This window comes from Pseudoalteromonas sp. OFAV1 (assembly GCF_021532595.1).
GTDB lineage: Bacteria > Pseudomonadota > Gammaproteobacteria > Enterobacterales > Alteromonadaceae > Pseudoalteromonas > Pseudoalteromonas lipolytica_C.
The window spans coordinates 1-57,208 of record NZ_JAKGBG010000011.1 but is presented as its reverse complement, the minus strand read 5'-3'; the positions used below and the strand labels follow the sequence as shown (position 1 = coordinate 57,208).

The following is a 57,208-nucleotide window of genomic DNA, read 5'->3' as shown; positions in this document are numbered from 1 at the left end:
ATCGCATCATTGGTTTAGAGCTCGGTGCAGATGATTATATTCCTAAACCATTCAATCCACGTGAGTTACTTGCGCGTATCAAAGCAATTTTACGTCGTCGTGCTAAAGAAGTGCCGGGGGCGCCTGCTGCCGAAGAAAACGAAATTAGTTTTGGTGAGTTTACTCTTAACCTTGCGACCCGCGAAATGAGTCATGGTGACAAAACAATGTCGTTAACCAGTGGGGAGTTTGCTGTATTGAAAGCCTTGGTAACACATCCTCGTGAACCGCTTAGTCGCGATAAGCTAATGAACTTAGCACGTGGCCGTGATTACAGTGCACTTGAGCGCAGTATCGATGTTCAGGTATCGCGCTTACGTCGTATGATTGAAGTTGATGCGGCTAATCCTCGTTATATACAAACAGTATGGGGCTTAGGCTACGTATTTGTGCCAGATGGTGAAAAATAACAATAATGGGCATGTTTCCACGTAGTGCGTTTGGACAAACGGTATTTTTGGTTGCGGCCCTGCTGTTAATCAATCAAATAGTCTCTTATATCACAGTCAGTTTTTATGTTGTTAAACCAACGATAGAACAAGTAAACCTTATTCTCTCAAAACAGGTTAAAACCGTGTTTATTGAATGGGAAGAGGGAGTGGAGGTAAGCAAAGAAGCCTCTGACAAGTTTTTTGAGATCACCGGCATTGAGGTCATGACCCAGCGTCAAGCTATGCGTGAAGGGTTGGCTGAAACTCGCGAGTACTCTATGCTATCGCGCAGCATGTCGAAAGAGCTTAATGGCTCTGCGCGGGTACGTATTAGCCAAACCGATCCGCTTGTGTATTGGGTTGAAGCTCCGCAAGCGCCAGGTTATTGGGTACGTGTGCCGCTCACCGGATTGCAAGAAAACAACCTAAAGTTCTTAACCTTTTATTTATCGAGTATTGGCTTTTTAAGTGTACTCGGTGGTTGGTTGTTTGCCCGTCATCTAAATAGACCTTTAAAAGCACTGCAACAAGCCGCTGTTAAAGTAGGGGTAGGTGACTTTTCTACCAAACTAGAAGAGCAGGGCTCTACAGAAGTGATTGAAGTAACCCGAGCGTTTAACCAAATGTCGCGTGGTATTGCTGCCCTTGAGAATGATCGCCGATTATTAATGGCAGGTGTTTCCCATGACCTACGTACCCCGCTTACGCGGATTCGTTTAGCGACCGAAATGATGTCGGATGATGAAGATTACCTGCGTGAAGGGATCATTCATGATATTGAAGATATGAACGCTATTATCGATCAATTCATTGAATATTTACGCCATCACAAACGCGAAGAACTCGAACTTGAAGACTTAAATGCGATTGTTTCAGAAGTCGTTGAAGCTGAGCAAAAGCATCATCGCACTATTACCTTTAAAGAAAACCCAAGCTTAGGCGAAGTGCCAGTAAGCACGGTGGCAATAAAACGTGTTGTAACCAATATGATTGAAAATGCAATTCGCTATTCAGACGGTGATATTGAAGTTGAAACTCGCGTGAGCAGTAATAAAAAGTTTGCCATGGTGGTGGTGAATGATCACGGCCCGGGTATTCCTGAAAGCGAACTTGAAACAGTATTTGAACCGTTCAAACAAGGTGATGCGGCACGTGGTAGCGAAGGCAGTGGCTTAGGTCTTGCGATAATTAAACGTATTGTCGATATGCATGGCGGCCGAGTACAGCTGCTTAATCGCCCTGAAGGTGGCCTCAGTGCACAGATTTATTTACCGTTTTAAAAGCCTTAAGCTATAAGTTTAAAGCAGCCCGAAATGGCTGCTTTTTTGTTAACAAAAAAGCGCGGCATCAAATGCCGCGCTTTTAATAATGTTCAGCAACTAGCAACTAGCAACTAGCAACTTACATTGCTTTAAATCGAATCGCTGTGCCGCCACTGGTGGCAAGCTTTAACGTTAGCTTATCATCAGCAGTTACAATGCGTTTTTCTACTTTTAAGTCGTAAGGGTTATTAACCCACTCAGCTTTGTCACCGTCGCGGTAGATTTGCGCTTCAAACTTTTTACCTTTATCTAAGAAGTCTAACTTCACTTCTAAAGTGCGGGCTTTTTCGTCAGTAACTGCGCCTAAATACCAGTCATTACCTGAGTATTGATCGCGCTTGCGTTCTTTACGTGCAAACACAACGTAATCGCCAACTTCGCCTTGTAGTGCAATACTTTGTTGCCAATCAGTTGGTACGTCTTGAATAAACTGGAACGCATCTGGTTTTGCTAAGTAATTACGTGGTAAATCTGCCGCCATTTGAATTGGGCTGTACATTACAACATATAGCGCTAATTGCTTCGCTAGAGTTGTTTGCGGGCGGTTGGTATCGGCACCTAAACCATTAAAGCTCATATCAAAAATACCCGGCGTAAAGTCCATAGGGCCTGCAAGCATACGTGTGAAAGCAAGCATTGGAATATGCTCAGGTGGATTTGGTGGCGTACCCCATGCGTTAAACTCTTGGCCACGGGCACCTTCACGAGCAATCCAGTTCGGGTATGTACGACGTAAGCCGGTATCTTTTATTGGCTCATGCGTATTGATACTAATCTTATGCTTAGCAGCAAGTTTCACGTTGTATAGGTACTCGTTTACCATGAACTGACCATCGTGCCACTCTTTGCGGACAATGCCGTTCTCATCGACGCGTTTGATGTTACCACCGTCGGCAACGTAACCTGTTTTAACTTGGCTTACATTTGATTTTTCGTATAGCGCAAATGCATCTTCCATTTGGTTACGATAATTTGTTACGTTACCTGAGGTTTCATGATGACCAATTAGTTGTACGCCTTTTTCTTTGCCGTAACGTGCCAGCTCTTCAATATCAAAATCATCATAAGGTTGAGTAAAGCTAAATACATCACCGTTATAAAACCAGTCGCCATCCCAGCCAATATTCCAGCCTTCGACTAGTACGCCATCAAAGCCATATTTAGCCGCGAAATCCATGTAATATTTGGTATTCTCAGTGGTTGCACCATGAATTTTACCGCTACCCCAGGTATTTTCATTGATGTGCATACCCCACCAAATACCTACGTATTTACCCGGTTTTACCCAAGAAACATCGCCCAGTTTATTTGGTTCGTTTAGGTTTAAGATGATATCTGAGTTGATTAAATCAACGGCTTCATCACCAATTTGAATTGTACGCCAAGGGGTATTAAATGCACCGTGCTTTTTAACCGCTACGCCGTCTGACCAAGGTGTTAAATCGGCTTGGAAAGTACCATCACGACGTTGGTTTAAAACCATGCCGGCATAATCAACAAGGGCTGCTTCGTGAATACTGATATGTACACCATTTTTATTTTTTAAAGTAAATGGTGTGTGCACAAGTGCCGCTTTATGTAATGGGGTGGTGTTATACACGTACTCATAACGGTTCCAACCACGGGCGGGGATCCACCATGCCGTTGCATCTGATGAGTCTGTAATTGCAAACTCAGTAAGCTCTTTGGTGATTTCTACATCATCAAAACCAGCTTGCTTTGGTAATTCGTATCGAAAGCCGACACCATCATTAAAAGCGCGAAAACGTACTGTAAATGTGCCACCTTGTGGTTGTGGCTTTTTAAAGGTAACAGCGACTTCGTTATGGTTATCAACCACTGTTTGGCGTTCACCCCAAGGTTGTTCCCAGCTGCTTTTTACAGAGTCAGTGGTTTGGCTGCTAATTTTGTAACCTTCGCTCATTGCCGGTTGTTCTTTAAAAACAAGGCCTAACGCTGAGTTAGCAATGACTTGTTTACCAGCAAAACTGATTTCGTAGCTAGGTGTGTGTTGTTCATCAGAAATGGTTACTTTGATCTGCCCATCAGGTGAACTGACGGTTGTGGTTTGTGCTAGGCAAGTACCTGAAAAGGCTGCTAACATTAAGGCAGTTAATCGCATTGTTGTTCCTTGGCGGCTTATGGTTATGGATTGTTGTCACGTATTCACATACATGCTTCAAGCATAAAGTGACTTGCCAGTTAATACGAGAGATCTGCATACGTATTCAACAAAGTGAGTGCTGTGATATCAGGCCCTATACTGAAAAAGGTTTAAAAAATGATAAGAATAACCCTGTTGCTACTACTATTGTTTAGCCAAGCTTTATTGGCGCAGCAAATACAAATAGTGGATAAGCAGAATCAACCGGTCAAAAATGCGGTTGTTTGGTTAAAAGGTTCTCAGCAGCTAACTTTGCCTGATACTCATTACACTATGAGCCAGCAGGAACGTGCGTTTGTTCCTCATGTCTTGGTTGTACCAAAAGGAGCGAATGTTGAATTTCCGAACCTTGATTCAATCATGCATCATGTTTACTCGTTTTCTAAAACGAAGCAATTTGAGCTAAAGCTTTACCATGATAAACCAGAACAACCGATTAACTTTGCGCAAACGGGCGTTGTAGAACTTGGTTGTAATATTCATGACTGGATGTTGGGCTATATTGTTGTGGTTGATGGCACTGTATTTGGGCAAACAGACAAACAGGGTATCGTAAATTTACCACTACCTGAAGGGCCTCATATATTGGCGGTTTGGCATGATCGCTTTAACGATATTAGTTCGCCAGAAACGATAGAAATTTCCACCTCTAATAGTCAATTTAGCTACAAATTAAAGCAAACTTTGTTACCAAAATTAGAATTAAACAACGATGAGTTTGATGATTATGAATAACTGGCAAGCCTTGGCATTGGTTAGTGTTTTGGGTTTACCTGCGCTGGCATTTGCTGAGCATGATGGCTTGGTAACTGTGACGGCTGTGCGTGGCGACCAACTGTTGAGCTATCAGCGAGAAGGAATTGGTTTGTACCGTTATGACCAAAAGCATGATGGTTTAGTGATATCCCAAGCTATGCTTAGTAGTCGTTTTGAATTAAGCCGAGATTGGTCTGCGCATACAGTGCTTAACGCTCATCCTGATCCTGAACTAACCGTAGGTTTTAGTCAGGCCTATTTACAGTATCAGCCTCTCACAGTAAGTCGTTATAAATGGGCTGTTAAAGCGGGTGGCTTTTATCCAAAAATGTCACTAGAGAATCCGCAAAGTGGCTGGATATCACCCTATAACTATACTAACTCTGCGATTAATACGTGGATAGGGGAAGAGGTGCGCGCCTTTGGTCTTGAGGCCAGTATTAAACGCCCAGGTCGTCAGTTTAGAAGTAACCACAGTTTTGAAGGTTTTGCATCGGTTTTTAAAGGTAACGACCCTGCAGGAACGCTGCTGTCATGGCGAGGATTCGCTATGCATGATAGGCAAACCACGTTTAATGAACAAATCGACTTTGCTATTCCATATTCATTCGAATGGGCGCAGCTAGATAAGCAAGCTGACTATGTTGAGCCTTTCGAAGAAGTAGATGGTCGCTTTGGATATTATTTAGGTATGCATTGGGATTATCAAAAAAGGTCACAGTTTCGCGTTTATTATTATGACAATAACGGTGACCCCGGTGCTTTAAATACCCGTACAGGTCAGTATGCGTGGGATACACGTTTTTTAAGTGCGGCATGGTTGTATAAGTTCAATCAGCAAACACGCATTATTGTTCAGATGTTAGATGGCAAAACCGCAATGGGTAAATACCGTGGGATAGATAACGATTTTTACAGCCATTTTGTTTTATTAAGCCACAAGTTAGACCAGCACCGTCTTACAATTAGGTATGATTACTTTAAGGTAAGTGATCATGATGATTGGCAATTTGATCCTAACCAAAGTCGTGGAGAAGCTTTAACCGCAAGTTGGCGCTATCAACTGTCAAACAAGTGGCAAGTAGGTGCTGAATATTCAGTGCTGAGCAGTGACGCTCAAAATAGACCCGGTATGGGATTTAATGAGCATAACTCGCAGCAGCAATTTCAACTTTCAGCGGGATGGCAATTTTAATTTCATACACTTTTATCGTTTTTCTACTACCATTCTAAAGAGTGGGTAGGTTAGATTTTGAATTAGGACAATGTATGAAGTTAAAAAGCATTCGCGTCAAAAGTTCGTTACCAATCGCGTTATTAGGTATTGCCATAATTCTCCTAATTGCGGGCTATACCTATTTAATTAACCTTCAAGAAGAAGCCATTGATGCACAGTCAGAACGTTTTTTAAAGGCTGTCTCTGTGGTTGTTAATGCTGATCGAGACTTGTATCAAGCCAAAGTGGCAGAGCTGCAACTTGTTACCCAATTGAAGGGTGATAAAGGCCAGCTTATTGAGCATCAAGAGAATGCTGAACAAGTGAAAGATCGTTTTAAGCAATACTTATCTTATATGTCACCTTATGCTGAGATTACAGGGCAATTCCGTAACTTTGATAGCGCGTTTGATGCTTGGTACAAAGCCTCAACAGCTTATATCAACAGTCCAGCTAACGCTTCGCAAAAACAAGTGGCTGAACAAACCTTCTCTGAACTACGTGATGTTTTAGATAAAGCGGGTGAAGTAGCTGAAAAAACGTCGCAAGACGAAACAGAAAGATTGATGGCTAAAATCATGGGCTTTAAAGTTATGCTTATGGTGATGATTGCAGTGGTTTTAGCTGTGGCGGGTTGGTTTAGTTATTTTGTACCACGTCAGCTTACAAAGCAGATCAACTTTGTCACTGAACGGATTAACGAAATTGCCTCGGGAGATGGTGACTTAACTGGCCGTATAAATGTTAAAACCCAAGATGAATTTGCCGAACTGGCAACTGCATTTAACCGCTTCTTAGATAATTTGCAGCAGCTTATTAAAGATATTTTAGAACAGGCAAAAGAGCTTAATACGCTTGGTAACGATCTAGGCAATTTCGCTAATCAGAACCATCAAGTAAATCAAAAGCTCAGTCAAGCATCTGAGTCTATTGTAAGTGCTGTACATGAAATGAGTGTGGCAAGCCGTGAAGTAGCCAATGTAGCGCAAAACTCATCCCATGAAGCCGATAACTCACAGCAGCTTGCTAAACAAGGTTTAACAGCCGTTGATAATTCGAGTCGTAAAATTACAGCGTTGTCAGAAAATATGGAACACGCCAGCCAGCGCTCAACGGAGTTGCAGCAAAGTTCAGACAATATTGCCAAGGTGCTTGAGGTTATTCGTGCGATTGCCGAGCAAACTAACTTACTTGCACTTAATGCGGCAATTGAGGCAGCTCGGGCAGGAGAGCAAGGTCGCGGCTTCGCGGTAGTGGCCGATGAAGTGCGAACACTCGCCACCCGAACCCAAGAAAGTACCAATGACATTCAAACAATGGTTGAACAGTTTGCCGGTAGTGTTGAGCAGTCATTGCAAGCTATTAACTCGGGTAAACGTTTTGCTGACGAGGCAGTAGCATCTTTCGCGCAAACGAATGATATTTTAAATGCCATGCAAGACTCATCTGTAAAAGTTAATGATATGGCAATGCAAACGGCACAAGCCACCGAAGAGCAAACCGCTGTTGCTGATGAAATCAGTCAAAACTTATCTGACTTAAATGATCAAACTCAGCAAGGGGGCGGGCTGGCAAGTTCAACCCAAGAAGTGGCAACTAGGATGACTCAACTAACTAATGAACTCAATCATTTAGTGAATCGGTTTAAGGTTTAATGCAATAAAAAAGGGCTCAATTGAGCCCTTTTTTACATCTAACTAAAACGCTTACTTTTTCTCAAAAGCACGTTTCATATAATTTGGTGTTGCTAATGCACCATGGTGAATACCTGCATTGTAGTATTCTGTGCTTTGCGCGAGTGTATTTGCATCGTCTTCACGAAAACCTGCAAACGCTTCTGACTTACGAGCAAGCGTCACTGACCATAAACCACTTGGGTAGATAGGTTGTGGGAAAGGTAGTGTTTGTAGGTCAACAAAGCCAACCTCTTTCATTGCGTCGCGCATTTCTACTAATAGTGGCATGTGCATAAGTGGTGATTCACTTTGCTGAATTAAGATGCCGCCAGGGCGAAGTGCAGTTAAACAGCTGGTATAGAAAGCATGGTTGAATAAACCTTCGCCTGGGCCAACTGGATCTGTACCATCGACAATTACCACATCGATTGATTCAGGCGCTGCTTCACGCATGTATTTAATGCCGTCGTCAAACATCACTGTAGCGCGAGGATCTTGGTTTGATTCACATAGCTCAGGGAAGTACTTAAGTGACATTTGCGTCACAACTTCGTCGATATCGATTTGTGTTACGCTTTCAACACCAGGGTGTTTTAATACTTCGCGTAAAGTACCGCAGTCACCACCACCAATAATCACAACGTTTTTAGGGTTTGGGTGTGCAAGCAATGCTGGATGACTGATCATTTCGTGATAAAAAAAGTTTTCACGGCTACTTACCATCGTACAACCATCAATAATCATAAGATTACCGAAGTCAGTTGTCTCGTACATTTCTACTTTTTGAAATGGTGATTGCTGTTCATCAAGCTTTTTAGTTATGCGTAGTGAAAAGGCGCTACCATCACGGTCACTAATTTCAGTAAACCAGTTGTTTTGATCTAAATTGGCCATCTTGCTTATACACTTTTGGTTAATGGTAAAAAAGGGGTGCAATTCTGCCAGTGCTTGGCCAATTGCTCAATCAAATTTTAATCAGTATAGCGAATATTTTTTATCACTTTGGCATAGAGTGCATTTTTTGTTAGCGTGGGCAGCTCGGGCGTATTAAAATGTGCGTTTATATTTATTGAAATTACAGAAGACATTGCCATGACTTGGGGTTTAGACAAAGCACGCGAAACATATAATGTTGCTCATTGGAGTGACGGCTATTTTGATATTAACGCACAAGGTGAGCTGGTTGCTTATCCTGATGGCGATCAAACAAAGTCAGCGATATCTTTGTCTGAGCTTACTGAACAATTTAAAAAACAAGGTCTTACTTTGCCTGTATTAGTGCGCTTTACTGATATCTTGCAAAATCGTGTTGGCACTTTAACAAGTGCATTTACCAAGGCACGTCAAGCGCGGGACTATCAGGGCGAGTATACTTGTGTTTACCCTATAAAAGTAAACCAGCAACGCTCTGTTGTTAGCAAATTACTTGCTCACCCAAGTGGTTTAGTTGGCCTTGAAGCTGGCTCAAAACCTGAGCTTATGGCGATTTTAGGCGTAGCCAAAGAACCAATTACTATTGTTTGTAATGGCTACAAAGACAGTGAGTTTTTACGCTTAGCCTGTATTGGTCAAGGTATGGGTCACAAGGTTCACATTGTTGTTGAGAAGCTCTCTGAACTAACCACTTTACTAGCTGAAATTGATGACTTAGGCATTGAGCCATCGATTGGTATTCGTATTCGCTTAAACTCGGTTGGCAAAGGTAAATGGCAAAATACCGGTGGTGAAAAAGGTAAGTTTGGTTTAACTGCAGGGCAAGTGTTGTCTGCTGTTGAGCTACTTAAGTCGCGTAATAAGCTCCATTTAATGCAATTAGTGCATTTTCATATTGGCTCTCAAATAGCCAATATCCGTGATATTCACCGTGCATTGCGTGAATGTGCTCGTCACTTTGCTGAGTTAACGCAGTTAGGTGTACCACTTAATACAGTGGATGTAGGTGGCGGTTTAGGTGTTGACTACGAAGGTTCTGGTTCTCGTAGTTCGTGTTCAATGAATTACAGTGTCGATGAATATGCACGTAATGTCGTTAATGCGTTTGCTGAAGTGTGCCAACAACATGACCTTAAACACCCAGCCATTATTACTGAATCAGGCCGCGCGTTAACTGCGCATCACGCGGTATTAATTACTGATGTTATCGATGTTGAACGTGCACCTAACCATGCAAACCCAGCTGCGCCTGAGGCTGGCAGTGTATTGGTGCTCGATGAAATGTGGCAGTGCTTACAGCGGTTAACTCCGCGCATGGCACTAGAAATTTATCACGATGCAATGCACTTATTTAGTGAAGCACATGATCAATACGTTCACGGTTTGCTGACTATGATTGAGTGGGCGAAGTTAGAGCAGTTGTACTTCACTATCTTACACCGTGTTCGTGCTTCTCTCAGTGAAAATGCCCGTGCCCACCGTGAAGTATTAGATGATTTAAACGAAAAACTGGCTGACAAGCTATTTGTTAATTTCTCATTATTCCAGTCACTGCCTGATGTTTGGGGTATTCAACAGTTATTTCCTGTAATGCCAGTTGAAAACTTACATAAGCCGTTAACGCAACGCGCTATTATTCAAGACATTACCTGTGATTCTGATGGTCAAATTCGTAACTATGTTGAAGGTACAGGTATTGAGAGCAGTTTACCTATTCCTGAGTACAAGCAAGGCCAGCAATACCACATCGCGATGTTCTTAGTGGGTGCTTATCAAGAAATTTTAGGTGATCTACATAACCTGTTCGGCGACACAGACTCAGTGCATGTAGAGTTAACAGATGCAGGCTATCAGTTAACCAACGCAATTAAAGGTGACAGCGTTAAGGACGTATTAAAGTTTGTTGATTATGATAGCGACATCCTTGCTGAAAACTTTGCAAAACGGGTTAACTCACTGGCAATTGATGAGCAATCTAAGGCACAATATTTATCAGAACTAAATGCAGGCCTTGCTGGCTACACGTATTTTGAAGATTAAGCGTTAAAGGAATAAGTAGTAATGTCCATGATCCGTTGTGTGTTCAGTTTTTTATTTTACACCCTTAATACACTTTTTTGGTTTGTGCCTATCTTTATTTGTGGTGTGATTAAACTCATACCAATCAAACCGTTACAAAAGCTCATGAGCTGGATAGCGAAGCAATGCGCCACTATGTGGGTGAGTTGTAACAGTATTAATCAAAATCTATTTGCTTCATATAAGCTGAACGTAACGGGTCTTGAGCAACTAAAAGCGAAAGACTGGTATTTAGTTATCGCTAATCATCAAAGCTGGGTAGATATTGTTGTGATGCAGCGTGTATTTAATCGTCGCATCCCATTTTTGAACTTTTTTTTGAAGAAAGAGCTAATATACGTACCTTTCTTAGGTCTTGCATGGTGGGCACTGGATTTTCCATTCATGACCCGCACTAGCAAATCACAATTAAAGAAAAACCCTAAATTGCGCGGTAAAGATTTAGAAACCACACGTAAAGCATGTGAAAAATTTAAAGAAATGCCGGTAAGTATCGTTAACTTTGTTGAAGGTACGCGTTTCACTGCTGATAAGCACGCGCGTCAGAATAGTCCATTTACGCATTTATTAAAGCCAAAAGCGGGCGGGGTTGCGTTTGTGATGCAAGCAATGGGTGAGCAAATTTCTAAAGTGGTGAATGTAACTATTCATTACCCAGACGGCATACCTAGCTTTGTGGACTTTGCTAGTGGGCGTGTAAAGCAGGTTGATGTGAAGGTTGAAGTCATGGAAGTGAGCCCTAATTTAATTGGTGATTATACAGGCGACGCTGATTTTAGAGTAAACTTTCAAGCTGAACTTAATCGTCTCTGGGATGAAAAAAATCAGCAACTAGCAGAGTTTAAAACACACGCGAAGTAGTTGCAGTTGACGTACTCGAGAGCACACATATGTTAAAGAAGTTTTTACCAAATTGGTTAACAGGCGTTCTAGTAAGCATTGTTTTGTTTGCCAACGTAATTATTTGGGGCACGCTTGTGCTGCTTTTTGGTGTGCTTAAATTACTACTGCCATTTAAAGTAGTTAGCGATATTCTGCACGGTGCTTATCGAGGTTGGTGTAAAGGTAACCGCTTAGCACTGTGGTTAGGTTGTGAGAATATCGATATTAATATTCAAGGCAGCGTTAGTAGGGATGGTTGGTACTTACTTATCTCTAATCATATGAGCTGGCTAGATATTGTAGTACTTAGTGCGATAGATGTTTTACCCGCACCAAAGTTTTTCTTAAAAGATGAATTAAAATATGTGCCCTTCATTGGCACTGGTGCATGGGCCATGGGCATGCCTTTTATGAAGCGGGTTAGTAAAGCGCAATTGGCAAAAAATCCAAAGTTAAAGGGCCTTGATGTTGAGCGTACCAAACGCAGTTGCCGCGACTTTCGTAATCATCCAACAACTATTATCAACTTTGTTGAAGGCACACGCTTTACGTGCCAAAAACACAAAAAGCAAAATAGCCCATTTAGTTACCTTTTAAAGCCTAAAGCGGGCGGTATTGCCTTTGCTCTTGAGGTGTTAGGTGAGCAGTTTGATGCATTATTAAATACCTCGATTATTTATCAAGGCGAGGGTGATCACATCTGTCGTAACCTGATGCGTGGCCGCTTAAGCGTGATTAAAGTGGATGTGCATTTACAAGCAATTAGCGCAGATATGATTGGCGATTATCAGCACGATCGTGCATTTAGAACGACTTTTCAACAGTATGTTAATAATTTATGGTTGCAAAAAGATGAGCAGCTACTAAGTTATCATCAGGCTAAAGAAGCGGATTACATTGCTAATATCAATAAAGAGGTTGAAGCGCCATGAAGCAAACTCACCTGCAAGAATTAGTGATGCCTTGGTTTGAATCAATGCCAGACGCGACACTTGTAAGTGCATTAACGGCGACAGCTATCGGCGTTGGCTCATTACTATTAATTTATATGTTTACCCGTCGACTGCTGCTGCCGGGTATTCAAAAGGTTGTTACACGTCTGTCTCCAGAGCGCATAGGTGCGCTTGCACCAATGCTCAATAAACTAAATCGCCGCTTTGCTGGTGCTTTGTGCTGTGTCCTTTATTTAGCAACTTTCGATTATGTTTATCCTGTTCATGATGTTGCTGCACTCGTTTTAAAAACAGTAGGTCAAGTTGCGCTCATTATTTATGGTGGCTTCATTTTAAGTAGTGTAGTGAGCATTGCCGGCGGTATTTATAATCAACTTGAATTTGCTCGAGACATTCCGATTCAAGGGTTAATCCAGGTTGTTAAACTGATCACTTTTATGGTTTGCGCCATTCTCATTGTGAGTATTTTGCTGGAGAAGTCGCCAACTTATATTCTCTCAGGCTTTGGTGCAATAGCGGCAGTGACCTTACTCGTATTTAAAGATACTATTTTGGGTTTTGTCGCCAGTATTCAAATTGCAGCTAACCGTTTAGTGACCTATGGTGATTGGATCCAAGTAGATAGCTATGGTGCTGACGGTGAGGTTATCGACCTTGGCTTAAACACGGTTAAAGTGCGTAACTGGGATAACACCATTACAACCATTCCAACCTACATGCTGGTTGCTGGGTCATTTAAAAACTGGCGTGGCATGCAAGAGTCTGGCGGTCGTCGTATCAAACGCTCTTTAAACATTGATATGAATAGTATTCGCTTAGTAGACGATGCGTTTCGTGAGCAAATAGACACAGCTATTCCACTGCATGACTATATTCGTGTTTCTAGCTTGCCAGATCCGGTAACCAACCTTGGCTTATTTCGTCGCTATGCAGAAGGTTACCTTAAGCAGCATGAAAAAATAAATCGTGATTTAACCCTGATGGTGCGTGAGCTACAGCCAATGAACCATGGTTTACCAATCGAATTCTATTGTTTTAGTGAAGACAAACGCTGGATTTCTTATGAGCACTTGCAAGCAGAGATAATGGATCATCTACTTGCGGTGTTGCCAATTTTCGCGCTTAGACCTTATCAGAGTGTTACAGGCCAGATAAGTGCAAGTGAGCCACAAACAGGGCTAAAGCCAAGTATTAAGGTTGCTAATCCTCCGCGCGAAAAAGCTTAAAACTGACCAATCAGTACGCTAAAAGCAATAAAGCCTAACAATAGCCACCAAATTGGTGGCTTTGCCATTCTTAGCCAAGTAAATGCGGCAACTACCAAGCCTACTTGCCACAGATTTTGCACTGCCGACTGCCAAATTGGTGAATAAAGGGCGGCGGCTAAAAAACCTACCACGGCGGCATTTAATGCTGCGATACTACCCGCAAAGCGAGGCTTATCAGCTAATTGTAACCAGCTTTTCATAAACGCTAACATTAATAAAAAGCCAGGTAAGAAGATTAGTAAAGTAGCAACAATCGCACCTATGAGTGGCGTATTTGGAGAAACCTGTGCGCCTAAGTATGTGGCTATGGTAAACATTGGCCCTGGTATGGCTTGCGCACTGGCATAAGCAGATAAAAACTGCTCGGTTTCAAGACTCGGCACACCCGCTTGTAAAATGGGTAACACAACGTGACCGCCGCCAAAGACCATAGCGCCAGTTTGATAGAATGGGGCAAACACAGAAAACCACTCACCTAAAGGTAAAAAGCTAACCAGTAACAAAACAGTAAATAAACCAAGCGGTAACCAAGCAATTTTGACTGATTTGTGTTGTTGATTCTCTGGTAGTTTAAGTTGAGGATAAAACCAACCTAAGGCTGCTGCTGCAATAAGTACTATAATTTGGCTCGATAACTGTGAAAACACAATCAGCGCAACCGTGCTCAGTACCGCGATAAGTTTGTGTAAGTGGTTTTTGCAAAAGCTCATTGCCATACTGTAAGTTGCATCGGCAACAATCACCACCGCAAAGAGTTTAAGCCCGGCTATCACCGCAAAGTAAATATCACCAAATTGGTGAGCACTAAGAGCCAAAAAGAACATAATTAAAAATGAGGGCAGGGTAAAGCCAATAAAAGCACATAGGCCACCTAATAAGCCTCCTTTTTCAACCCCCATTGCAAAGCTAACTTGGCTTGAACCGGGGCCAGGTAACGCTTGGCTTAGGCTAATAAGTTGCGCATAGCGCTCAGCGGTGAGCCATTTTAAGTTATCAACAAAATGACGTTTAAAGTAACCAAGATGTGCAGCTGGGCCGCCAAAGCTCATGCAGCCCAATAAAAAGAATTGTTTAAAGATAACAAATAACATTACTTTTGCCGTTACAGGATAGTTGTTTCTATTATGACAAAATTGTATGACATTTTTGTGGTTTTTATGACACTAGGCCGTCTACAATATAGAAAACGAGTGAACGTAGTTATGAGTATCACTATGAAGCAGTATTTTACAAGTTTGTTGTTACTACTGGCTAGCTCCTTTGCATTTGCAACTAATTTTGAAAAAGTTGTGGTGGCTGTTGATCATGCGCCGCCTTACGGCATGGTATCAGAGTCAGGCCAAGTTAGTGGGGCGATAGTCGATATCATGCGCGAAATGCAAAGCAGCCTTCCCATGAAACTTGAATTTGTCGCTTGCCCGTTTTCGCGCTGCTTAAAAATGCTCGAGCAAAATGAGCTAGATGTGATGGGCGGGCTTATCCGCACAGAGGCTCGTGAGCAAAAAATGCATTTTTTAACCCCACCCTACATGATGTTGTCATCTTCTTTTGTTTTTTATGCAAAAGCTGATAGCGAGTTTGCAGTAAATAACTATCAAGATTTAGTTGGTAAACGCATTGCGGTAATGCGAGGAGCGGCCCATTTTTCTCGTTTCGATAAAGATAAAACACTCACCAAAGTTGAAGCCTTAAGTGAACACAATGCCTTTGAAATGTTACTGAAAAATAGAGTTGATTTGGTCATTGCTGTTGAGGAAACAGCGGATCATTCAGCAGCCATTTTGCAAAGGCCATCACAAAGTGTAAAAAAGATGTCGTATCGTTTTGATGATGTGATTTTTGGGCACTTAGCATTAAGTAAACAATTTGCTAAGTCTGAGTTTGCTCAAAAGATTCAAACTCAACTTAACAACCTAGTTCTCGATGGTCGCCTAACAAAAATAGTGGCGGAATATAACTTACCGGCTGTTTCAGCTGCGGCTATTGTGAATTAACTCTTTCTTCATAGTTTGTTCATTGTTGTTTAATTATAATGGATAATAATTCGAAATTAATATTGCCATGGAGAGACACATGACTATTAGTAAATCAGTTTTAACAGTGGGCGTTTTGGCCGTTTTATTAACGGGTTGTGAAACAACTAACACAGGTAAAGGTGCAGCAATCGGTGCAGCAACTGGCGCTGTATTAGGTAAAGCAACAGGCGACCATGACGATAAACGTATCTTCATTGGTGCTGCAATTGGTGCATTAGCAGGTGCAGCAGTTGGCGATTACATGGATAAACAAGAAGAAGCATTTCGCGATGAGCTAGCAGGCTCTGGTGTTGAAGTGGTTCGTGAAGGCGACAATATTCGTTTAGTAATGCCATCAAACATTACTTTTGCGACTGATCAATCTTATATCTCGTCGGGCTTTCACAGCACTCTTGATGCAATTGCGCAAGTGATGAACAAGTATGAAAAAACCTACTTAAGTGTTGAAGGTCATACCGACAGCACGGGTAAAGATAGCTACAACATGACGTTATCTCAGCAACGTGCGCAAAGTGTAAAAGATTATCTAGTTAATCATCAGATCATATCTGCACGCATCAGCACGCGAGGCTATGGTGAAACGCGCCCTGTAGCGAGCAACGATACAGCTAATGGTCGTGCTTTAAATCGCCGCGTAGAAATTCAGATCGTACCGAATACACAAGGTTAGATATTACATCTAGATTTGTGGTCAGGTTTGATATGCCCTTTCAAACCTGACATTTCCCTTCTTATATCGACTCGCTTAATTAATCTCGATTAAACTGTAATTCGCACAATTGTTTATACAATGGGTTAGTCTCAAACAACTGTTGATGCGTACCCGTTGCAATAATTTCTCCTTTATCCATTACGACAATCACATCAGCATGTTTAACTGTTGCCAAACGATGGGCAATAATCAGGGTTGTTCTGTCTTTCATTAGATGCTCAAGGGCAGCTTGTACATGAAATTCACTTTGTGCGTCGAGTGCACTAGTTGCTTCATCAAGCAATAAAATTGCTGGGTCTTTTAAAATTGCTCGCGCCAGTACTATACGTTGTTTTTGCCCACCAGAGAGCCTGACACCTTGCTCCCCCAAAAAGCTGTGATAGCCATCAGGAAGTTGATTAATAAACTCATCGGCATGAGCATATTTAGCCGCCGCATATACTTGCTCGTCAGTGGCGTTTGGGTTGCCATAACGTATGTTGTGCATTACGTCTGAGCTAAATAAAATTGGGTTTTGTGCCACCATCCCCATTTGCTGGCGTAAGCAATCAAGAGAGAGTGCTTTTATGTCTATGCCCGCCAGCGAAATACTCCCTGAACTTGGGTCGTAAAAACGTTGCAGTAATTCAAACAATGTTGTTTTACCAGCGCCCGATGGGCCAACGATTGCAACAGTTTGTCCTTGTTTTACTTGTAAGTTAAGCGCATTTAAAGCGGCTTTATCTGGCCTTGAAGGGTAATGAAAAGATACATCATTAAACTCGATAGCAGGGTGATTAAGCTTGTTTGTCTCAAGTTGTGCATCATGATTTTTATCTGGGCTTTTGATCATGCTTTCAACGGCAAGTAGCTCTAATAATCGCGCTGCTGCACCTGCGGCTCTTTGTAGCTCACCGTACACTTCGGCAACCGTTGCTACAGACATCGCCACCATAATCGCATAAAACACGAAAGCACCGAGCTCACCACCTGTCATGGTGCCAGCTAATACGTCACTGCCGCCAACCCAAAGCATCACACTAATGGCACTAAAGGTCAGAAATATCACCGCGGCAATCAAAAACGAGCGCTGTTTGATGCGGCTTTTTGCTACTTGAAACGCCTTGTTGGTTTCTTCGTTAAATGCTGCTTTTTCACGCTCTTCATGACTATAACTTTGCACGACTTTTATATTTTGAATGATCTCGCCTGCGTAGGTGCTGATATCGGCAATGGCATCTTGGCTTGAGCTTGCGAGTTTTCGTACCTTTCGGCCAAAAATCATCATCGGCAGTAATACCACAGGCACACAAGCAACAACCACAAGGGTTAGCTTTAAGTTAGTGATGAGTAGCATAGCCAAGCCACCGATGAGCATTAAGCTACTGCGTAATGCCATCGAAAAAGAGGAACCTATAATAGATTGCAACAAGGTGGTATCAGTGGTCAGACGCGACATCAGCTCGCCGCTGCGGTTTTCTTCAAAGTAGCTTGGGTGTAATGTAACGATGCGATCAAACACGGCTTTACGAATATCGTTACTGACTCGCTCGCCAATCCATGACATTAAATAAAAGCGACAAAAAGTACCTACCGCTAATAAGCTAATTAAACCAATCAGTACCATCACTGCTTGCTGTAGCTGAGCTTGTGAGCCTGCAATAAAACCATGATCAATAACAAATTTAACACCTTGTCCAAGAGATAAGTTGACTCCGGCGGTAAGCAACAAGGCGCCAAGCGCTGCAAACACTACCCATTTGTAGGGTTTTATAAAAGCTAATATCGGTAATAAGCTGCTAAATGCGGCCTTTTCTTTATTGTTAGACATGCTAGATTCTTGTTGGTGAATAGGGTATAGATATGGTTATCAATGCTCTAAAAATCAACAGTTATTAAGGGATTAGTATGGAATCTACAACTATCAGCGGGCAATTCACTGTAAAATTAAACCCTATTGGCGGCTATGCAACAGGTAAGGATGGCGTTAATTTAGGGCGCATGTCGATTGATAAACAGTTCTCAGGACCATTAGAGGCAACAAGCCAAGGCGAAATGCTCAGTGCCATGACTGCGACTCAAGGTAGCGCAGGTTATGTAGCGATTGAACAAGTTGTTGGGAGCTTAGAAGGTAAGCAAGGTAGTTTTGTACTGCAACATTTTGGCACCATGGATAAGGGGACTGACCGATTGATTTTAGAAGTGGTGCCAGACTCCGGCGCAGGAGAGCTTGAAGGTCTTTCTGGTAAAATGGCAATTCGAATTGAATCGGGTATTCATCATTATGACTTTGAATACCAACTGATGGACTAACATGCAAAAAGTAGTTGAGTTTAAAAAGAAGCGCTTTTTCGGCGGCATCGATATTGAGGCATTAAATCAACGGGTGTTCGAGTTAGGCCAAGCTGGTTGGCAAGTGAAAACAATTACCACTGCCACTGGGTTTTATGGTCAGATAACATCCGTTTTATTACTAATTGAGAATAACGAATAATGACACTAACTGAGTGGTTGAGTTTAGTTTTAATTTGCGTGATGGGTGCGATGTCGCCTGGGCCGAGTTTAGCTGTAGTATTAAAACATAGCCTACATGGCGGCATGAAAAACGGCATGTTAGCGGCGTTAAGCCATGGTATTGGGGTTGGTTTTTATGCGTGTGCCTCGTTACTTGGCCTAGGCGCGCTGATGACGCAGCTACCAACGCTTTATCAAGTGCTGGTATATGGCGGTGCAGCATACCTGGCATATTTAGGTATTCGTATTCTGTTAGCTAAACCTAGCTCGCAAACACTGAATGTTGAGCAGGCTAAGCCTAGTCCCCGCAGCGCGTTGCAAGATGGCTTTGCCATTGCCTTTTTAAATCCAAAACTAGCAGTGTTCTTTTTAGCACTGTTTTCGCAATTTATTGATCCAGAAAGCCTGACTTTGCAGGTTGGCTTAATCATGTGTTTAACGGTATTTGTGCTTGATACAGGCTGGTATCTACTTGTTGCACTGTTAACTGAAATATCAAAAAAGCGTTTTGGTTTTACCAAAGCGAATCCGTGGTTTGAAAAATTGCTAGGGATAATCTTTATTGCCTTAGCTGTTCGCGTCGTTATTACCCTATAAAACCCTCTATATTGCGATTACATCACGAATAAAAAAAGGGTTGTGATCGCTGCTTTCCCCAGTAAGCTCCTATTGCATACGTATTCATCACACAATATTTACCTTTTGGTTACACTTTATTGGTTGTTTTTTGACAACAACAATAACCACAAATACAACACTTCCAACGACAACAGGGTGGGAATCCAATGGGGAAATTCAAGCTAAGTGCACTTATGCTGGCTTTAGTGGCAGCAAATAGTGCAATGGCGGCGACGGAAGAAGAACGCACATCAGCGAAGGAAATCGATCCTGAGCTAGAAGTAATCGAAGTGCGCGGCTTTAGTCGCAGCTTAATTCAATCATTAAATCAAAAACGTTTTAGTGACACTGTCTCTGAGCAGCTATCAGCCGATGATCTAGGCGCATTGCCTGATGTGTCTATGGCTGATGCATTAACACGTCTGCCGGGGATCTCAGCGGTACGCACTGGTGGCCAAGCTGCCGAAATCAACATTCGCGGTTTATCAGGTGGATTTGTTTTTTCGACATTAAACGGTCGTGAGCAAGTATCTACCAGTGGTAGCCGTAGTATTGAGTTTGACCAATATCCGTCTGAGTTAATCAGCTCGGCGGCGGTGTATAAGTCGCCAAAAGCCTCACTCATTGAAGGGGGCGTCGCGGGGACGGTAGAGCTACAAACAGCCAGCCCATTGGATAACGACCAGCAACACAAATTTACTGCGAATGTACGTGGTATGTATAACGACCGTGCTTCAGAGGTATTTGATGCCACCGAATACGGCGACCGTATTAGCTTTTCTTATCAAGGCAAATTTCTTGACGATACGTTAGGTGTGGCATTGGGTTACGCGCGACTATTCCAGCCAAGTGTGGCGACTCAGTTTATCGGTTTTGCTTACAACGGCAATAAAGATGTTGATGGACTGGCCAATGATACTGATGGCCCAGTAGATAACCCTGCTAATGAATACATTAGCGAGGGTTTTGAGCTTCAGCACTTAGGTGGTGAAGAAACCCGTAATGGTTATTTAACCTCGATTGAATGGGCACCAGCCGATAACTTTAAACTAAAAGGTGATGCGTTTTTATCGCGTTTTGATAGCGAATCATTTGCCCGTGGTTTTCGGGTTAAGTTTGGTGGTCCGTCTGCGGTTTATGCTAACCCAGTACTTGACGGTAATGCGGTGATTGGTGGCGCGATTAACCGCACATCAAATAGCTTTACCCGTGTTGAGATCGTTAATGATGATAACCAAGACTTTGATGAAGTAGACAGCTACGGTATTAATGCCGATTGGCAAATTACTGAGCGTTTGAATGTCAATGCTGATGTGTCGTTATCTCGTGCTAAGAGTAATTTCCGTAATGGTTTACTGTGGGTATTGGTTGCAGAAGATGCCACCGTTGAGAACCCTGTGTTCGATACCAATGTATCGCTTAACTATCAATTAAACGGCTTAAACTTGCCTGATGTAGGTTTTAACCAAGCCGACGCGTTTAGCGATATTGACCGCGTTATGGTCAGTAAATACGGTATTTATCCGTATGAAAATGAAGATGAAGTCAAAGCGTTCCGACTCGATTTTAAATATGAGTTAGAGAATAACTGGTTCAGCTCAATTGAATTTGGTGCGCGTTATTCAGACCGTGAGTACAGTAATAATCGCTCTGTATTTGAGTACGGTAACGACGGCGCATTCTCTTCGACTCAACCACCGCTTCGCCTTACTGATGACATGGCTACAGTGGTAGATTGGCAAGGTGAGTTTAGCTATTTCCCATCATACCTAGCGATAGATTTAGATAAAGCGCTCAACGCGTGGTTCCCAAGTGGTATTCCGCAGCCAGTACAAACCTGGGGTAATGCCGATGGTGTTGTTGATTTAGATGGTGATGGTGAGCCAGATGCACAAGGCTATACCACTAACTACTCATGGACCATGTTACAAAGTGGCTCAGTGTATGAAGAGGTGGTATCAGCCTACCTGATGCTTAACATTGATACTGAAATTGGCACTTTACCCGTTACAGGTAATATTGGTATTCGCTGAGTAGATACCGATCAGTCAGCGACGGTACTCGAAAACGTCGGTGGCGATCCGCAACTCGGTGCGCAGTATATTGTTGATGACAATGGCATTGTTAACGACCTTTATGCACCAAGCGTATTAGGCATTAAATATACAGACTACCTGCCTTCATTAAACCTGAACTTTAAAGTGAGTGACGCGACACAAATTCGTTTTGCTGCGGCAAAAGTGATGGCGCGTGCTCCGATTAACCGTTTAGCGGGTGATGCCAGTGCATCGGTTAACAATGACGGCGAAATTAACGGTTCAAGTACTAATAACCCATTCTTAAAACCTTTCTATGCTGATCAATACGATATCTCGTACGAGCAATACTTTGAAGACACCGATGGTGCACTGGTTGTTGCTGCGTTTTATAAGAATATCGACTCATTCATAGATACGGTGGCCATAGAGAACTTTGACTTTAAAGGGAATGGTTTTAACGTACCAGAATACATAGTCGACCCAGTCAGCGGTGAGCAAATCGAAACCACTAATGGTGTGTACACAACTGCGGTTAACAATGCTAAGGGCGGTTATATTCGTGGTATTGAGCTTGCCTATACGCAAGTTTTCTCTTTTTTACCCTCACCGTTTGAAGGTTTAGGTATTAACGCTAGTTACTCATATACAGAGAGCGAAGTGCAGTCTATCACCGATTTAGGTGGTGATTCTGTATCGCAAGACTTACCTGGCCTTTCAAACAATGTTTTTAACGGCACACTTTTTTACAGCTATGAAAACTTTGAAACACGTTTGAATGTGCGTTATCGCGATGATTTCGTATCAGAGCAAGTTGCTGTCAATGAGCAAGTGGTGAATTTTGATGCAGAAACGGTTGTCGATTTCCAAACATCGTATCAGTTCACAGATTCATTCGGCATGTTATTACAAGTGAATAACTTAACCGATGAACCAACACAAAGCTACTTTGGAACAACCAGTAAAACAGGCACCACGCAATTCTTTGGTCGTCAGTTTTATCTAGGTTTTACCTATAACCATTGATCAGTGAGTTGGAGATAAAAATATGAAAATAATAGCTAATTTTAGCCGCTTACTGATTGCATGTAGCATGGTATTGCTAGCTGCATGTGGTGGTGGCGCAAGTAACGATATAGATTCAGGACAAGTATTATTGACCTGTAGTGTCCCACAAGTTCCCAATGAAGCGGGGACTGAGTGTGTTGATCCTCCGCCGATTAGTTGTCCGGCACCAACGGTACCCGATGAGAATAATGAGAGCTGCGTAGTAGGCGCTGATCCCACTTTGCCTGATCCTGTGGTTTTCCCTGCTGATGACGAAGCCATCTTATTCTATAACCGCACCAGTGATGATGCCTACGAAGGCTATCGATTACACTCATGGAATAACGATGACTGTGATTCTTACGCAGCACCGTTTGATGCCACTGATTGGGCAAATGGTCATGAATACGATGGTATTGACCCTAATTATGGCGCGTACTGGATTGTAAAACTAAAAGAGGGTTACAACGAGTGTGCTAACTTCATCGTGCATATTGGTACCGAAGGGTCTGGCAAAGCGTTTGGTGATGTTGATTTAAAAATGCCATTGATGCAGGACGATGAAAAGTTCCAACGCATGAACTTTACCATTCATGGTGAACCATCAGTATTTGAATATCCAATTGTTAGCTTAGGTGAACGTCCGGTGAGTATTTCTGGTGCATCAGCGCATTGGATAGATTTATCTACTGTGATTTATCAGCCAAGTAATGAGCTGACAAGTATCATTAAATTACACTCTTCAAGCAGTGCTGATTTAGCTGTCGATGAAGATACCGGTGAGCTAAATGGTCAAGTGGTTGAGCTTACATCGACATCTTTAAGCGATGAGCAAATCGCTAAAGTACCACACCTTGCTGGATGGAATGCGTACCAAGGTAGCTGGGATGCAGCCGCTGCAAAAGAGCTTATTAAACAACAATTAGTTGTGGCAGGCTACGATGCTGATGGCAAGCTAATTGAAGCAACCTATGTGCAAACCGCTAAAGCCCTCGATGACTTATATACCAGTGGCGAAAGTGACGCTAATGAAGCACAACTTGGTGTGCATTACGCCAATAATGGCATTGATGTGTCGGTTTGGGCGCCTACAGCCAGCAATATGAAACTAGCGCTGTATGATGCTAATAAAACTGAGCTAGAACAACTTGCTATGACCTTTGATAGCGCAACGGGTATTTGGTCTAGCAATGTCGATATTAGTCACGATCGCCATTACTACCGCTTTATGTTTGATGTTTATCATCCGACGACTAAGCAAATTGAAAGCTTATGGAGCACAGATCCTTATTCACTTAATGTTTCAACCAATGGTTTATATAGCCAACTAATTAACCTTGATGATGAAGATACTAAACCAACCGGCTGGGATGAGCGTATGGTGCCAACAATTGATTACCCTGAGCAAGCGGTAATTTATGAAGGTCATGTGCGTGATTTTAGTGTGCGTGATGAAACAGTCAGTGAAGCAAACCGTGGTAAGTATTTAGCGTTTACTGAGCTTGATAGCGCACCAATGCAACATCTTAAAAAGTTAGCAGATAATGGCTTAACACATTTCCATTTACTGCCACTGACTGATATTGGCACCATTGATGAAGATGCCAGTCAGCGTGTTGATATTACCGCAACCTTAGGTGATTTATGTAGCCGCATTGACGATGATGCCGATGCATGTAAAACCGAAGATAAGAGTGCATTGATAGTTGATTTAATGGCGTCTTACCTACCTGGCTCTGATGATGCTCAAGCACTTGCTAATGCAATGCGTGGTGTTGATAGCTTTAACTGGGGTTATGATCCGCATCATTTTATTGCGCCTGAAGGCTCTTACGCTTCATCGCCTGAAGGTATTGCACGAGTCAAAGAAACGCGTGCGATGGTCCAGTCTTTACAAGAAATTGGTTTACGTGTCGTGCTAGATGTTGTTTACAACCACACGACCTCATCAGGTGTTTGGGATAAATCAGTCTTCGATAAACTGGTACCAGGTTATTACCACAGATATAACGAAACATCAGGCGATATCGAGCGCTCAACCTGTTGTGAAAATACAGCAACAGAACATGTCATGATGGATAAGTTTGTTACTGATTCTATGGTGATTCTAGCCCGTGATTTTGGTTACGATAGCTTCCGCTTTGATGTGATGGGGCATATGCCAAAAGCATCAATTATGACCGCACTTAGTGCAGTGCAAGCGGTTGACCCTGATACCTACTTCTATGGTGAAGGGTGGAACTTTGGTGAAGTCGCTGATAACCGTTTATTTGTGCAAGCTAAACAAATGGATATGGCAGGCACTGAAGTAGGCACCTTTAATGACCGTATCCGTGAAGCAATTCGTGGTGGTGCGTTCTTTAGTAATAATGCCACAGATGGCAATTTATCTGAGCAAGATACGTTGCGTTTATCACTGGCAGGTAACTTACAAAACTACATTCTTAAAGACTTTAAAGGTAATTCAGCAAAAGGCAGTAGCTTTAGTTGGAGTGGTCAGCCTGCGGCTTATGCACTCGATCCGGCTGACAGCATTAACTATGTCTCTAAGCATGATAACGAAACATTGTGGGATCAGCTGCAATATAAACATGGCACTAACTTAAGTATTGAAGAGCGTGTGCGTGTTCACAATATGGCTTTAGCTATGCCGCTGATGAGCCAAGGTATTCCATTTATGCAAATGGGTGCTGATATGCTGCGTTCTAAATCAATGGATCGTAACAGCTATGATTCTGGTGATTGGTTCAACTTTGTTGATTTCAGTAAAGAAACCAACAACTGGAATGTAGGTTTACCGCCTGCGCAAGATAACCAAGCGAAGTGGGGCGAAATTGCACCTATTTCGGCAAATACGAATGCGCAAGCGATGGCTAGCGACATTGAATACGCAAGTAATGTATTTACTGAGTTCTTAGCAATTCGTAGTGCCAGCCCACTATTTAGTTTAACCACAGAGCAAGACATCTTAGACCGCGTTGGCTTCCACAATATTGGTAAGCGTCAACAGCAAGGCTTAGTCGTGATGAGTATCGATGATGGCGTTGGTTTGACTGATCTAGATAGCCAATACGATGCCATTGTTGTGGTGATGAACGGCACAGAGCAAAGCTTATCGCATACGGTATCAACGGCTGCGGGTTTTGAGCTTCATCCTGTTTTAAAAGCGAGTGTTGACTCTAGTATGTCAGCGGCAAGCTTTATAGCTGGTGAGGGCGAAGGTACCTTTAATGTTCCGCCATATACTGTTGCTGTGTTTGTGAAACCACAAGCTGATGCACAAGGCGAAGGCCTAAGTGCCGATGCGACTGTGGGGGCACCTGATATCGTACCATTTGGTAGCACAACAGTTTATGTTCGTGGCTCGTTAAACGACTGGGGTACGGCAAATAGCTTTGAATATGTGGGTAATGGCGAGTACAAAATTGCCATTCCTCTAACAGCGGGTAGTTATGAGTTTAAAGTCGCTTCAGAAGATTGGTCTACCGTTGATTTTGGAGCGCTTTCTGCCGATGTTGCTGAGGTGATCGAAGGTGAAGATGAGCCGCTAACACGTAGTGGTGCCAATATGATCTTTACGGCGGCAATGGATGCTGTTTATGTGTTCTCATTCGATGCCACAGACACCGATAACCCAGTACTTAAGGTTTATAACGAAGAGCCATTTGTTGGCACTGCAATTTATGTGCGCGGTAGCTTAAATGATTGGGGTACCAGTGACGAGCTGATGTATCAAGGTAAAGGTATTTATACCTTCACTAAACAGCTAACCGCGGGTAGCTATGAATTCAAAGTAGCCTCTGAAGACTGGAGTACGGTGGATTATGGCTCAGGTGAAAGCAGCGCGGCAGTCACTGTGGGTACAGAAAAACTGCTCGCAGTAAAAGGTGCAAACATGACAATGGATATTGCAATCGATGGTCAATATCAGTTTGTGTTTGATGCCAGCAACCTTGAAGAGCCACTCATGAGCGTATTCAATGCAGAAATGTTTGGCGCAACTCAGGTGTACTTACGCGGTAGCGTTAATGGCTGGGGCACAGATAACCCACTGATTTATGCAGGTGATGCGATGTACAGTACCACCATGACATTAGAAGCAGGTGATTATGAGTTCAAAGTCGCTTCTGAAGATTGGAGTACCGTAGATTATGGCGGCAGCGGTGATGCCCCTGTTGCTGTACTTGGCGAAGCCGCTTTACTAGAAGCCGTTGGCGCCAATATCGCCCTGAGTATTGCAGCTGCTGGCGATTATCGTTTTACAGTGCGAGGACCTGACCTGAGTAAACTAACAGTGACGGTTGAAGCAGTGGAGTAGCTTTCCCTGCAGTACCCTTAAGCCGGGCTTTTGCTCGGCTTTTTTTGTATTTAATGAAAAGTTTGTATATTGTCATAACTACTTATCAAGGAGCCTATGATGACAGAAACCAGTTTATTGAGTGCCAGCTTTGATCCAAAAGTAAAACAGTATTGGTTATTACTGGGTATTTTTACCTGTGTGATTAGTATGGTAGGTATCCCTTTCATTCCCATTGTTGCGTTAATAATCTGGCTGGTGGCAGGGCGTATTTTAGCGGCGATGTCAGCCACGTTGCTAACGCGTAAGTTAGTGGTAAAACGCGGTGTATTCTTTAAAGAAGAAAAATCGATCCCACTTGAAAAAATAACCGATGTGGCACTTAGCCAAGGTCCTTTGATGCGTCAATTTGGTCTTTATCGACTGAGTTTTGAAACGGCAGGTCAATCAGGGCAAGGTGCATTAGTATCATTACTCGGAGTGGTTGATGCAGAGGCTTTTCGCGAAGCAATCTTGAAACAAAAAGATGAGATGACGCAAAGCAGCAGTGCTAAAGCTGAGCATAAACCTGAAGATAGTCAGTTAGAACTGCTGCGTTCACTTACTTATAGCGTAAAAAACATTGAGCAAATGTTAGTTACGCTATTAGATGAAAAGCGTTAAGCCAGTTGTAAAGTAGGGTTACCAGCTTGTACGCTGAGCGCTTTTTGACGCTCGCTAAGCAGTGTGTAATCGGCTGTTTTAACGCTACTTACATAATGCCACTGGGCTAGTGCTTGCTGTTGAGTAAAGGTGACCGTTAAGTAACCGCGTTCCACTAAATTGTTGTAAGCTAAGTCGTTAACCAGTAATGCAATAACTTGCTCAATTTGTGCGACAGCTTCGCTCGGTTGCGTATTTAACGCTAAGTAGTTCTCAAGACCCGGAGAAGAAACCGAAGATGTGGCAAACTCAACACCAGCTGCAGCTTTAGCAGAAACAGGGTTACTGTCATCAGTGACTAATTGTCCTGCCCAGCTGTTATGCGTATCACCCGCTAAAACCACCAAGTTCTTTTGCGCTGCAATTGCAGTCCCAAGTATTACCTCACGTTCATAAGCATAGCCATCCCATGCATCAAGATTATAAGGCGCTGTTGTTTCTACGCGTGCTCGCTGCTCACTAGTAACCGTTGGATCGCCAGCTAATATACGGCCTTTAATTTGCGCAAGCTCACTAAATAACGTGTTTGCTTGAGCAAGTAATGCAGATGGGTCAGCACCGCTTGCTTGAGTCACTTGAATATTCATAAGTAACTGCAAAATCTCAAATGGCAAATGCATTTTGGTCATCAGCACTTGTTGCCCAAGTACTTGCCATTGTGTTGTTGCTGTTGTTAAACCATCAGTTAGCCATGTAAGTTGCTCGTTACCTAATAGGGCACGAGTCGGTGAGCTAATTGCTGCAACAAAGTCAGCTTGTCCTTGGCTGCTGGTTAAATCGAAATCTGCATAATTAACTTGCTCGTCGCGAGCTAAAACACGGGTATCGAGCATGTGTAACGACACTAAATTGCCAAACTCGAAGCGTCGATAAATACGTTCTTTATCGGCTACATTACGGATAGGCATCCATTCAAAGTAGGCTTGTAGCGCATGCATTTTGCGCTCGCTAAATTCACCTTCGCCGTCGTTGTGATTTTCAGCGCCACTGCGCCATGTATCATTAGTTATTTCATGGTCGTCCCAAACAGTAATAAATGCACAATGACTATGGGCAGCTTGCAGGTTTTCGTCTTTACGATAATGGGCGTAACGTTTGCGATAATCCGCTAAAGAAATGATTTCGTCGCTATTGTCATCAGGTAATAAACGGCCAAGTTCGGCGGCATTTTCAGTGGCATAACCTGTATTACCATATTCGTAGATGTAGTCACCTAGGTGCAGTACTGCATCTAAATCGGTTTGTTTTGCGATTTCACCATACACATGAAAGTAGCCAGCAGGATAGTTAGCGCAAGAGACAACGGCAAATTTTACTTGTTCTATGTTGTCGGTTGGAAGCGTTTTACCTGCTCCAGTAGGTGAGGTTTTACCATTACTTATGAAGCGGTAGTAATAGGTAGTGTTAGCATCGAGACCTTGCAGATCAACTTTTAAGGTGAAGTCGGTTGCATCGCTTACCTGTGTTTCGCCATCATGGCTAATGGTTGTGAAGTTAGCATCTGTTGAGGCCTGCCAAACAACGTTAACACTCGTGACGTTTTCAAGTGGTGTTATGCGAGTCCAAATAATGAGACTGTCAGCGAGAGGGTCGCCACTGGCAACACCGTGATCAAAGCTGACAGGGATTTGCTTTGTGGTTTCGTCATCATCGTCATTAAGACTACAGCCCGTTAAACCGAAAGATAAAACGGCGGCTCCAAAACCAGCCGCCGATGCTTTTAAAAAGCGTCTGCGTGTAAAAGTCATTGCTCTGTACCTATAAGTAGAAAAGTACGAGCTTATCCGACCAGTGTTACTGTTCTATGAAGTTAAAACACCTGACAAATTTGTTCTGCATTACAGGTGATTACAGTGACATTTTCGTAGCCAACACGAGTCAGAGCTTCGGCACTCAGTGTGGCACGAGCACTACTTGCACAGTGTAAGTAAATGGGTCTTGCAGGATCTTTTTCAATTTCCATTAATTTCATTTCAAGTACACCGCGTGGGATATTAATTGCACCTGTTGCTGCTTTAGTTGCGTGTTCAGCAGGCTCACGTACGTCTATTAATAAACCGTGGTTTTCGCTTAATTCTTGTTTTGCTTGGTCAGCGCTAATGCGGCGCTGGTTTGGGGCAACAATTTTCATTAAGTCAGGAATTGGTGTCAGCATACTAATCCTCCATGCCAAGTCTGCGTAAAATGGTGATCATTGGGCACCATTTCGTGAATGCCGATTGAATTAAGTTTAGAGCAATAAATACCGTAAACCAAATCCACAGCGGACTGTGAAACTGTTGTAGCAACAATGAAATACAGATCATTACACCAGCAATTAGGCGAAGCGCGTCATTTAGTTTCATAATAAGACCTCGATAACAGAGTGATGTATTTAATATATTAGATAATACTACATTAGTAAATTCTAATATTAGACTTTTCTAATATATCAATCTATACTTTAGCGGTATTTTAAGAATATAGAGTAGTGTGATTATGAACATCGATTTTGCGGCTATGGCCGACAATGTGGAACAAGCAGAGCAAATGCTAAAGATATTGGCGAATAAAAATCGCTTGATGATCTTATGTTCGCTGCAAGATGGTGAAATGAGCGTGAGCGAATTAAACGAAGCTGTGCCGTTGGCGCAGTCAGCATTATCGCAACACTTAGCGGCACTAAGAAAAGCTCAGATAGTCGCGACTCGACGCGAAAGCCAAACTATCTATTATCGCGTGGTGGATGAAAACGTAGTATCGATCTTAGCAACCCTATATGGTTTATTTTGCAAAGGTAATTAAGCAATGAATGCTATCGATAATGCAGTAAAAAACAGCTTGAGCGGCCGCCTCCCTGTCATTATTTTTATTATGTCGGTGCTGCTTGGTTTAATGGCATTAAAGCAAACCCCTCGTGAAGAAGAGCCGCAAATTGTGGTTCCTATGCTTGATATATATGTGGCAGCACCAAACGTTGAAGCGCCAGAAGTAGCAAGGCTGGTAACTGAACCTTTGGAGAAGTTATTGGCGCAGTTAACGGGCGTTGAGCATATTTACTCGACCACACAAAGTAATGCTGCTGTTGTTACTCTTCGCTTTGAAGTCGGTCACGATCGCGAGCAAGCCATCCTCGACACTTACGCTAAACTCTATAGCTATCAACACACTATGGCGTCAGTGATCAGCTCATGGCAAATACGTCCGGTTGAAGTGAACGATGTACCCATTGTGATGCTGGGCTTATTTAGTAAAGATCCAAAACTTTACGATGATTATCAACTAACCCGCTTTGCTAACGAAATCGCTAACAGTTTACAGCGCATCGAAAATACCAGCGAAGTGAAAGTGATTGCAGGTAGAACTCGTCAATTAACGATTAACCTTGATGCAAGTGCCCTTGCTGCACACCAAACAACATTAACCGATGTGTATTATGCGCTTAGCGTATCTAACCAATTAGTGAATGTGGGCAGCGTTGTTGAGGGTAAGCAGCAAATTGCCTTACAAGTGGGTGATGTTTTACGCTCTCAATCTGCGATTGAACGGCTTGTTGTCAATGTGGTTAATGGTAAGAGTGTTTACCTAAGTGATGTGGCTCAGGTGAGTGATGGGCCAAGCGAAGCACAAAGTTATCAATGGTTGGCTCATTCAGATAATCAGCAACAACTTCCTTTAGTCACTATTAGTGTCGCTAAGCAAGCAGGCACCAATGCGGTAGCTGTAGCCAACGAAGTACACAGCATGATGGACAGTTTATCGGCTAATCTACTACCAGATGAAGTGGGCTACACCGTACTGCGTGACTATGGCCAAACCGCAAATGAAAAAGTAAATAACCTTACATCGAGCTTAGTGTTTGCGGTATTTACCGTGGTTATTTTTGTTGGCGTATTTTTAGGTTGGCGACCAGCGATTGTTGTGGGGCTAGCGGTACCTATTTGCTACGGCATCACCCTGACACTTGATTTTGCCTTTGGCTATACGATTAACCGAGTCACGCTGTTTGCATTAATACTTTCTTTAGGTTTATTGGTTGATGATCCCATTACTGGGATAGACAACATAAGTCGCTTTTTAACAAAAAAAGGCGATAAAAAACAACGCATAGTTGATGCCATGAGCGAAATTCGTGTGGCGCTGTTTATGTCTACATTGACCATTATGATGGCATTTATCCCACTTGCATTTATCACCGGCATGATGGGGCCGTATATGGCACCGATGGCATTTAATGTACCGGTCAGTGTGATGGTTTCAACCATAGTGGCATTTTTTGTCACACCATGGTTAGCCATGAAATTACTTAAAGCGCCAGTCGATGACAGCATGCAACTAGAAGCTAATCCCCATAGCTTATACGAGCGCATGTTATCGCCATTACTTGAGTCTAAAGGCCGCGCCAAACTCGTTTTATGGACCACATTAGCTTTGTTTGTCGCCAGTGCCATGTTACCCGTAATGCGTGCAGTGCCTCTAAAGCTATTACCGTTTGATAATAAAAACGAGTTGCAAGTTTTAATTGATATGCCAGAAGGCACAAGCCTTGAGCAAACCGCCGCTTTCACTCGACAAGTACAAACCATCACTTGGCAATTAAATGAAGTAAGTGAGGCGGCAGCCTATGTTGGTCAGCCATCAAGCATGGACTTTAATGGTATGGTGCGTGGTTATTATCGACGTGAAGCTGCTAATTTAGCTGAACTCAGAGTATTACTGCTCGATAAAACTGAGCGTGATCATCAATCTCATGGTGTGGTCATGCGCTTGCGTGCCGCATTAGCGCCACTGGCAACCGATGGCATTGTAATTAAAGTGGTTGAAGTGCCACCGGGTCCGCCGGTTTTAAGTACCTTAGTGGCTGAAGTTTACAGTGAGCCATTTGTTGATACAGACACGCACTATCAAGCAGCCCTTGCTGTTGCTGCAAGGTTAAAACAAGAGCCGCATGTGGTTGAAGTTGATACCAGTATTGCTGCCAATGCGCCGTTACAGCGTTTTGTTACCGATAAAAGTAAAGCATCATTGTCGGCGGTGTCTACGCAAGATATTGCCCAGACCTTAGCCATTGCCTCGCATGGGCAAAATGTTGGGGTGTTATATGTTAGCGGCGAAACAGATCCTGTCGATATAAAACTGCAACTACCATATCAAGACCGTAACCAATTTGCTCAATTGCTGGCATTACAAGTGCGTGGCGATAGGGAGCTTGCAAAAACCAGTGACGAATTTGGGCTGCAAAGTGCACCGCGGCCGCTGGTGGCGCTATCTGAGTTAGGTGAATTTCAGCATCAAGAGGTTGCCAAGCCAATTATGCGTAAAGATCAGCGTAATGTTGTATATGTTATGGCTGAACTAAATGGTCGTACCCCTGCTGAAATTATTGCTGACGTCAATGCCGACTTAGCCATCAGTGCTGACGAATTTAGCCAAACTGATTGGCAAAGTAGGCACTTTTTCAATAATGGTGGTAGCCAAGCTTGGCAATTACCTGCTGGCACTGATGTGACCTTTAGTGGTGAAGGTGAATGGCGAATTACCATTGATGTATTTAGAGATATGGGGATTGCCTTTGCGTTTGCGCTCACTGCAATTTTCATCATCTTACGCATTCAAACAAACTCAGCGAGTTTATCACTGATCATCATGTCGGCTATTCCATTAACCGTAATAGGGATCATGCCGGGCTTTTGGCTATTAAATCAATTTGGAGAGCGCAGCATTGCTGGTGCTCCTGAGCCGGTGCTATTCACCGCAACAGCCATGATAGGCATGATTGCACTTGCCGGTATTGTGGTTCGTAACTCACTTATTTTAGTTGAGTTTATTAATCAAGCTCGCGGTCAAGGTATGGCAATTAAGCAAGCTTTGATTGCCGCAGGTACGGTGCGTATGCGCCCTGTGTTACTGACAGCGGGAACCACCTTATTAGGTAACTTGGTGATCACCTTAGACCCGGTATTTAGCGGTCTAGCGATCGCAATTATTTTTGGTATTGTGGCATCAACATTGTTCTCATTATTTGTTGTGCCGCTGGTTTATTATTTAGTGTTTGCAAAGGATGCAGCCAAAGAGGAACAAGCTCATGCAGGGTAAATCAAAACTTATTGGTTCAATTATCGCGTTATCAGTGATTATTGTGGCGGTACTTTACATGGCGGGCAGTTTCTCTGATAAGCAAGCTGCAGGCATGAAAAACCCATCAGCAAATGATTACACTGGTCAGTTAGTCACTGTAACACTGGCAGATATTGCGCGTGATGAAGTTGTACCGGGTACTGTGATTGCCAAACAAAATACGCAAATCTCATCACGGGTTATGGCACAAGTTGAGCGTTTAAATGTACGCGCTGGCGATACAGTAACACAAGGTGATGTGCTAATTACCTTGCAGCAAGATGACTTTAAAGCTGGGCTTGCTCAAAGCGAAGCACAAATAAATGCAATTAATGCATCGCTAACTCAAGCAGAGAAACAACTAAAGCGTATTAACGATTTATACAAGCAAGGTTTGGTATCTGTTAGCGAATACGACGATGCAAAAGCAAGGTTCGATAATTTAACTGCGAACCTAGCGATTGCTAAACAGCAGCAAACACAAGCGCAAGTTGCACTGAGTTTTACGCAAATTAAAGCGCCGATTTCAGGTGTTGTGGTTGAGCGTTTTGCAGAGCCCGGCGATACCGCAACGCCTGGCACGCCATTACTCGCACTGTATAACCCACAACAATTGCAATTAGCATTTAATGTCAGAGAACAACAAGCAATTAAGCTGAATGTTGGCCAAACTCTAACAGTCAAATTACCCGCTTTATCAATATCAATGCCTGCCACGGTGACAGAAATCGTGCCGGTTGCTGATAGTGCTGCGCGTAGTATGGAAATCCGTTTAGAAACAGATGCGCAAACTGGGTTAATGCCTGGGCTTTATGCACAATTACAATTACCGCTCGCCACTGAAAAAGGGGTGTTGATTGAGTCAAGCTGGGTGCATCAATTCGGCCAATTGAGCATGGTCTATTTACTTGAAAATAATCAGATAGTGCGCCGCTACGTACGCCTTGGCGAAATGGTCGATGGACAGCAGCACATCGTTTCAGGTTTAAACCCGGGGGATGTGCTGGCTGTTGATTTTAAAACTAAATAAAGGTCGCTATTTCGTCCAGCGACTTTTTCACTAAGGCATGCTCAGGGATGGTTGCATCTGTGCCTGGGTAGCCTGCAATAAGCAGCATGTAAGGGCGCTCATTATCTTTATCGCGGCCACAAATTTCGGTTAAAAAGCTCATTGGCTTTGGTGTATGCGTGAGGGTAGCAAGGCCAGCTCTGTGTAGTGCTTGAATTAAAAAGCCGGTTGCTAGGCCAACAGATTCATGCACATAGTAATTGGTATTTTTGTCATCGGCAGAAATACCGCCTTTCTTTTGACTAAACACGGCAATGAGCCAAGGTGCATGCTCAAGGTAGGGCTTACTGGCATCTGTGCCAAGTGGTTTTAATGCATCTAACCATTCTTCACCTGCGCGACCTTCATAAAATGAACGCTCTAGTTTTTCGGCTGCTTCTCTAATTTGTTTTTTCACATCGCTACTATGTATTGCTACAAAGTGCCAAGGTTGATGATTGGCACCACTTGGTGCAGTGCCTGCCGCTTTAATACAGGTTTCGATTATTTCTTTTGGCACTGGGCGGTCGCTAAAACTGCGAATACTGTGGCGACGCTGACTCACGGCTAAAAACTCTTCGGCGCGTTTTAGCATCTCGTCATGAGGGTACTCAATAAAGTCATTGAGTGGCTGATTTTTGTGTTCTTGCATGGCTTTTCGCTTCTTGTGTGTTGATGATTTTAATTATGAATATGTTGGTTTCGGCGGTACTCTTTTAATTCATTGCTCAACCAATCTTTTGCATTGAGTAACGACCCATTGCTGAGTCTTACTTTATAGGGCTTACCGCTCCATGAGCTTTTACTCGCTAGGTTTTCGATAAACTTTTCGGCGGTTTTTGCATAGCGGGTTGCTTTTCGATATTTCATTGCAAGGTGTTCGGCAGCATCTTCACTTGAGTGCTCTGTGCCGTTGCGAATAAATATGGCGTCACTTTTAGCAACAAAATCAATAAGGTGGTTTATCTCTTGTTCTGGGGTCGCTGCATAACTGAATTGGCTAATGCTCAATAACATTAACGCGATTAACCAATATTCTTTTATACATAATCTCATAGCGTTTGATGCTCTATCGTCAGGGTTGCAATAATTGGGTTATGATCAGAGCTTGCAAGCTCAGGCACAACGGTTGTTTCTATTTTGACACCGCGAACCCATACTTGGTCAAGCGCTAATCCAAATGCTTTGGTACGTTTATCATCTAAATAGATAGCTTCGTGTAAACCTAGTTGGGTTAATGTTTGCTGTAATAATGCTTGGCGTTCATCACTCCAGGTATTGAGATCACCGGCAAATACGATAGGTCCCTTGTGCATGCGCATGATACTAGCTGCATCGTCGAGCTGTTGTTTAAAGTCACTAACGCCAAAAGTAAAGTTGATGCCATGCAGGTTAATGCTCAGCAATAACTGTTGATCTGGCAGCGCATATTCAACGATATTAGTGGCTTTTGGACTACGTAGCCAAGGCTCAACATGGGTGAGGGTGCAATGCACCGCGGCAGGCCAGCGGCTGAGTGTCATAACCCCTGATTGCACGCCGCCACTCTTATAGCCTTTAGCAAAGCGCCAGTAAGGTTTGAGCTTTGTAAGCGCAGGCTCTTCGATAGCTTCTTGCAGTAACACTATATCTGCATTGTCATTTAGCTTTTGCAAATCTGTGAGTAAGCCATCTATTTGTGCTTTGTAAATATTCCAACTCAATAATTTGAACTGATAAGGCAAGATATAATGTTCAGCGTAAGTTTGCATGCGACTTTGTGCTAACTGCTGTTGGCAATTAGCAAGGTCCACAGCGGTTTTGGTTATACCTTGCTGCTCATCTGAGCTAGGACCGCTTGAAAAACTATACCAAGACAGTGCACCCAAGCACACAAGTAATAAAAATATACGCAGATATGACGTCATAATGACCTTTATTTACTTTTCTTAAGAATTAGTCTTAGTTAGCCCCAGTTTAGTTCAAAGACTAAATGTTAGAAACTGTAGTATTTTCTACAATTTCTATACGCTTTCTTACCCAAAATAAGTACTCATGTTCTTATACTTACTGAGCTTAACAACTCAGACAAAGGAACTACTCATGAAACAAATGGCCTGTATGCTGCTTGCCTTATCGGTGACAGCGTGCTCATCAGTCACCATAGTGCCAGAAAAAACAACCAATAAATTAGCCACTAAAGCTGATTACCAAGATAGTCGCCCATTCTTTTTGTGGGGCCTCGTTGGTGAAGAGCGTGTTGATGTTAAGGCTATTTGCCAAGATAAAAAAGCTGCCCAAATGCAGTCACAACAAACAGTTGTAGATGGTGCACTAGGGTTAGTCACTCTCGGAATTTATGCTCCTCACACAGTAAAAGTATGGTGTGAGCAACAAGCACAGGAGCAACAACTATGAAAAGCCTACTAGTAACAGCTGTGTTAGTGGCAACCTTAAGTGGTTGCACAAATATCTACTTTGATAATGGCAGTGCTGCTCAAGCTAATAAAGCACCTGCGACAGAGCAATGGCATCATAACTTTGCCGCGGCGCTTTACGAAGGTTCAAAGCCTGTCGACCTATCTGAAGAGTGCCCAGACTCTGAGTGGCAAACCGTTCACACTTATAAGTCGTTCACCAATGGTTTAGCTGAAGTTGCAGTAAACCAAGTTGGGCCTATTTGGTACCCGAAAACAGTAGAAATAAGCTGTGCTCAAGTACCTTATAAGCCAGACTAGTTATTCATAACGTAGTGCATCAATTGGGTTTAAGCGTGCCGCTTTAATAGCGGGCGCTAAGCCAAACACAATACCAATCAATGAAGTAAAGCCAAATGACAGCATAATCGCCCAACCCGGTATGTAGGCATCTGGCATGCTCGGCACTAACACTGATATTAGTGCCGCAGCACCATACCCTATCGCTAAACCAATTAAACCACCAAAAAGTGATAGCACCACCGCTTCAACTAAAAATTGCAGCATAATAAAGCCAGGTGTTGCCCCTAATGCTTTTAAAGTGCCGATAACACGTGTGCGTTCTGTTACCGAAACCAGCATGATATTCATCACACCGATACCACCAACTACGAGGCTAATACCTACGATCCCCGCGGTAATAGCGGTTGCACTTCCGGTAAACTTATCAATATTAGCACGAGCTTTTTCGGCGGTTTCAAACTCAAAGTCGTCATCTTCGCCGTCTTTTAGTTTATGTAATTGACGTAAGATGCGGCGAATTTTAGCCAGTACTTGCGCTTCGTTAACATCGTCTTTTAAACGAAACATCATTTGCACATTGGTATCAACACTGCCGCCTTCTAGCGCACTCATGGTACTTATCGGTATATTAATGTAATCGTCTTGGTCAAAACCTAATAAGCTACCTTGTTTTTCAGCAACGCCAATAATGCGAAACCACTCACCACCGAGTTTGATATATTCACCTACAGGGTTTTCAGGCAGGTTGAGCTTTTCGATAATTGAAGGGCCAATAAACGCCACTCGACGGCGTTTTTCATCATCTTCTGCGCGAATAAATCGGCCGAGTTCTGGGTAGGTGCGGTAAGCTTTTTGGTAGTCTTGCTCGGTGCCCATTACCCGTGAAGCATGACTTTTATTGCCATACTCAGCTGCACCAGAAAAGCGCCAAGTAAACATCAGCGCAGTAAAGGTTTCGGCTTCTTTAACGCGTGCTTTTAGGGTTAAAAAGTCGCTGTAGGTTAGCTTTGCTTGTTGGCCTACCATTTCTTTTTCTACGCTAGTGTAAGGCTTTATATTTGTCACATCGGGAGACATATCAGCAAGCTGATCATTAATTTGCTTGGTAAACCCTTGCATTACTGCCACTACGGTCACAACCGCTGCAACACCAATAATTATGCCTAAGCAGGTAAGGGCGCTGCGCATTGCATTGGCTTTAATTGCCATCAGCGCCGCTTTAGTGCCTTCCATAACAGCGATAGCAGATTTAAACATGTTGTTTTTCTCCTTCGCCTTTACGGGTATCACTAACAACCTTGCCATCAACCAAACGAATAACCCGTTGGCAGTGATCAGCAATATCTTGTTCGTGAGTAACCAAAATAATGGTGTGCCCTTCGTTATGAAGCTCATCAAACAGCGCCATGATCTCAGTGGTGGTTTTACTATCCAGGTTACCGGTAGGCTCATCACCAAGTAGAATATGGGGTTTAGTAACTAGTGCGCGAGCAATAGCGACACGTTGACGTTGGCCACCAGAAAGCTGGCTCGAAAGGTGATTGACCTTATCGCCAAGGCCGACCCGTTGTAATGATTCGAGCGCTTGTTGTTTTCGCTCTTTGGCAGAGATAAATCTATACACCAATGGCTGCATGACATTTTCAAGGGCGGATGCTCGTGGTAATAAATTGAAACTTTGAAAAATAAAGCCAACACTTTCATTACGCTGATGAGCAAGCTCCGTTTCGGTCATGCGTTTTACTAGCTTATCTTTTAAATAATAGTCGCCACTGGTGGGAGTATCTAAACAGCCAAGCAAGTTCATAAGGGTTGATTTACCTGAACCTGAAGGGCCAATAATGGCAACATACTCATTTTGAGCAATTTCAATATTAATATCATCAAGGGCTTTGAAAACTTGTTCGCCCATTTTGTATTGTTTATTGATATTGCTGAGCTTGATCACCGCAGACATTATTTAGCACCTTTTTCAGGGCTGTTTTTAACGGCTACCGTATCACCCTCTTTAAGTGAACTAAGTGGTCTAGCTGGGCCGATAACAATACGGTCACCCTTTGCAACTCCACTGGTTAGTGCTTGTTCGATATCTGACGAAATACCTACAGTTACTGCTGTTTTAGTTACTGTGTTATCTGCGTTAAGCTTCCAGACAAAGTAGCTATCACCCTCTTTTTGAATGGCTTCGATGGGGAGTTTTAAGCCATTTTCGGCAATGCTGGTGGCGATTTCTGCGCGGCAACTCATTCCGGCATATAGCTGGCGGTCAGTGGCATCAAGCAGTACTTTAACTTTAAATGATAAGCCTTGTGAACCTGCTTGATTTTTTGCAGATGTGCCAATGTTTATCACTTTGCCAGTGAAAGGTTGATTTGGGTAAGCGGCTGCATAGATGTCTGCATGTTGGTCTAGTTTGATACCGGCGATATCGGTTTCATCGACCCGAAGCTCGGCTAAAATTGCGCTGGGGTCTGCTACTAGCATCAGATCAGAGCCAATTATGTTGGTTGTTCCCGCAATAACGGTTTCACCTTCTTTAATATTTACCGAAGCAAGTAGGCCACTCATTGGAGCGCGAAACACGCTTTTATTTAAACGGTCTTCAGCAATCAATAAAGATGCTTGGGCTTGGTTGTAAGCTTCGCGTTTTGCTTCAATATCTATTTTTGCTAAATCGCGGGCATTTTGTAGGTTTTCATACACTTCTTGGCCAGCAAGGCCAACTTCATAAAGCTCTTTTTGGCGGCTTAGTTGACGCTCGATATTTTTCAAGCGGGTTTCGCTATGCTTAATGTCGATTTCGGTCGCGCGAAGCACAGCTTTGTTGCGGGCAACTTCCGATTCAAACGCTGTGGTATCTAGGCGCATAAGAATATCGCCTTCAGTGACACTTTCACCTTCCTCTACAAACACTTTCGCTACACGGCCTGTCACTTCTGAGCGCAGTTGCACTTGGGTATTAAAGACTAGGTTACCAGAGGCTAAAATTGAATCGGCAATATTACCTTGCTCAACTTCTGCAATATGCATTTCTGGCGCTTCTTTATTGCCTGTGACTTGCTTTGATACTAGTAAAGCGACAAATGCCGTAACAGCTAGGCCAATAATAATGGCTTTTTTCATGTTACTTCCTTGGTGGTTAAGAGCGGCATATTGCCGCTCAAAGCAGAATTAAACGAGAGCGATTACAGTCCAAATACCATAAATAACAATACTTGGTAGAGCTGCAAACAGTAGCGCTTTATTGAAAGTGAAATTAGTCCAGCACTTTAAACCGATAGCTGCGATGAAAATGCCCCAAATAGAAAAGATATTGAGACTTTCCAATAAGGTGTACAGTGGGTGGCCAATTTCTAAACCAATTAAAAGTTGGTTAATTGAAGCATAATTAAATAATGATTGTGATATTTGGTCAGTGCTTGCAGTTAACACTAAGATAAGTAAACCAAGGCTTGAAATAATCATTGGCATCATGGTCCAAATGCCAAAGCCATACCACGCGCCATAGCCGTAGTTAGCTTCTGGGTCTTGCTTAGATACAAATAGGTAGTAACCTGCCATCAGAGCATTGATAACAGCTAAACCAATAATACCACCAAACATTGCAAACCAAACTTGCATATCTATGGTTTGCTCCATGCTTTGGCGAATCATTTTTTGTTCTGCAATAGTGGCATCAACACTGGCTACAGCGACTTGTTGATCGATTAAATATTGCGGGTCAGCTTTATTGTAAAAAGCAAACATGCTGGCTGCGAGAATGCCGGCAAGTAAAATAAAGGCAACAAAAGACCAGCCTTTTGCTTCTTTTAAACCATTAAAGGCTTTACTCGGGCTGATAAAAATATCAACCAAAGCGGTCATAACATTTGATGATTTCATTTTTTATTCCTTGTTTTATAACATTTGTTTTTAGGTACTAAAATATCCTGTTTAGTAACAAATTAGCAATTTGTTTTGTAACTGTATGTTAACAGATGTGATTAGTAAATCTGTGATAAGGTTAAGCGGTTAATTTGAGTCGAGTTTATTAGGAAAGTAGGTCGTTATGGCGAATTGTAATGTACGTTGTATTGATGAGTTGGTATTGGGGTTTTGGCGTTTGTTAGATTGGCAGATAACGCCACAGCAATGCTTAAGCTTTTTAGAAAGTGCAATCGATATGGGGGTTTCACATACCGATCATGCTGACATTTACGGTGAATACGGTTGTGAAGCTGAATTTGGCAAAGCACTTAAACTAAAACCAAGCATTCGTGATGAAATCAAAATAATCACCAAGTGTGGTATCAAGCCTGCATTTGCAAGCCTAGGGTTGCAAGGTAAAGCAAATCATTATGACTCAAGTGCCGCGCATATTATTGCCTCAGCACAGCAGTCACTTAAAAACTTCAATACTGATCGTTTAGATGTATTACTTATTCATCGTCCTGATTACTTGATGAATGCCGATGAAATGGCAGAAGCATTTAATACCCTAAAAGCAAATGGTGATGTGATTGATTTTGGTGTGTCTAACTTTACGCCTTCGCAACTTAGCTTGTTGCAGTCGCGTTTAGACTTTGAGCTTGTGACTAATCAAATTGAGTTTTCACCTTACGAAATGAAAGCTCTTGACGATGGTAGCTTAGATCAATGCCAATTGCTTGATATCAAACCTATGCTTTGGTCACCATTGGCAGGGGGTCGTTTATTCTCAAGTGATGATGAAAAAGCGGTACGTTTACGTGCAGTGTTAGAGCAGGTTGGTGCTGAAATTGGTGCTACTGCCATTGATCAGGTTGTTTATGCTTGGCTGTTAATGCACCCGAGTGCACCGTCTGTGGTACTCGGTACGGGTAATATTGAGCGTGTTAAATCAGCTGTTGAAGCTAAACAGCTTACTATGAATCGTGAGCAATGGTATCGCATTTGGCAAGGCTCAACCGGTCATAGTGTGCCTTAAAACGTAAAGTCCAAAACGAGAAAAGGGCCTTACGGCCCTTCGTGTTGCAGCAAGTAACACATTCTTTATAAAGTGAAGTCAACCGCGTAAGCGACGTACACTTTTACATCTGAACCATCAATATCGTTGTCGGCAAGACCAAATGTAAAGCCATCTTTAGATACTGAAACACCGTAGTCGATGATGTCATCATCACCGATGAAATCACCAGAGTAATGGCCAACATGAAGAGCCATTTCTGCGCCAGTACTTCCAACTGGGAAGCTGTAGTCAGCATTTAAATAAAGTGAATCACCAAAATCTGTACCGTCACCGCTTGCTGCTGATGTTGCTAATATTGCTGCACCAAAGGTGAAGCTGCCCATGCTGATACTACCGTAGATTTCTGAAAAATCAGCATCAGCAGATGATGCTGCATCTGGATACGCATAATATATATAACCAACGTCATAGCTAACGGTTTCATTAATGTCACCGCCAAAACCAGCATAAAGATCTAACTCGTAAGTCATGTCTTCAGCCCAGCTTGCATTCGATACCCAAGTACCTGCATAAAAGCCTGATTCATTAGCGTAATCGATGCCGCCTTGGATAGCTGCATCGCCGCCTGTTTGTTCTTGGCCACGCCACAAGTAGTTAGAAGTCGCTGCTGCATTAGCTGTTACTTCAGCATAAGTATATGTAGAGCTTAACGTTAATAGCGCAATTGCGCTTGCTGCGAACGTTTTTTTTAGTTTTAGCATGTTTCTGTATCCTGTTGTTATGTTGATTTTGCCCTAGTTCAGGTTGCAGCCTGATTATTGTTTGCGGACATAATTATGTGTTGTCTGGATACGATGTAGCACTGGTTGTGCCAAGTTACTTTTGGAAGGGATATTTTATGCTTAACTACTTTAAAAACAGCCTATTAAGCTTACTATTTTTTAAAAATTAGTTTTCTTTGAATTATTCATGCGCACTTGCGTGGTGCAAAAAATAACCTGGTTGCACAATTGCGAAGCAACCAGGTTTTTCTTGTTTGAGAGTGACTTAGCCAAAAATTGCGCGCATTAAGCTAATAGTCTCTTCAACGCTACGACCTTTTTCAACTTCGCTGATGATAGAGTCACGTTTAGCCTTGATATGTTCAGGGATATCGTCACTTGCTAATGCACGGTCTACCAGTATCTCAGCTGATTCTTTGCCACGGCGTACCGTCTTTTTACCTGCTGAGCTCGTTGTACTCTTAGGTTTGTTTAACAACTTAATATAATTAGAGTTATCTGCGGTGCTCTTATCTGCATAATAGAAGAAGCTCGGTAATAGGGCTTTGATTTCAACTAAAGATTGCTCAAGCTCATTTGCTGCGCTGGCCATTTTGAACCAAGGCATACTATGAATTGCTTCGACTATATCTTGCCAGTAGCGCTCAAAATCGCGGTTATTTAGCTTAGTAATGCCTAATGCCGCACAAAGGGCATCAAGTTTACTATTTACGATTGGTGTAAACACGTCAGGTCGGCGCATCGCAAGTAAGCGAGTAGCAGGAGCAAGCGTTGGTTTTTCATCGCTGCCATTAAATGCCATGAAGTAGGCAATCATAAAGTGTTGATAATGTTCTTGAGTTACCTCGCCCTCAAGTGGAATGTGCGCAAGAGCCTCATCGAACGCACCGGGTAAATCACTCAACATTTGGTGGAAACCTTTTGCGTTCTTGGTAGAAGCAAACCATTCAACGTCGAAGTTATAGCTGCTTGGGTCAAGTGAGGCACTGTGTTTACCTGAAAACGCTAAACGGTCTTCTGGGATCATCTCTTTCAGTGATTGCGATTTAATTGCAGCAATGTAATTAGCTAAGCGTAGTTGCTCATCAAGTGCTATTAGCTCTTTATGCTGCTCGATGAAGCCTGCGATAACAGGCCATGGCGCAACCCTTAAGGTTTTTAACTGCAAAAAGCTGATTGCAGAAATTAATAAGTCATGAAGTTTTTTTAGCGTAGGAAGTTGCTTATCTTCTAATAGATCGTAATTAATGCGATCGCGGCTTGCACTTAATAGCTCATAGCACCAACCTAAAAAGTCTTCAGGATGATTTTCTACTTTAACTGCCATTAGGTTTAAGCTGATATCAGAGGCTTGCTTGAGGATGTTTTGATAAATTTGACTTTCTTGCTCGCCAAGCGCCATTTTTGACGGTGAAATAAGCAGTTTCTTCATGCTTAATCGATACTCCAGTTTTGACCAAGTTGGGTTGTTTAATTTTAGTACACAGGGTGCAAAAACAACAGGGTCGTGCATCATACCGAAGTAATGAAATGATGCAATCTTACTGATAATTTATAAGTAAGATTGCCACTGATTTTTAGATTAATCGTTGTCATCGAGTGTAAATAATTGCTCAACGGCCACTTCAAAGTGAGCAGCAATTTTTAACGCAATAATCACTGAGGGTATAAAGCGGCCTGTTTCAACTGTGCTAATAGTTTTACGTGATACTGCAATGGCATCAGCAAGTTCTTGCTGCGATAACCCCTTATCTTTACGGAATTTAGCGATATTATTTTGCACTTTTACACCTAGTCTCTACTTTGCCAAATAATTGATACACCATATATTAAACACATCAAGGCAAGGTAAAATGTGGCCATCATGCTATGAGATACATTTAAAGCAAGTTCATCAGACAATAAAAAAATCGCCCCCATGCTAAAAAGTAATCCAAGCACAACATGTTTATAAGCGATGGTATCAATCGTATTTAAAAATTCATCCTTATACGTAAGGCGATAGCCAAGTTTCCATGTAAATCCACCTCGAATCACAAACATAAAGAATGAACCAATAAATGCGGCACCACCAATAAACAGTAAAGGAACTGATGTTTGCTTGAGCATTGGGTAAACACTAATAATTAATAACGTGACTCCCATGAATATTGAAAACCATGCGTTATGACTCATAAACTTTTCTTCCGTTTTGATATCTTGCTTAGACATAATCGTTTCCTTTTATTTTCAACTCAAATGTAACCTACAGGTATCAATGTAACCCTAGGGTATCGTGTGGTCAAGTTTTTTTTGTAACTTGTAGGTATCAAAAAATTTCAGCGCTTATTCATATTCTTGTACCTAAGCTTGTTTACAAAGCTTTTTATGTGTTGGGCAATGCATTTGCGCCTAACTCCCGCTATGATATGAACATTGTTTGCCCATTTTTAAGGATGATTATGAAAACCTTATTGAAAATCGTTGGTGTCATTTTCGTATTACTAATTGTATTGGTAGTCGCAGCACCATTCCTCATACCTACAGACGCGATATTTAATAAAGTATCGGAGCAAGTAGAACAAACGACAGGTCGTAGCCTGACTATTAATGGCGATAAAAAGCTGTCGGTATTTCCATCATTAAAGCTCGAACTGAATGATGTACACTTTGCCAATATGCAAACTGGCTCGCAAAAAGATATGGCAAGCATGCAGCAACTTGCTATTCGTATCCCGTGGATGTCGCTATTTGGCGGTGAGTTTAAGCTAGATAAGTTTGTTATTAACGAACCAACGATTTTATTAGAAACCGATAAAAATGGTAAAGCAAACTGGCAGTTATTTGATGCCGTTGCTGAGCAACCACAGACAGAGCAGCAAAAAAGTTCTGGCGCTGTTAACTTACCAGATAACTTTGATATCGAACTTGGTGAAGTAGCAATCTATGGCGGCACTTTCACTTACCTAGATGGTAAAACCGGGGCCAAACAACAGATAAGTGATTTAGAATTAGCCATCTTATTACCTTCTCTTCGTAAGACCTTAGAATTAAAAGGCGGTATTACCTATATGGGTGAGCGCTTTAACTTAGATGTCACGCTAGATACACCAGTAAAAGCGATTGAAGGCGAAACCTTTAATGTCAGCACAGAGCTTGATTCTCGCCTAGTCGATTTGAACTTTAAAGGTGCAATTGCAGAAATGGGCAATGACGTGCAAGGGCTTCTTTCTGTTAGCGGTGATTCAGTTAAAAACATTGCAAGCTGGCAAGGTGTTGAGCTTAATGCAAAAGAAAATGCGTTTAATGCCTTTAATATAAAAGGTTCAATGCACCTAAAAGGGCAGCAGTTTAAACTCACTGAGCTACTTGCCACGTTAGATGAGCTACAAATTAAAGGTAAAAGCGATATTAAGCTTGGTGACCGTTTAGCTGTGAATGCCGATATTGATTTAGGCATGCTTGATTTAAACCCTTACTTACCTGAGGGCGTAGCTAAAGAGGAACAAGCAGAGCCTGCAGCAGATGCGCCTGCACAGCCAATTGTTTGGGATGATACTGCAATTGATATGAGCGGCTTAAATGCATTGGATGCAAATGTAGTCGTGCGCTCAAGTGGTTTAAAAGCAAATGATATTACTCTTGGTGAAAACCAGTTAACGGTAAACCTGAAAAATGCACTAGCTAAAATCAGCCTAGATAAGTTTGTTGCTTACGAGGGTAATGGTAAAGGTGTAATCACGGTCAATGCCAAGAAAACACCGTATAAAATTAGCACCAACTTCGCTTTAGATAAAATCGATGCACAGCCATTACTGACTGATGCGGCCGGTTTCGATAAGTTGATGGGTAAAGGCTCGCTAAACTGGGATCTAACGACCACAGGCCAAAGTCAAAAGAGCTTCATCAATGCCTTGAATGGTAAGTTAGCCTTTGAGTTTGCTGATGGCGCAGTGAAAGGTGCCAATATTGCAGAGATGGTTCGTAAAGCAAAAGAGCTCATTAAAGGTAACTTAAGTGCGGTATCAGAAGGTTTAGATACTGGCTTTGATAACTCACAGCAAACAGATTTCTCGGCATTGCAGGGCAGCTTTGTATTCACTAACGGTGTTGGTGAAAATAAAGACTTGTCACTACTTAGCCCGCTTATTCGTATTACTGGCTCAGGTAAGGTTGATTTACCAATGACGACCGTTGATTACCGTTTAGTAACAGGTATTGTTGATTCAATCGAAGGGCAAGGCACGACCGATGACAGTACAGGGTTTAAAATTCCACTGCGTATCAAAGGTCCATTCCATGATGTTGGCTATAAGCTCGATGTAAGTGATGCGGCTAAAGAAGAAGTGAAAGAAAAAGCCAAAGATAAAATCAAAGACAAATTAAAAGGTCTATTTGGTAATTAATAAAAATTTAATTAAAGTCAAAAACAGGGCGCATTTGCGCCCTGTTTGTTTTATAATCAATAACAAACCAGCAAGCTGCTGTAATTCCTCAATGCAGGCATTGCGATTAATTCCAAATTAATTAAAAAATAACCTACCATTTCCTTGCCATTGCTGCTACAATTGCCCGCCCTTAAGAGACAACTTGCTTGTTTTTTGAGTGGAATTTAACCGAAATGTCTTGATTTTAAACAAAATTAAGGCGTGTTGTAATTTCTACACCGGAGGTCATTAACATGATCCAAATGCAAACTCAGCTGGACGTTGCTGATAACAGCGGCGCTCGCAAAGTGCAGTGTATTAAAGTCCTTGGCGGTTCGCACCGTCGCTATGCAGCGGTTGGCGATATCATCAAAGTTTCTGTAAAAGAAGCAATTCCTCGCGGTAAAGTGAAGAAAGGTGATGTTAAAAACGCGGTAGTTGTGCGTACTAAAAAAGGCGTTCGTCGTCCGGACGGTTCTTTGATCCGTTTCGATAGCAATGCGGCTGTTATCTTAAACGATAACTTACAGCCAATTGGTACTCGTATCTTCGGCCCTGTGACTCGTGAACTTCGTACTGAAAAGTTCATGAAAATCGTTTCACTAGCACCAGAAGTACTATAAGGAGTCTATCATGGCAGCAAAAATCCGTCGTGATGACGAAGTAATCGTACTAGCAGGCAAAGACAAAGGTAAGCGCGGTAAAGTGCTTTCAGTTGTTGCTGAATCTGGTCGAGTATTTGTCGAAGGCATCAACTTAATCAAGAAGCACCAAAAGCCTGTTCCTCAGTTGAACCAAGCTGGCGGTATTGTTGAGAAAGAAGCGTCTATCGACGTATCAAACGTTGCGATCTACAACTCGGAAACGGGTAAAGCAGATCGTGTAGGTTTCAAGATTGAAGATGGTAAGAAATTACGTATCTTTAAATCTACTGGTAAAACTATCTAATAGTTGGAGTAGAATGATGGCGAAACTGCATGAAGTATATAAAGACAAAGTAGTTGCTGAGCTTCAAGAGAAGTTTGGTTTCAGCTCTGTCATGCAAGTCCCTCAGATCGAAAAGATCACATTAAATATGGGTGTGGGCGAAGCTCTAGCTGACAAGAAGATCCTAGATAACGCTGTTGCGGATCTAGAAGCAATCTCTGGTCAGAAACCTCTAATCACTAAAGCACGCAAATCAGTTGCAGGCTTCAAAGTGCGTGAAGGTTACCCAATTGGTTGTAAAGTAACCCTACGTGGCGAGCGTATGTGGGACTTTTTTGAGCGTTTGGTTTCAATCGCTATCCCACGTATTCGTGACTTCCGTGGTGTAAGTGCTAAGTCTTTTGATGGACGTGGTAACTACAGCATGGGCGTACGTGAGCAAATCATCTTCCCAGAAATCGATTATGATAAAGTAGACCGTGTACGTGGTCTTGATATCACTATCACTACTTCTGCGAAAACAGATGATGAAGGCCGTGCGTTGTTAGAAGCGTTTAACTTCCCATTCAAGAAATAAGGGTAGGGTTATGGCAAAGAATTCTATGAAAGCGCGCGAAGCAAAGCGCACTAAATTAGTTGCTCAGTATGCTGAAAAGCGTGCGGCACTAAAAGCTATCATCAGTGATGTTAATACATCTGACGATGATCGTTGGGACGCGGTATTAAAGCTACAAGCTTTACCACGTGATTCTAGCCCTTCACGTCAACGTAATCGTTGTAACGTTACGGGCCGCCCACATGGTTACCTTCGCAAATTCGGCATGAGCCGTATTAAAGTTCGCGAAGCAGCTATGCGCGGTGAAATTCCTGGCCTTAAAAAGGCTAGCTGGTAATAGTATCACGGGAGTAAGACTATGAGCTTGCAAGATCCTATTGCGGATTTGTTTACACGTATCCGTAACGGTCAGTCAGCGAAGAAAGTATCAGTAACGATGCCAACTTCAAAACTGAAAGTAGCAGTAGCTAAAGTATTAAAAGATGAAGGTTATATCGCAGATTACGCTGTAAGCGGTGAAGCGAAGCCTGAGCTTTCTATCGAATTAAAATATTTCGAAGGCAAAGCTGTTATTGAAAATATCCAGCGTGTTAGCCGCCCTGGTCTACGTATCTATAAGAAACGTGACGAATTACCAAAGGTAATGGGTGGTCTTGGTATCGCTATCGTATCAACTTCTAAAGGCCTAATGACAGACCGCGCAGCACGTAGTGCCGGCGTTGGTGGTGAGATCATTGGCTTTGTAGCTTAATCGGAGGGGAACTATGTCTCGCATAGCAAAGGCACCAATCAATGTTCCTGCCGGTGTAGAAGTTACATTAAAAGGCCAGGACATCACAGTTAAAGGCAAAAACGGTGAATTAACTCGTACTATCAACGACGCTGTTGAAGTTCAAGTTAACGACAACGTTATTACAACTTTACCTCGTGAAGGCGTAGCTAATGCATGGGCACAAGCAGGTACTGCTCGCGCTCTAATCAACAACATGGTTGTTGGTACGCATGAAGGTTACGAGAAGAAACTTCAGTTAGTAGGTGTTGGTTACCGTGCAGCAGCTAAGGGCAAAGTATTAGACTTAACTCTTGGTTTCTCACACCCAGTTAATTTCGAAGTACCTGAAGGTATTACGATTGAAACACCAAGCCAAACAGAAGTTCTAGTTAAGGGCGTAGACAAGCAGTTAGTTGGTCAAACAGCTGCTAACATCCGTGCATACCGTAAACCTGAGCCTTATAAAGGTAAAGGTGTTCGTTACGCGGACGAGAATGTACGCCGTAAAGAGGCTAAGAAGAAGTAAGGTAAGACGATGGATAAAAAAACAGCTCGTCTACGTCGTGCTAAACGCACTCGTAGAAATTATATTGAACAAGGCACAACGCGTCTTGTTATCCACCGCACGCCACGTCACATTTACGCTCAAGTAGTTACTGCTGAGGGTACTGTACTGGCTGCTGCTTCTACTGTTGAAAAAGCAATTAGCGAAACAGTTAAAGGCACAGGTAACGTTGCGGCTGCTCAAGCAGTTGGTAAAGCGGTTGCTGAACGTGCAGCTGACAAAGGCATCGAAAAGATTGCTTTTGATCGCAGTGGCTTTAAATATCACGGCCGTGTGAAGGCGCTTGCTGATGCAGCGCGTGAAGCCGGTCTGCAATTCTAGGAGTAGACAATGGCTAACGTAGAAGCAAAGCAACAACAGCCTGATTTGGCTGAAAAGCTAATCGCGGTAAACCGTGTGTCTAAAGTGGTTAAAGGTGGTCGTATCTTTAGCTTCACTGCACTAACTGTAGTTGGTGACGGCGCAGGTAAAGTAGGTTTTGGTTATGGTAAAGCACGTGAAGTTCCAGCTGCAATTCAAAAAGCAATGGAAAAAGCACGTCGCAACATGATCAGTGTAGACCTTAACGGTAACACGCTACAGCACCCAATCAAGGGTCGCCACGCGGGTTCTAAAGTATACATGCAGCCTGCTTCTGAAGGTACAGGTATCATCGCCGGTGGTGCGATGCGTGCAGTACTAGAAGTAACTGGTGTACAGAACGTATTGTCAAAAGCATACGGTTCAACTAACCCGATCAACATCGTTCGTGCAACGATTGCTGCTCTAGAGAACATGAACTCTCCAGAGTCAATCGCTGCTAAACGTGGTCTTAGCGTTGACGAAATCACGGGGTAAACCATGGCTAATAAAACTGTAAAAGTAACACAAGTAAAGAGCTCTATCGGTCGTTTACCGAAGCATAAAGCTACATTACGTGGTCTTGGTCTACGTCGTATCAATCACACTGTTGAGTTAGAAGACACAGCATGTGTGCGTGGTATGATTAACCAAGTTTCTTACATGGTAAAGGTTGAGGGTTAATTCGATGCGTTTGAATACACTTTCACCTGCTGCTGGTGCAAAAACAGAAAAGAAACGTCTAGGTCGTGGTATTGGTTCTGGTCTTGGTAAGACTGGTGGCCGTGGTCATAAAGGCCAAAAATCACGTTCTGGCGGTAAAGTTCGCGTTGGTTTCGAAGGCGGTCAAATGCCTATGCAACGTCGTCTACCTAAATTTGGTTTCACTTCACGTAAATCATTAGTATCTACTGAAGTTAACCTTTTTGAAATCGCTAAAGTTGATGGCGATGTAGTAGACGTAAACGCGTTACAAGCAGCTGGTCTAGTTAAAAAGAACATCCAGTTCGTTAAAGTAGTAAAATCTGGCGAAGTTTCACGCGCAGTAACCGTTAAAGGTCTTAAAGTGACTAAAGGTGCTCGCGAAGCTATCGAAGCTGCCGGAGGCAAGGTAGAAGACTAAGGAAGTACTAATGGCTAAACCAGGTCAAGATATGAAAAGTGCACAAAGTGGGCTTTCGGAATTGAAGCGTCGATTACTATTCGTACTAGGTGCTATCATTATTTACCGTCTAGGTTCATTCGTGCCGATCCCTGGGATTGACGCCGCTGTACTTGCCGATTTCTTCGAGCAACAAAAGGGCACCATTGTTGAAATGTTTAACATGTTCAGCGGTGGTGCGCTTGAGCGAGCCTCAGTGTTGGCACTGGGTATTATGCCGTATATCTCGGCTTCGATTATTACGCAACTATTAACGCATATGTATCCGCCGTTTATAGAGCTTAAGAAAGAAGGTGAGCAAGGGCGTAAGAAAATCAGCCAGTATACACGCTACGGCACGCTTGTGCTTGCTACTATCCAATCTATCGGTATTGCTACAAGCTTACCGGGCATGATGGACGGGTTAGTTGTTAACCCTGGTATCGGTTTCTACTTCACTGCTGTAGTGAGTTTAGTAACAGGTACTATGTTCCTTATGTGGTTGGGCGAACAAATTACAGAACGTGGTATCGGTAACGGTATTTCGGTTCTGATTTTTGTTGGTATCGTAGCTAACCTGCCGTCTGCTATTGGTTCGACAGCCGAAATGGCGCGCCAAGGTGATCTGAATGTACTTGTACTGTTATTGATTGCTGTAATCGTATTCGCTGTTACTTACCTAGTTGTATTCTTCGAACGTGGACAACGTCGTATCGTTGTAAACTATGCGAAGCGTCAACAAGGTCGTCAGGTATTTGCTGCTCAAAGCACGCACTTACCGTTGAAAGTAAATATGGCGGGTGTTATTCCACCAATCTTTGCTAGCAGTATAATTCTGTTCCCTGGTACAATTGCAAGCTGGTTCGGCCAGGGTGAAGGTCCGGTCGCTGATGTGCTACAAGCAATCGCAACAACGTTGACTCCAGGTCAACCTTTATATGCGATGGTTTTAGCTGCGGCTATTATCTTCTTCTGCTTTTTCTACACCGCGTTGGTATTTAACCCGCGTGAAACAGCAGATAACCTGAAAAAATCTGGCGCATTTATCCCAGGTATTCGTCCAGGTGAGCAGACATCTAAATACATTGATAAAGTGATGACACGCCTGACATTGGCAGGTGCTTTGTATATAACCTTTATCTGTCTGGTGCCCGAATTCATGACTATGGCATGGCAAACGCCATTCTATTTCGGCGGTACATCAATTTTGATTATCGTTGTTGTAATCATGGACTTTATGGCACAAGTACAGACGCATCTGATGTCACATCAGTATGATTCTGTGCTGAAAAAAGCAAACCTTAAAGGCTACGGCCGATAAGGTCATTTTACGGAGTTGAGCAATGAAAGTACGTGCTTCCGTTAAGAAAATATGCCGTAACTGTAAAGTTATTAAACGTGCTGGTGTAGTACGCGTAATTTGCAGTGAGCCTAAGCACAAGCAAAGGCAAGGCTAATTAAACAGTCGTGCAGGCTGAGTTATTTACTCGGCCTGTGTTTTTAGTTGTGATTTGGTCTTCGTTTGAGTATCCTTACGGGCTTTTCAAACAGATGATAACCAAATTCAAATATAGGAGATGTGTTAGTGGCCCGTATCGCTGGCATTAACGTCCCTGATCATAAACATGCAGTTATCGGTTTAACTGCTATTTATGGCATAGGTAAGACTCGCTCTAAGGCTATCTTAGCAGCGACTGGTATCGCCGAGACCACAAAAATCGGTGAACTTTCAGACGAAACACTTGACGTATTGCGTGAAGCAGTTGGCAAGTACACTGTAGAAGGTGACCTTCGTCGTGAAGTTACATTAAATATCAAGCGCCTTATGGACCTTGGTTGTTTCCGTGGCCTACGTCACCGTCGTTCGTTACCACTTCGTGGTCAACGTACTAAGACTAACGCGCGTACTCGTAAGGGTCCTCGCAAGCCTATCAAGAAATAAGGTGGGGTAGATTATGGCTAAAGCACCAATTCGTCGTAAGAAGGTTAAAAAGCAAGTTGCTGATGGTATGGCTCATGTTCATGCTTCTTTCAACAACACTATTGTAACAATTACCGACCGTCAAGGTAATGCACTATCATGGGCTACAGCAGGTGGTTCAGGTTTCCGTGGTTCACGTAAATCTACTCCATTCGCTGCTCAGGTTGCTGCAGAGCGCGCAGGTACTGCTGCTCAAGAATACGGTTTAAAAAATCTAGAAGTTTTCATTAAAGGTCCAGGTCCAGGTCGTGAATCTGCTGTACGTGCTTTGAATGCTGCTGGTTACCGTATCACCAACATCACTGACGTGACGCCAATCCCTCATAATGGTTGTCGTCCACCGAAGAAACGTCGCGTTTAACAATAGGTTAGGAGAAATAACATGGCAAGATATTTGGGCCCTAAGCTCAAGCTGAGTCGTCGTGAAGGTACTGACCTGTTCCTTAAGAGCGGCGTAAGAGCTATCGACTCTAAGTGTAAACTTGAGACTGCACCTGGTCAGCACGGCGCTCGTAAAGGTCGCTTATCTGATTACGGTTTACAGTTACGTGAAAAGCAAAAAGTACGTCGTATCTACGGTGTATTAGAAAAGCAATTCCGTAACTACTACAAAGAAGCTGCTCGCCTTAAAGGTAATACAGGTGAAAACTTGTTACAGCTTTTAGAGCAACGTTTAGACAATGTTGTATATCGCATGGGTTTTGCTAGCACACGTGCTGAAGCACGTCAGTTAGTTAGCCACAAAGCGATCTTAGTTAATGGTCGTGTTGTGAACATTCCTTCATACGTAATCTCACCAGAAGATACTGTTGTGATTCGTGAGAAGTCTAAAACACAAGCACGTATCATCGCTGCTCTAGAGTTGGCTGAGCAACGTGAAAAGCCGACTTGGGTTGAAGTTGACGGTAAGAAAATGGAAGGTAGCTTCAAGCGCCTACCTGAGCGTTCAGATCTGTCTGCGGACATTAACGAACAACTAATCGTCGAACTTTACTCTAAGTAAAGTTAAGAGTTAAGAGAGGATAAAATGCAGGGTTCTGTTACCGAATTCCTAAAACCAAGGTTAGTCGATATCGACGCTATCAACCCAACGCGTTCTAAAGTAGTTTTAGAACCATTAGAGCGTGGCTTCGGTCACACTTTGGGTAATGCCTTACGCCGTATACTGTTATCATCTATGCCTGGATGTGCAGTAACTGAAGTTGAAATCGACGGTGTATTGCATGAGTACAGCGCGAAAGAGGGCGTACAAGAAGACATCATTGAAATTCTGTTAAACCTTAAAGGTCTAGCAGTAACTTTAGAAGGCAAAGATGAAGTTTTTCTGACCCTGACTAAATCTGGTGTAGGCCCTGTGACTGCGGCTGATATTCAGCACGATGGTGATGTAACTATCGCCAACCCAGATCACGTTATCTGTCACCTTACGACAGATAGCAGCGAGATCAGCATGCGTATTCGTGTTGAGCGCGGTCGCGGTTATGTGCCGGCATCTAGTCGTTTATCCTCTGATGACGATGAGCGTCCAATTGGTCGTCTGCTGCTTGATGCATCATTCAGCCCAGTTGAACGTATTGCGTACTCGGTTGAATCAGCCCGTGTTGAGCAACGTACAGACTTAGACAAGTTAATCATTGATATGGAAACAAACGGCACTTTAGATCCTGAAGAAGCGATCCGCCGTGCGTCTACTATCTTAGCTGAGCAATTAGATGCATTCGTAGATTTACGTGATGTAACTGAGCCAGAAGAGAAAGAAGAGAAGCCAGAATTCGATCCTATTCTACTTCGTCCAGTTGATGATCTTGAACTAACAGTACGTTCAGCAAACTGTTTGAAAGCCGAGCAAATTCAATATATCGGTGATTTAGTTCAGCGCACTGAAGTTGAGCTTCTTAAAACGCCTAACTTAGGTAAGAAGTCTCTAACTGAAATTAAAGACGTGCTAGCTTCACGTGGTCTATCTCTAGGTATGCGCCTAGAAAACTGGCCACCTGCAAGCCTAGCTGAATAATCTAAATCACTATATTAGTTTAGTTAGAAGGATAGGGTCATGCGCCATCGTAAGAGTGGTCGTCAATTAAACCGTAACAGCAGCCATCGCAAAGCGATGTTCAGCAACATGGCTGGTTCTTTGGTGAAACATGAAATCATCAAAACAACTTTGCCTAAAGCTAAAGAGTTGCGCCGTGTAATTGAACCTTTAATCACACTGGCTAAGACTGACAGTGTAGCAAACCGCCGTTTAGCGTTTGCTCGCACGCGTGATAATGAAGTAGTTGGTAAATTATTCAGCGAAATCGGTCCACGTAATACAGACCGTCCTGGTGGTTACACTCGTATTCTTAAGTGTGGCTTCCGTGCTGGTGATAATGCACCAATGGCTTATATTGAACTAGTTGGTCGCCCAGCGACAAACGAAGAAGTTCAAGAAGACGCGCAGTCTGCAGAGTAAGTCGTAAAGACACCAAAAAGCCGAGCTTATGCTCGGCTTTTTACTTTCTGAAATTCATTATTACTAAAATACCTCTACCAACCCCATATCTTTACTATACAGTCTTGAAGCAACTAGCAACTAGCAACTAGCAACTAGCAACTAGCAACTAGTAACTAAGATCACATATAAAGATCAATATAGTGCTCGTTAGTAGTTACATCTTCTCTTATACAACTTAAAAACAAGCGTGTTTATAAACTTCATTGGCCAAATAGCTATAATACGACCCTATTTAGTGTGCTTTTTGCCCGTTTCGTTCGTATTTTGCTCGAACAGTCATTTTTTTCATAAAAACTTCAAAAAACAGTTGATCTCAATTCGGATCTCCCTATAATGCGCATCCATCGACACGGCGGACTGCTTACAAACAAGCAAAACAACGAGTTGGTTGAGTCAAGTAAAACTGAGTTTTGAAAAAATAAACTTTTCTCAAAATTAAGTGTTGACAAAAATAACGGCTTGCGTAGAATGCAGAGCCCTTGAGACGCAAAAGTATCTCAAAACGTTCTTTAACAATATAAAGCAATCATCTGTGTGGGCACTCGTACAGATTGAGTTCTAACAGCGAAACTTAGTTTACTAAGTGACGCAAACAAATTTAGAGTCTCAATTGAACTGAGTGACCAACGGAAACAAGTTTACTTGTTTCAGCACAGTCAATTCGATATCGAAAGATATCAAAATTCAGAATTCATTGAGCACGAAACTTCGGTTTCAAAAAACTTTTAATTGAAGAGTTTGATCATGGCTCAGATTGAACGCTGGCGGCAGGCCTAACACATGCAAGTCGAGCGGTAACAGAAAGTAGCTTG

Annotated in this window: 58 protein-coding genes, 1 rRNA gene and 1 pseudogene (1 of these 60 cut by a window edge); 42 read left to right on the top strand and 18 right to left on the bottom strand. The window is 42.7% G+C overall.

Features of this window, described 5'->3' with window-relative positions:
* Positions 1-449, top strand: partial view of an osmolarity response regulator transcription factor OmpR gene (gene ompR / locus L1267_RS08595; RefSeq protein WP_063702407.1) — the 3' portion only. The gene continues 271 nt to the left of window position 1, outside the view; 449 of the gene's 720 nt are visible here — the last part of the coding sequence; its start codon lies beyond the left edge, outside the window; the stop codon is at positions 447-449.
* Between the two features lie 5 nt (positions 450-454).
* Positions 455-1,750, top strand: coding sequence for a two-component system sensor histidine kinase EnvZ (gene envZ, locus L1267_RS08590; protein ID WP_135922885.1), 1,296 nt, complete (start codon positions 455-457; stop codon positions 1,748-1,750).
* Positions 1,751-1,871: 121 nt separating this feature from the next.
* On the opposite strand, the gene L1267_RS08585 is transcribed toward envZ, so the two are convergent.
* Positions 1,872-3,914: a glycoside hydrolase family 97 protein gene (locus tag L1267_RS08585; protein ID WP_138558479.1), complete on the bottom strand. Its 2,043-nt coding sequence runs from the start codon at positions 3,912-3,914 to the stop codon at positions 1,872-1,874.
* 159 nt (positions 3,915-4,073) lie between these two features.
* Between L1267_RS08585 and L1267_RS08580 the strand changes: the two genes are divergently transcribed.
* The 3 genes from L1267_RS08580 (at position 4,074) to L1267_RS08570 (ending at position 7,583) form a co-directional block, all read left to right on the top strand.
* The gene (locus tag L1267_RS08580; protein WP_138558480.1) at positions 4,074-4,691 is read left to right on the top strand and encodes a methylamine utilization protein; all 618 of its coding nucleotides are present in this window, start codon (positions 4,074-4,076) and stop codon (positions 4,689-4,691) included.
* A complete protein-coding gene (locus L1267_RS08575; protein ID WP_235382601.1) occupies positions 4,678-5,907 on the top strand; it encodes a hypothetical protein in 1,230 nt (409 codons plus the stop codon). Before L1267_RS08580 ends, L1267_RS08575 begins: the two co-directional genes overlap by 14 nt.
* Before the next feature lie 74 nt (positions 5,908-5,981).
* Positions 5,982-7,583, top strand: a complete 1,602-nt coding sequence (locus tag L1267_RS08570) for a methyl-accepting chemotaxis protein (RefSeq protein ID WP_235382578.1) — start codon at positions 5,982-5,984, stop codon at positions 7,581-7,583.
* A gap of 51 nt (positions 7,584-7,634) precedes the next feature.
* Here the strand turns inward: L1267_RS08570 and speE are convergent, their stop codons facing one another.
* Complete coding sequence (gene speE / locus L1267_RS08565) at positions 7,635-8,498, bottom strand: polyamine aminopropyltransferase (protein WP_135922880.1); 864 nt, start codon at positions 8,496-8,498, stop codon at positions 7,635-7,637.
* Positions 8,499-8,696: 198 nt separating this feature from the next.
* On the opposite strand from speE, the gene speA reads away from it, so the two are divergent.
* Genes speA through L1267_RS08545 form a run of 4 tightly spaced genes read left to right on the top strand, consistent with a single transcriptional unit; the run spans position 8,697 to position 13,677 of the window.
* Positions 8,697-10,577, top strand: a complete 1,881-nt coding sequence (speA, locus tag L1267_RS08560) for a biosynthetic arginine decarboxylase (RefSeq protein WP_135922879.1) — start codon at positions 8,697-8,699, stop codon at positions 10,575-10,577.
* 21 nt (positions 10,578-10,598) lie between these two features.
* Complete coding sequence (locus L1267_RS08555; RefSeq protein WP_138558483.1) at positions 10,599-11,477, top strand: acyltransferase; 879 nt, start codon at positions 10,599-10,601, stop codon at positions 11,475-11,477.
* A gap of 29 nt (positions 11,478-11,506) precedes the next feature.
* Positions 11,507-12,430, top strand: coding sequence for an acetyltransferase (locus L1267_RS08550; protein WP_235382577.1), 924 nt, complete (start codon positions 11,507-11,509; stop codon positions 12,428-12,430).
* Positions 12,427-13,677 (top strand): mechanosensitive ion channel family protein, encoded by a 1,251-nt coding sequence (locus tag L1267_RS08545; RefSeq protein ID WP_135922876.1) that lies wholly within the window; start codon positions 12,427-12,429, stop codon positions 13,675-13,677. The genes L1267_RS08550 and L1267_RS08545 overlap by 4 nt, the downstream gene beginning before the upstream one ends.
* Here the strand turns inward: L1267_RS08545 and chrA are convergent.
* Positions 13,674-14,810: a chromate efflux transporter gene (chrA, locus tag L1267_RS08540; protein ID WP_138558484.1), complete on the bottom strand. Its 1,137-nt coding sequence runs from the start codon at positions 14,808-14,810 to the stop codon at positions 13,674-13,676. The genes L1267_RS08545 and chrA overlap by 4 nt on opposite strands.
* 123 nt (positions 14,811-14,933) lie before the next feature.
* Between chrA and L1267_RS08535 the strand changes: the two genes are divergently transcribed.
* Both L1267_RS08535 and L1267_RS08530 read left to right on the top strand, forming a co-directional pair.
* Positions 14,934-15,713, top strand: a complete 780-nt coding sequence (locus tag L1267_RS08535; RefSeq protein WP_235382576.1) for a substrate-binding periplasmic protein — start codon at positions 14,934-14,936, stop codon at positions 15,711-15,713.
* 79 nt (positions 15,714-15,792) lie between these two features.
* On the top strand, positions 15,793-16,425 hold the full coding sequence (locus L1267_RS08530) for an OmpA family protein (protein ID WP_135922873.1): 633 nt from the start codon (positions 15,793-15,795) through the stop codon (positions 16,423-16,425).
* A 79-nt stretch (positions 16,426-16,504) separates the two neighbouring features.
* Here L1267_RS08530 and L1267_RS08525 read toward each other — a convergent pair whose 3' ends face one another.
* Positions 16,505-18,277, bottom strand: a complete 1,773-nt coding sequence (locus tag L1267_RS08525; RefSeq protein WP_235382575.1) for an ABC transporter transmembrane domain-containing protein — start codon at positions 18,275-18,277, stop codon at positions 16,505-16,507.
* A 77-nt stretch (positions 18,278-18,354) separates the two neighbouring features.
* Here L1267_RS08525 and L1267_RS08520 point away from each other — a divergent pair, with 77 nt between their 5' ends.
* From L1267_RS08520 to L1267_RS08495, 6 genes and pseudogenes are all read left to right on the top strand, one after another.
* Complete coding sequence (locus L1267_RS08520; RefSeq protein WP_062564809.1) at positions 18,355-18,759, top strand: DUF3224 domain-containing protein; 405 nt, start codon at positions 18,355-18,357, stop codon at positions 18,757-18,759.
* Position 18,760: 1 nt separating this feature from the next.
* Positions 18,761-18,940, top strand: coding sequence for a DUF4177 domain-containing protein (locus L1267_RS08515; RefSeq protein WP_135922870.1), 180 nt, complete (start codon positions 18,761-18,763; stop codon positions 18,938-18,940).
* Positions 18,940-19,557 (top strand): LysE family translocator, encoded by a 618-nt coding sequence (locus L1267_RS08510; protein WP_235382574.1) that lies wholly within the window; start codon positions 18,940-18,942, stop codon positions 19,555-19,557. Before L1267_RS08515 ends, L1267_RS08510 begins: the two co-directional genes overlap by 1 nt.
* 188 nt (positions 19,558-19,745) lie before the next feature.
* Positions 19,746-22,640, top strand: a pseudogene (locus L1267_RS08505) (TonB-dependent receptor).
* 22 nt (positions 22,641-22,662) lie between these two features.
* Positions 22,663-26,979 (top strand): alpha-1,6-glucosidase domain-containing protein, encoded by a 4,317-nt coding sequence (locus L1267_RS08500; protein WP_235382573.1) that lies wholly within the window; start codon positions 22,663-22,665, stop codon positions 26,977-26,979.
* Between the two features lie 99 nt (positions 26,980-27,078).
* The gene (locus tag L1267_RS08495; protein WP_138558501.1) at positions 27,079-27,621 is read left to right on the top strand and encodes a PH domain-containing protein; all 543 of its coding nucleotides are present in this window, start codon (positions 27,079-27,081) and stop codon (positions 27,619-27,621) included.
* Here the strand turns inward: L1267_RS08495 and L1267_RS08490 are convergent.
* The 3 genes from L1267_RS08490 to L1267_RS08480 all read right to left on the bottom strand — a co-directional run bounded on the left by L1267_RS08490 (position 27,618) and on the right by L1267_RS08480 (position 30,005).
* On the bottom strand, positions 27,618-29,408 hold the full coding sequence (locus L1267_RS08490) for an alkaline phosphatase D family protein (RefSeq protein WP_235382572.1): 1,791 nt from the start codon (positions 29,406-29,408) through the stop codon (positions 27,618-27,620). The genes L1267_RS08495 and L1267_RS08490 overlap by 4 nt on opposite strands.
* 62 nt (positions 29,409-29,470) lie before the next feature.
* Entirely contained in the window at positions 29,471-29,815 is a 345-nt protein-coding gene (locus L1267_RS08485; protein ID WP_063702368.1) for a rhodanese-like domain-containing protein, read from the bottom strand.
* Between the two features lies 1 nt (position 29,816).
* Entirely contained in the window at positions 29,817-30,005 is a 189-nt protein-coding gene (locus tag L1267_RS08480; RefSeq protein WP_235382571.1) for a YgaP family membrane protein, read from the bottom strand.
* A 133-nt stretch (positions 30,006-30,138) separates the two neighbouring features.
* Here L1267_RS08480 and L1267_RS08475 point away from each other — a divergent pair, with 133 nt between their 5' ends.
* From L1267_RS08475 to L1267_RS08465, 3 genes are read left to right on the top strand one after another with little or no spacing between them, the layout of a single operon-like run.
* Positions 30,139-30,444, top strand: coding sequence for an ArsR/SmtB family transcription factor (locus L1267_RS08475; protein WP_054554407.1), 306 nt, complete (start codon positions 30,139-30,141; stop codon positions 30,442-30,444).
* Positions 30,445-30,447: 3 nt separating this feature from the next.
* Positions 30,448-33,735, top strand: coding sequence for an efflux RND transporter permease subunit (locus L1267_RS08470; RefSeq protein ID WP_235382570.1), 3,288 nt, complete (start codon positions 30,448-30,450; stop codon positions 33,733-33,735).
* A complete protein-coding gene (locus L1267_RS08465; RefSeq protein WP_235382569.1) occupies positions 33,725-34,786 on the top strand; it encodes an efflux RND transporter periplasmic adaptor subunit in 1,062 nt (353 codons plus the stop codon). Before L1267_RS08470 ends, L1267_RS08465 begins: the two co-directional genes overlap by 11 nt.
* Here L1267_RS08465 and L1267_RS08460 read toward each other — a convergent pair.
* Genes L1267_RS08460 through L1267_RS08450 form a run of 3 tightly spaced genes read right to left on the bottom strand, consistent with a single transcriptional unit; the run spans position 34,779 to position 36,711 of the window.
* Positions 34,779-35,456 (bottom strand): nitroreductase family protein, encoded by a 678-nt coding sequence (locus L1267_RS08460; protein WP_054554404.1) that lies wholly within the window; start codon positions 35,454-35,456, stop codon positions 34,779-34,781. The genes L1267_RS08465 and L1267_RS08460 overlap by 8 nt on opposite strands.
* Positions 35,457-35,485: 29 nt before the next feature.
* The gene (locus L1267_RS08455; protein ID WP_135922863.1) at positions 35,486-35,860 is read right to left on the bottom strand and encodes a DUF5329 domain-containing protein; all 375 of its coding nucleotides are present in this window, start codon (positions 35,858-35,860) and stop codon (positions 35,486-35,488) included.
* A complete protein-coding gene (locus tag L1267_RS08450; protein ID WP_235382568.1) occupies positions 35,857-36,711 on the bottom strand; it encodes an endonuclease/exonuclease/phosphatase family protein in 855 nt (284 codons plus the stop codon). The genes L1267_RS08455 and L1267_RS08450 overlap by 4 nt, the downstream gene beginning before the upstream one ends.
* Positions 36,712-36,886: 175 nt before the next feature.
* Between L1267_RS08450 and L1267_RS08445 the strand changes: the two genes are divergently transcribed.
* Together L1267_RS08445 and L1267_RS08440 are read left to right on the top strand one after the other, a co-directional pair.
* Complete coding sequence (locus L1267_RS08445; protein ID WP_235382567.1) at positions 36,887-37,201, top strand: Bor family protein; 315 nt, start codon at positions 36,887-36,889, stop codon at positions 37,199-37,201.
* Positions 37,198-37,521 carry a Bor/Iss family lipoprotein gene (locus L1267_RS08440; RefSeq protein WP_135922860.1) on the top strand — a complete coding sequence of 108 codons (324 nt, stop codon included), beginning with the start codon at positions 37,198-37,200 and terminating at the stop codon, positions 37,519-37,521. Before L1267_RS08445 ends, L1267_RS08440 begins: the two co-directional genes overlap by 4 nt.
* On the opposite strand, the gene L1267_RS08435 is transcribed toward L1267_RS08440, so the two are convergent.
* From L1267_RS08435 to L1267_RS08420, 4 genes are read right to left on the bottom strand one after another with little or no spacing between them, the layout of a single operon-like run.
* Positions 37,522-38,760, bottom strand: coding sequence for an ABC transporter permease (locus tag L1267_RS08435; RefSeq protein WP_235382566.1), 1,239 nt, complete (start codon positions 38,758-38,760; stop codon positions 37,522-37,524).
* Positions 38,753-39,460 (bottom strand): ABC transporter ATP-binding protein, encoded by a 708-nt coding sequence (locus L1267_RS08430; protein WP_235382565.1) that lies wholly within the window; start codon positions 39,458-39,460, stop codon positions 38,753-38,755. Before L1267_RS08430 ends, L1267_RS08435 begins: the two co-directional genes overlap by 8 nt.
* Positions 39,460-40,626 (bottom strand): efflux RND transporter periplasmic adaptor subunit, encoded by a 1,167-nt coding sequence (locus L1267_RS08425; RefSeq protein ID WP_235382564.1) that lies wholly within the window; start codon positions 40,624-40,626, stop codon positions 39,460-39,462. Before L1267_RS08425 ends, L1267_RS08430 begins: the two co-directional genes overlap by 1 nt.
* A gap of 48 nt (positions 40,627-40,674) precedes the next feature.
* A complete protein-coding gene (locus tag L1267_RS08420) occupies positions 40,675-41,385 on the bottom strand; it encodes a YIP1 family protein (RefSeq protein ID WP_135922857.1) in 711 nt (236 codons plus the stop codon).
* A 166-nt stretch (positions 41,386-41,551) separates the two neighbouring features.
* Here L1267_RS08420 and L1267_RS08415 point away from each other — a divergent pair, with 166 nt between their 5' ends.
* Positions 41,552-42,448: an aldo/keto reductase gene (locus L1267_RS08415; RefSeq protein WP_235382563.1), complete on the top strand. Its 897-nt coding sequence runs from the start codon at positions 41,552-41,554 to the stop codon at positions 42,446-42,448.
* Between the two features lie 65 nt (positions 42,449-42,513).
* Here the strand turns inward: L1267_RS08415 and L1267_RS08410 are convergent, their stop codons facing one another.
* The 4 genes from L1267_RS08410 to L1267_RS08395 all read right to left on the bottom strand — a co-directional run bounded on the left by L1267_RS08410 (position 42,514) and on the right by L1267_RS08395 (position 45,423).
* Positions 42,514-43,191 (bottom strand): TorF family putative porin, encoded by a 678-nt coding sequence (locus tag L1267_RS08410; RefSeq protein WP_135922855.1) that lies wholly within the window; start codon positions 43,189-43,191, stop codon positions 42,514-42,516.
* Between the two features lie 286 nt (positions 43,192-43,477).
* On the bottom strand, positions 43,478-44,644 hold the full coding sequence (locus L1267_RS08405) for a hypothetical protein (protein ID WP_235382562.1): 1,167 nt from the start codon (positions 44,642-44,644) through the stop codon (positions 43,478-43,480).
* 150 nt (positions 44,645-44,794) lie between these two features.
* Positions 44,795-44,995 (bottom strand): helix-turn-helix transcriptional regulator, encoded by a 201-nt coding sequence (locus tag L1267_RS08400; RefSeq protein WP_135922853.1) that lies wholly within the window; start codon positions 44,993-44,995, stop codon positions 44,795-44,797.
* An 8-nt stretch (positions 44,996-45,003) separates the two neighbouring features.
* Positions 45,004-45,423 carry a hypothetical protein gene (locus L1267_RS08395; protein ID WP_138558499.1) on the bottom strand — a complete coding sequence of 140 codons (420 nt, stop codon included), beginning with the start codon at positions 45,421-45,423 and terminating at the stop codon, positions 45,004-45,006.
* A gap of 230 nt (positions 45,424-45,653) precedes the next feature.
* Between L1267_RS08395 and L1267_RS08390 the strand changes: the two genes are divergently transcribed.
* From L1267_RS08390 to L1267_RS08300, 19 genes are all read left to right on the top strand, one after another.
* Positions 45,654-47,597, top strand: a complete 1,944-nt coding sequence (locus L1267_RS08390; RefSeq protein WP_235382561.1) for an AsmA family protein — start codon at positions 45,654-45,656, stop codon at positions 47,595-47,597.
* Positions 47,598-47,872: 275 nt separating this feature from the next.
* Positions 47,873-48,241, top strand: coding sequence for a 50S ribosomal protein L14 (rplN, locus tag L1267_RS08385; protein WP_010378257.1), 369 nt, complete (start codon positions 47,873-47,875; stop codon positions 48,239-48,241).
* 10 nt (positions 48,242-48,251) lie between these two features.
* A complete protein-coding gene (rplX, locus tag L1267_RS08380; RefSeq protein WP_054554391.1) occupies positions 48,252-48,566 on the top strand; it encodes a 50S ribosomal protein L24 in 315 nt (104 codons plus the stop codon).
* 16 nt (positions 48,567-48,582) lie between these two features.
* Positions 48,583-49,122, top strand: a complete 540-nt coding sequence (rplE, locus tag L1267_RS08375) for a 50S ribosomal protein L5 (protein ID WP_058586187.1) — start codon at positions 48,583-48,585, stop codon at positions 49,120-49,122.
* A 10-nt stretch (positions 49,123-49,132) separates the two neighbouring features.
* Positions 49,133-49,438, top strand: a complete 306-nt coding sequence (rpsN, locus tag L1267_RS08370) for a 30S ribosomal protein S14 (protein ID WP_135922850.1) — start codon at positions 49,133-49,135, stop codon at positions 49,436-49,438.
* A 21-nt stretch (positions 49,439-49,459) separates the two neighbouring features.
* Positions 49,460-49,852, top strand: a complete 393-nt coding sequence (rpsH, locus tag L1267_RS08365; RefSeq protein WP_063702326.1) for a 30S ribosomal protein S8 — start codon at positions 49,460-49,462, stop codon at positions 49,850-49,852.
* A gap of 13 nt (positions 49,853-49,865) precedes the next feature.
* The gene (gene rplF, locus L1267_RS08360; RefSeq protein WP_054554387.1) at positions 49,866-50,399 is read left to right on the top strand and encodes a 50S ribosomal protein L6; all 534 of its coding nucleotides are present in this window, start codon (positions 49,866-49,868) and stop codon (positions 50,397-50,399) included.
* A 9-nt stretch (positions 50,400-50,408) separates the two neighbouring features.
* Positions 50,409-50,759 (top strand): 50S ribosomal protein L18, encoded by a 351-nt coding sequence (gene rplR / locus L1267_RS08355; protein WP_036974021.1) that lies wholly within the window; start codon positions 50,409-50,411, stop codon positions 50,757-50,759.
* 9 nt (positions 50,760-50,768) lie between these two features.
* Positions 50,769-51,275, top strand: coding sequence for a 30S ribosomal protein S5 (gene rpsE / locus L1267_RS08350; RefSeq protein ID WP_036974018.1), 507 nt, complete (start codon positions 50,769-50,771; stop codon positions 51,273-51,275).
* Positions 51,276-51,278: 3 nt separating this feature from the next.
* Positions 51,279-51,461: a 50S ribosomal protein L30 gene (gene rpmD / locus L1267_RS08345; protein ID WP_016710201.1), complete on the top strand. Its 183-nt coding sequence runs from the start codon at positions 51,279-51,281 to the stop codon at positions 51,459-51,461.
* A 4-nt stretch (positions 51,462-51,465) separates the two neighbouring features.
* Entirely contained in the window at positions 51,466-51,900 is a 435-nt protein-coding gene (gene rplO, locus L1267_RS08340) for a 50S ribosomal protein L15 (RefSeq protein ID WP_135922849.1), read from the top strand.
* Positions 51,901-51,910: 10 nt separating this feature from the next.
* Positions 51,911-53,239 carry a preprotein translocase subunit SecY gene (gene secY / locus L1267_RS08335; RefSeq protein ID WP_036974013.1) on the top strand — a complete coding sequence of 443 codons (1,329 nt, stop codon included), beginning with the start codon at positions 51,911-51,913 and terminating at the stop codon, positions 53,237-53,239.
* Between the two features lie 22 nt (positions 53,240-53,261).
* Entirely contained in the window at positions 53,262-53,375 is a 114-nt protein-coding gene (gene rpmJ / locus L1267_RS08330; RefSeq protein ID WP_002959476.1) for a 50S ribosomal protein L36, read from the top strand.
* A 128-nt stretch (positions 53,376-53,503) separates the two neighbouring features.
* Entirely contained in the window at positions 53,504-53,860 is a 357-nt protein-coding gene (gene rpsM / locus L1267_RS08325; RefSeq protein WP_036974011.1) for a 30S ribosomal protein S13, read from the top strand.
* A gap of 13 nt (positions 53,861-53,873) precedes the next feature.
* Positions 53,874-54,260 carry a 30S ribosomal protein S11 gene (gene rpsK, locus L1267_RS08320; RefSeq protein WP_036974009.1) on the top strand — a complete coding sequence of 129 codons (387 nt, stop codon included), beginning with the start codon at positions 53,874-53,876 and terminating at the stop codon, positions 54,258-54,260.
* 21 nt (positions 54,261-54,281) lie between these two features.
* Positions 54,282-54,902 (top strand): 30S ribosomal protein S4, encoded by a 621-nt coding sequence (rpsD, locus tag L1267_RS08315; RefSeq protein ID WP_135922848.1) that lies wholly within the window; start codon positions 54,282-54,284, stop codon positions 54,900-54,902.
* Between the two features lie 24 nt (positions 54,903-54,926).
* Complete coding sequence (locus L1267_RS08310; RefSeq protein ID WP_004589198.1) at positions 54,927-55,913, top strand: DNA-directed RNA polymerase subunit alpha; 987 nt, start codon at positions 54,927-54,929, stop codon at positions 55,911-55,913.
* A 39-nt stretch (positions 55,914-55,952) separates the two neighbouring features.
* Positions 55,953-56,354: a 50S ribosomal protein L17 gene (rplQ, locus tag L1267_RS08305; RefSeq protein ID WP_004589197.1), complete on the top strand. Its 402-nt coding sequence runs from the start codon at positions 55,953-55,955 to the stop codon at positions 56,352-56,354.
* A 768-nt stretch (positions 56,355-57,122) separates the two neighbouring features.
* Positions 57,123-57,208: ribosomal RNA gene (locus L1267_RS08300) — 16S ribosomal RNA — on the top strand; the annotation flags it as partial.

Bases quoted from the DNA above. Each gene is read 5' to 3' on its own strand.
- envZ (WP_135922885.1), top strand. From the start codon at position 455: ATGGGCATGTTTCCACGTAGTGCGTTTGGACAAACGGTATTTTTGGTT.
- L1267_RS08585 (WP_138558479.1), bottom strand. From the start codon at position 3,914: ATGCGATTAACTGCCTTAATGTTAGCAGCCTTTTCAGGTACTTGCCTA.
- L1267_RS08580 (WP_138558480.1), top strand. From the start codon at position 4,074: ATGATAAGAATAACCCTGTTGCTACTACTATTGTTTAGCCAAGCTTTA.
- L1267_RS08575 (WP_235382601.1), top strand. From the start codon at position 4,678: ATGATTATGAATAACTGGCAAGCCTTGGCATTGGTTAGTGTTTTGGGT.
- L1267_RS08570 (WP_235382578.1), top strand. From the start codon at position 5,982: ATGAAGTTAAAAAGCATTCGCGTCAAAAGTTCGTTACCAATCGCGTTA.
- speE (WP_135922880.1), bottom strand. From the start codon at position 8,498: ATGGCCAATTTAGATCAAAACAACTGGTTTACTGAAATTAGTGACCGT.
- speA (WP_135922879.1), top strand. From the start codon at position 8,697: ATGACTTGGGGTTTAGACAAAGCACGCGAAACATATAATGTTGCTCAT.
- L1267_RS08555 (WP_138558483.1), top strand. From the start codon at position 10,599: ATGTCCATGATCCGTTGTGTGTTCAGTTTTTTATTTTACACCCTTAAT.
- L1267_RS08550 (WP_235382577.1), top strand. From the start codon at position 11,507: ATGTTAAAGAAGTTTTTACCAAATTGGTTAACAGGCGTTCTAGTAAGC.
- L1267_RS08545 (WP_135922876.1), top strand. From the start codon at position 12,427: ATGAAGCAAACTCACCTGCAAGAATTAGTGATGCCTTGGTTTGAATCA.
- chrA (WP_138558484.1), bottom strand. From the start codon at position 14,810: ATGTTATTTGTTATCTTTAAACAATTCTTTTTATTGGGCTGCATGAGC.
- L1267_RS08535 (WP_235382576.1), top strand. From the start codon at position 14,934: ATGAAGCAGTATTTTACAAGTTTGTTGTTACTACTGGCTAGCTCCTTT.
- L1267_RS08530 (WP_135922873.1), top strand. From the start codon at position 15,793: ATGACTATTAGTAAATCAGTTTTAACAGTGGGCGTTTTGGCCGTTTTA.
- L1267_RS08525 (WP_235382575.1), bottom strand. From the start codon at position 18,277: ATGTCTAACAATAAAGAAAAGGCCGCATTTAGCAGCTTATTACCGATA.
- L1267_RS08520 (WP_062564809.1), top strand. From the start codon at position 18,355: ATGGAATCTACAACTATCAGCGGGCAATTCACTGTAAAATTAAACCCT.
- L1267_RS08515 (WP_135922870.1), top strand. From the start codon at position 18,761: ATGCAAAAAGTAGTTGAGTTTAAAAAGAAGCGCTTTTTCGGCGGCATC.
- L1267_RS08510 (WP_235382574.1), top strand. From the start codon at position 18,940: ATGACACTAACTGAGTGGTTGAGTTTAGTTTTAATTTGCGTGATGGGT.
- L1267_RS08500 (WP_235382573.1), top strand. From the start codon at position 22,663: ATGAAAATAATAGCTAATTTTAGCCGCTTACTGATTGCATGTAGCATG.
- L1267_RS08495 (WP_138558501.1), top strand. From the start codon at position 27,079: ATGACAGAAACCAGTTTATTGAGTGCCAGCTTTGATCCAAAAGTAAAA.
- L1267_RS08490 (WP_235382572.1), bottom strand. From the start codon at position 29,408: ATGACTTTTACACGCAGACGCTTTTTAAAAGCATCGGCGGCTGGTTTT.
- L1267_RS08485 (WP_063702368.1), bottom strand. From the start codon at position 29,815: ATGCTGACACCAATTCCTGACTTAATGAAAATTGTTGCCCCAAACCAG.
- L1267_RS08480 (WP_235382571.1), bottom strand. From the start codon at position 30,005: ATGAAACTAAATGACGCGCTTCGCCTAATTGCTGGTGTAATGATCTGT.
- L1267_RS08475 (WP_054554407.1), top strand. From the start codon at position 30,139: ATGAACATCGATTTTGCGGCTATGGCCGACAATGTGGAACAAGCAGAG.
- L1267_RS08470 (WP_235382570.1), top strand. From the start codon at position 30,448: ATGAATGCTATCGATAATGCAGTAAAAAACAGCTTGAGCGGCCGCCTC.
- L1267_RS08465 (WP_235382569.1), top strand. From the start codon at position 33,725: ATGCAGGGTAAATCAAAACTTATTGGTTCAATTATCGCGTTATCAGTG.
- L1267_RS08460 (WP_054554404.1), bottom strand. From the start codon at position 35,456: ATGCAAGAACACAAAAATCAGCCACTCAATGACTTTATTGAGTACCCT.
- L1267_RS08455 (WP_135922863.1), bottom strand. From the start codon at position 35,860: ATGAGATTATGTATAAAAGAATATTGGTTAATCGCGTTAATGTTATTG.
- L1267_RS08450 (WP_235382568.1), bottom strand. From the start codon at position 36,711: ATGACGTCATATCTGCGTATATTTTTATTACTTGTGTGCTTGGGTGCA.
- L1267_RS08445 (WP_235382567.1), top strand. From the start codon at position 36,887: ATGAAACAAATGGCCTGTATGCTGCTTGCCTTATCGGTGACAGCGTGC.
- L1267_RS08440 (WP_135922860.1), top strand. From the start codon at position 37,198: ATGAAAAGCCTACTAGTAACAGCTGTGTTAGTGGCAACCTTAAGTGGT.
- L1267_RS08435 (WP_235382566.1), bottom strand. From the start codon at position 38,760: ATGTTTAAATCTGCTATCGCTGTTATGGAAGGCACTAAAGCGGCGCTG.
- L1267_RS08430 (WP_235382565.1), bottom strand. From the start codon at position 39,460: ATGTCTGCGGTGATCAAGCTCAGCAATATCAATAAACAATACAAAATG.
- L1267_RS08425 (WP_235382564.1), bottom strand. From the start codon at position 40,626: ATGAAAAAAGCCATTATTATTGGCCTAGCTGTTACGGCATTTGTCGCT.
- L1267_RS08420 (WP_135922857.1), bottom strand. From the start codon at position 41,385: ATGAAATCATCAAATGTTATGACCGCTTTGGTTGATATTTTTATCAGC.
- L1267_RS08415 (WP_235382563.1), top strand. From the start codon at position 41,552: ATGGCGAATTGTAATGTACGTTGTATTGATGAGTTGGTATTGGGGTTT.
- L1267_RS08410 (WP_135922855.1), bottom strand. From the start codon at position 43,191: ATGCTAAAACTAAAAAAAACGTTCGCAGCAAGCGCAATTGCGCTATTA.
- L1267_RS08405 (WP_235382562.1), bottom strand. From the start codon at position 44,644: ATGAAGAAACTGCTTATTTCACCGTCAAAAATGGCGCTTGGCGAGCAA.
- L1267_RS08395 (WP_138558499.1), bottom strand. From the start codon at position 45,423: ATGTCTAAGCAAGATATCAAAACGGAAGAAAAGTTTATGAGTCATAAC.
- L1267_RS08390 (WP_235382561.1), top strand. From the start codon at position 45,654: ATGAAAACCTTATTGAAAATCGTTGGTGTCATTTTCGTATTACTAATT.
- rplN (WP_010378257.1), top strand. From the start codon at position 47,873: ATGATCCAAATGCAAACTCAGCTGGACGTTGCTGATAACAGCGGCGCT.
- rplX (WP_054554391.1), top strand. From the start codon at position 48,252: ATGGCAGCAAAAATCCGTCGTGATGACGAAGTAATCGTACTAGCAGGC.
- rplE (WP_058586187.1), top strand. From the start codon at position 48,583: ATGGCGAAACTGCATGAAGTATATAAAGACAAAGTAGTTGCTGAGCTT.
- rpsN (WP_135922850.1), top strand. From the start codon at position 49,133: ATGGCAAAGAATTCTATGAAAGCGCGCGAAGCAAAGCGCACTAAATTA.
- rpsH (WP_063702326.1), top strand. From the start codon at position 49,460: ATGAGCTTGCAAGATCCTATTGCGGATTTGTTTACACGTATCCGTAAC.
- rplF (WP_054554387.1), top strand. From the start codon at position 49,866: ATGTCTCGCATAGCAAAGGCACCAATCAATGTTCCTGCCGGTGTAGAA.
- rplR (WP_036974021.1), top strand. From the start codon at position 50,409: ATGGATAAAAAAACAGCTCGTCTACGTCGTGCTAAACGCACTCGTAGA.
- rpsE (WP_036974018.1), top strand. From the start codon at position 50,769: ATGGCTAACGTAGAAGCAAAGCAACAACAGCCTGATTTGGCTGAAAAG.
- rpmD (WP_016710201.1), top strand. From the start codon at position 51,279: ATGGCTAATAAAACTGTAAAAGTAACACAAGTAAAGAGCTCTATCGGT.
- rplO (WP_135922849.1), top strand. From the start codon at position 51,466: ATGCGTTTGAATACACTTTCACCTGCTGCTGGTGCAAAAACAGAAAAG.
- secY (WP_036974013.1), top strand. From the start codon at position 51,911: ATGGCTAAACCAGGTCAAGATATGAAAAGTGCACAAAGTGGGCTTTCG.
- rpmJ (WP_002959476.1), top strand. From the start codon at position 53,262: ATGAAAGTACGTGCTTCCGTTAAGAAAATATGCCGTAACTGTAAAGTT.
- rpsK (WP_036974009.1), top strand. From the start codon at position 53,874: ATGGCTAAAGCACCAATTCGTCGTAAGAAGGTTAAAAAGCAAGTTGCT.
- rpsD (WP_135922848.1), top strand. From the start codon at position 54,282: ATGGCAAGATATTTGGGCCCTAAGCTCAAGCTGAGTCGTCGTGAAGGT.
- L1267_RS08310 (WP_004589198.1), top strand. From the start codon at position 54,927: ATGCAGGGTTCTGTTACCGAATTCCTAAAACCAAGGTTAGTCGATATC.
- rplQ (WP_004589197.1), top strand. From the start codon at position 55,953: ATGCGCCATCGTAAGAGTGGTCGTCAATTAAACCGTAACAGCAGCCAT.